This is a genomic window from Persicimonas caeni, assembly GCF_006517175.1.
GTDB lineage: Bacteria > Myxococcota_A > Bradymonadia > Bradymonadales > Bradymonadaceae > Persicimonas > Persicimonas caeni.
In genome coordinates, this window is the sequence record NZ_CP041186.1 from 1,205,001 (window position 1) to 1,262,671 (window position 57,671).

Below are 57,671 nucleotides of genomic sequence, written 5' to 3' on the forward strand. Positions count from 1 at the left end.
TCCCGTCGTACTCGGGAACTCGCTTCGCAAGACAAGTCGATGTCGCCGACGGGGCTATTACCCTCTCTGGCCGGCCTTTCCAGAACCGTTTGGCTATCGTCTTGTTTTTAACTTGCGCCTGAAGCCACAGCTTCAGGAAAGCGAGCCCCACAACCCTGCTCGAGCAACGCCTGTGGGCTTGGCACTCGAGCAGTTTAGGCTCTTCCCCGTTCGCTCGCCGCTACTGAGGGAATCTCAATTGATGTCTTTTCCTTCGGGTACTGAGATGTTTCAGTTCTCCGAGTTCGCTTCCAACACCTATGTATTCAGTGTTGGATGACCTGGTATTACCCAGGCCGGGTTTCCCCATTCGGAAATCCATGGATCGAGGCCTGTTTGGCGGCTCCCCATGGCTTATCGCAGCCTTCCACGTCCTTCATCGCCAGCAAACGCCAAGGCATCCACCGTACGCCCTTAGTAGCTTGACCTAAGAATGATGTGTATCTCTCAAAGAGAGACCACAACAAAGTGCGCTTGATGTTTCTAAATGATGTCTCGATGGACAACCTTTGGAATCATCAAGAGCAAGACTTACTTGCTCGATTCCAGGGTCCATCGGATCAGTGTATATCGTTTCATCCACAGCTCCTCTTAAAGAGAGGCTGTCGATGGAAGATGCCTGACTGAGAGAGTTTGTTCCCATCCTAGAGAACGCACTCTCATCAAAAGACACTGTCCTATGCAATTTTCAAAGACCTGCAATGGCTTTGACTACAGAAAGGAGTTCAGACAAGACGGCACGTAGATTTCTTTGGGTGGTGCGCTTTGGAGGGCAAAGTGTGCGAGACACTTATAGATGCGAGTCGTAGTAGAGCTAGATGCTCCGTAAAGGAGGTGATCCAGCCGCAGGTTCCCCTACGGCTACCTTGTTACGACTTCACCCCAGTCACCGTTCACTCCTTCGGCGGCTCCCTCTAAAAGTTGGGTCACCGACTTCTGGAGCAAACGACTTCCATGGTGTGACGGGCGGTGTGTACAAGGCCCGGGAACGTATTCACCGTGGTATGCTGACCCACGATTACTAGCGATTCCAGCTTCATGCAGTCGAGTTGCAGACTGCAATCCGAACTGAGGCCGGCTTTTTGGGATTGGCATACTCTCGCGAGTTAGCTGACCCTTTGTACCGACCATTGTAGCACGTGTGTAGCCCTGGACATAAGGGCCATGAGGACTTGACGTCATCCCCACCTTCCTCCGAATTCACTCCGGCAGTCTCCTTAGAGTGCCCAGCATGACCTGGTAGCAACTAAGAATAGGGGTTGCGCTCGTTGCCGGACTTAACCGAACATCTCACGACACGAGCTGACGACAGCCATGCAGCACCTGTCACCGTGCTCCCCGAAGGGCACCCTCTCGGTTAGGAGAGATTCACGGGATGTCAAATCCAGGTAAGGTTCTTCGCGTTGCTTCGAATTAAACCACATGCTCCACCGCTTGTGCGGGCCCCCGTCAATTCCTTTGAGTTTTAACCTTGCGGCCGTACTCCCCAGGCGGTTCACTTAATGCGTTAGCTTCGTCACGGACTCTCAATTGAGCCAGCAACTAGTGAACATCGTTTACGGCGTGGACTACCAGGGTATCTAATCCTGTTTGCTACCCACGCTTTCGCGCCTCAGCGTCAGTTCCGATCTAGTCAGTCGCCTTCGCCACTGGTGTTCCTCGTGATCTCTACGGATTTCACCCCTACACCACGAATTCCACTGACCCCTCTCGGACTCAAGCCTACCAGTTTCCAATGCACCTCCGGGGTTGAGCCCCGGGCTTTCACATCAGACTTAATAGGCCGCCTGCGCGCGCTTTACGCCCAATGATTCCGAACAACGCTTGCACCCTCCGTATTACCGCGGCTGCTGGCACGGAGTTAGCCGGTGCTTCCTTCGGAGGTACCGTCATGCCCGACAATGCGGGTTTTCTTCCCTCCTGACAGAGCTTTACGACCCGAAGGCCTTCTTCACTCACGCGGCGTTGCTGCGTCAGGCTTTCGCCCATTGCGCAAGATTCCCCACTGCTGCCTCCCGTAGGAGTCTGGGCCGTGTCTCAGTCCCAGTGTGGCTGATCGTCCTCTCAGACCAGCTATCTATCATGGCCTTGGTGAGCTTTTACCTCACCAACTAGCTAATAGACCGCGAGCTGATCTCCGAGCGCCCGAAGGCTTTGACCGCTCCGGCCGCAGCCGGTGTGGTCTCATGCGGTATTAGCTACCCTTTCGGATAGTTATCCCCCGCTCGGAGGCACATTACTCACGTGTTACTCACCCATTCGCCACTTTACTCGGGACCCGAAGGTCCTTTTCTCGTGCGACTTGCATGTGTTAAGCACGCCGCCAGCGTTCGTTCTGAGCCAGGATCAAACTCTCCAGTTTGAAATAGAGCTCCTCTATAATGAACAACCAATCTCTCAAAGGTATAAGAGCTGGTTGCCAAGCGTTCGCTGCGACACACGTCCTTCTCGTCTAGCGGGCGAACCCACTAAAGAAGGTGTGATGGCTGCTATGCTTGGAGAGCTGCGTACAGGTTTTGGTCGATTTTGATGACCGAGCACTTGCGCCTCTATAGTAGAGGTGGCGACTTAAGAAAGAAGAACCTGTCAGGAAACCACTTTCGAAAAGCCTTGCGCTCGGGCCGTGCGCGCTTCGGGCATCTATCTCCGAGCCCCTCCTTTGGAGGGACGCGCGTCACACGACGAGGTCGACTCGTCTGCACACTAGCTTCGCCAAACAAAGAGCACTACCTTTTCTGAGTTAGACTCAGTAAGAAAGACGTGCCGTCTTGTCTGAACTCCTATTCTGTTTTCAAAGAGCCGCTCGATGTTAAGCCGTGTCGGCTTTTTCATCAGCGGGCGGCGGAGCATATGTTCGTTGCTGCCGCCTGTCAAGAGCCTTTTCAAAACTTTCGAAGCATGTTCGAAATTCCGAGAAGCCTCTCGCCGCCGACTCGAGCCGTTGGGCTTTTCGTCAGCGGGCGGCGGAGCATATGTTCGCTGCTCCAGCCTGTCAAGAGCCTTTTTCGTTTCTTTCGAACATTTTCGAAAGCGACAATCGAGCTCTTGGACGCTGACCCGAAGCCGTGAGGCTTTTCGTCAGCGGGCGGCGGAAGGTAAGTGCTTACCGGCGCCGCGTCAAGAGCCTTTTTCGTTTCTTTCGAGCTTTCTCGAAATCAACGTTTCGGCTCTCGCCGCCGACTCGAAGCCACGTGGGCTTTTTCGTCAGCGGGCGGCGGAAGGTAAGTGCTTACCGGCGCCGCGTCAAGAGCTTTTTTCGTTTCTTTCGAGCTTTCTCGAAATCAGCGTTTCGGCTCTCGCCGCCGACTCGAAGCCACGTGGGCTTTTTCGTCAGCGGGCGGCGGAAGGTAAGTGCTTACCGGCGCCGCGTCAAGTAGTTTCTGTGTCTTTTTCGACGACATCATATCGATGCCAATCGCTCACCCGAAGCTCGCACATGACTGGCGACCTGAAATGGGTATTCCGACCACCTTATAAGTAGAGGGTCGTAGCTTCGAGCGCGAAGCTCTCGGTACACCACGAGCACCACGGTCGACGCACGAGCCTAGAGGCTGGACATCTTCCCGTGGACGAAGAGCGATCTTAAGCAACCTCGAGGCCGGGTCAACTCCGAGCCAACGGGTTCGGTAAGGTGAACAGTCGAACTTTGCGTTGGCCGAGCCGGTGGTTTAAGCTCAGCGACAGGCCTAGAACGGTTGGCACGAAACTCGCTTGTCTTGTGAGGATGAAAGCGCAACCCCTGCGGTCAGTGAGTACGAGCGGGCAATCGAGGCGTGAGCACCGGCATTTCGATCAGACAGTGTCTAGCATATTTGAAACATGGCTTTGAAATCTGACACACAGCTAGGCCAACTAGCTATCGCGAGGGGTTTGGTCGATCTTGCCACCCTTCTGAGGTGCGTGTCCCAATCAGCCACGGCGGGCACGACTTTGTCGGAACTATTGGTCATCGACGGCCACCTTAGTCGTGAGCAGCTCGACGATCTCGAAAGCTACCTCGAGTCAGCCGATCGACGCCTTCTTCAAGACGAGTTTGAACTAGGCGATACGCTGGTGCTCGACGAGATCTTTACTCCGACGGAATCTACCGAGCCGCTGTTGGAGGTGCCGCAGACTGTTGCGCAGACTTTCCGGCAGACCCCGCCGGTCAAGCTCGCCCGCAACACCTTACCTTTTGGCGAGTCGTCGAGTGCAGCGGCCGAATCGCCGTCGGAGCTCGAGCTCGAGCGCGAGCAGCGCTACGAGTTTCTCGATGAACTCGGCCGCGGCGGCATGGGCCAGGTGGTGCTGGCACATGACCGTATCCTCAAGCGCGATATCGCGCTGAAGACACTCCTTCCGGATACTGCCGAACAAGGAAACCCGCGCGATCGGCTCCTGCAGGAAGCGCAGGTCACCGGGATTCTCGAACACCCGAGCATCATTCCGATTTATGACCTGGGCGCGCTGTCCAACGAGGAGCCGTATTATACGATGCGCGTCGTACGCGAGCGCAGCTTGGAGCAGATCATCCAGGAGATGGCGGTAGGCCAGGAGCATGCGTACTCGTTGACCCAGCTGGTCTCCATTCTCAGGCAGGTTTGCTTAGCGGTTCACTACGCGCACGACCGCGGGGTGATCCACCGGGATCTCAAACCGGAGAATATCCTCATTGGTGCCTACGGCGAGGTGTTCGTCATTGACTGGGGCGTGGCCAAGGTCGTCAACCCGGACCTCGGGGCGGTCTCACAGCTAGGTGGCGACGAGTTGGGCGCGCTGGTGGGCACGCCGCAGTATATGGCGCCGGAGCAAGCACAAGGCGAGAACGACGCCATCGATCAACGCACGGATGTGTATGCCCTTGGGGCTATCCTCTATGAGGTGCTCACCCTCCAGCCGGTCTTCACTGCCGAGCACGTGCTCTCCTTATTGTTCAAAGCCGTGCAAGAGGAACCAGCCCCACCCTCGGCGCGTGCGCCTGAGCGCTCGATCCCGCGCGAACTCGAAGACATTTGCCTCAAAGCGCTCGACAAGGCCCCTTCGAACCGCTACGCGAGTGCCGAGGCCATGGCCGACGACCTCGAGTTGTTCCTCGAGGGCGTCAAGGAACGCGAGCGGCGCCGTCAAATGGCACGCGAGGCGATCGAGCGAGCCGATGAGGCACGCGCTGCCTACGGGCGCACCCATCAGAAACACGCCGAGCTCATGAACGAGCTCAGCCACGAGAAGCTCAACATGACCTCGTGGGCACCGCACCACGAGAAGGAACGCGTCTGGGCGCTCGAGCAACGCGTCGAAGACCTGCAGGTCGAAATCGAACGCCACTTCAGTGAGGCGACCCGGTTGTACGGACAGGCGCTCGGCCATCTGCCGGAGATGTCCGAAGCGCGCAAAGCGCTGGCCGATCTCTACTGGGAGCGCTTTCAAGAGGCGGAGGCCGCCGGCGAGCGCGCCCGCGCAACCTATTTCGAGGGGCTGGTACGCCAGTACAACGACGGCTGGTACGACCAGCTACTCGAGGGTACCGCGAGGTTGACGGTGCTCACGCACCCCGAACCTGCCCAAGCCGTCCTTTACGAATTCGTGGAGGTCAATCGACGCCTGGTCGAGCGCCGTATGGCCGAGTTGGGGGAGACGCCGGTGCGGAACCTCGAGCTGCAGCACGGCAGCTATGTGATCGAGTTGCAGCGGCCCGGCTACGTCGCGCTTCAAGTCCCGGTCAGACTCGACCGCATGGAGGAGCGTACGCTCGAAATCCAGCTGCAGCGTGTCGACCAGGTGCCCGACAACTTCGTGGTGATCGCAGGTGGGAAATTCCTCAGCGGCGAGTTGCAGGCGCAGAATCTCGAGGATCACGAACAGTACCTGCCGGATTTTGGCATCATGGAAGCGCCGGTGACGTGCGCCGAATACCTCGACTTCTTGAACGCCGTCGCCACCGACGACCTGGAGCGCGCAAAAAAGCATGCCCCCCGCCTGGAAGACGGCGAGTCCTACTTTCCGGTAAGCGAGGACGGTCAATTCTCGCTGCCCACCGAGGACGCCGAAGGTGATCGTTGGGACATGAACTGGCCGATCTGCATGATCTCGTACAACGACGCAGTGGCCTACGCCGCTTGGCGCAGCAAGCGCGACGGGTTCGCCTACCGATTGCCGTCGGCTGACGAGTGGGAGAAAGCCGCTCGCGGCGTCGACGGGCGGCTGTATCCGTGGGGGAACCACTTCGACCCATCGTTTTGCCGCATGCGCGACAGCGAGCGGGGCCGCCCAATGCCCGTGTCGGTTCACAAGTACAAAATGGATCGTTCACCGTATGGAGTGCGGGACATGGCTGGCAACGTCATCGAGTGGACCACCACCCGCGCCCCCAGCAGCGACGACCGCCGCATTGTCCAAGGCGCCTCGTTTGGCTCGATCGAATTGATGTGCCGACTCGACTGGCACATGGATGCCCAAGACGATTCACGGCACGCATACCTGGGCTTTCGACTGGCCATGTCGCTATAGGTTTTATGGACCACGACGCCCCCAGGCGACCGATTGCAGCGCGATGACGAACTGCCTACACTGGGGCTGTCCACCGAGTTGCACCGTTATTGATGAGAGGAGATGGAGTGATGATTCGACGCGACAATGTGACCTCCGTGCTGATCTGCGCGGCACTCTGCTCTGCTCTGCTGGCCAGCGGCGCGGGCTGCGGAGCCAGCGGCTCAGACGTGGACAGCGGTGCGACCGTACGCGACGACGCTTCAGACGACACGGCTGATAGCGGCGGAGCATGGGAGCCGGACAGCGACGTGGGACAAGACACCGCAGATCCCGCGCCAGAACCCAGCTACCACGCAATATGTCCCGACGGTGTTGTCGACGAAGTGTGTTCCACAACCGGTGGGAGCGGCCAACAACCGCCGACAGCAGACTTCTCAGCCGGCGAAACGCGCACAGTGGGCACATCCCAAGCGGGCGTGGCTGGTTGTCAAAAAGGCAGCTTTCTGTACATCCCCGATGAATCGAGCACCGCACGCAACCCCGACTTCAATGGCGAAGTGCGTTACGTGTCGCCCAACGGCGATGGTGATGGCAGCAAGTACGGCCACCCGACCAACCTCGAGGCTCTGGTCCAGTTGGCCGAAGACGGCTCCACCGAAGTGGTCGCCTCGTTGCTTCCGGGCACCTACGAAGTGGACGGGGAGTTGAGCCTGTCGAGCGGTGCACTCAGTTTATTGAGCCCGTGCGCCTCGAGCGTCACGCTCGACTTCGGAGCCACCGGCAGCTTGCGGGTGAACGGTGCGACAGCCTTTTCTCTGGTGGGCGCGACCATCACGGCCGATTCGGAGCGTCAAGACGCGCCCCTCATCGCACTCGAGGATGTCACCACTTCTGTCATCGCCAACAGCCACTTCACCGGTGGTACCAAGCCCGTGAGCGCCACGGCCATCTCCGTGCGAGCCAGCCAACCGGGAAGCACCGTCGCGCTGAGTGTGGTTGGCTCGGTGATCGAAAACTACGCCACCGGCGTCGACGCGCGTGGAGCCGCCGTGCGGCTCGACCGTTCGATCATTCGGGCTTTCCGCGACCGAGGTATCTGGGCTCGCGAGGTCGACGACGACGCGCCCCCTTCGTCTTACGAGACGGCTGTGGTCATCGTGGACAGTATCATCGACGGACTCAACTCTTCGCTCGAAGACGGCTCCGGCCAAATTGCCGGCGTACAGATTCAAGCAGGCGTCTTGGCCACGGCCAACGCCCGCATCCAGAACCTGCGCAAGGCGGCAGCAGGGGCCGGCGACGCCGAGGGCACGCCGCGTCGAGGAGCCGGTGTGTGGAGTGAAGAGAGCTATCTGCGCCTCTTCAAAGACACCATCATCGACCGCAACGGTGAGCCAGGGGTATTCGCGCTCGATTCGCGGTTGTGGATCGATCAAGCCCAGGTCAGCAAGAACCTGCGCGGGGTGTCCCTGGGCACGCTGCCCGAAAGTTCCCGACGGTTCGACGACGCCGTCTTCGATCCCGACTCCGGGCAGGGGTTGCCCGTGCCTAGCGCAGCCTTCCCGACCGAGACCTTTGCGGGAACTCCTGTGTTGAGCAACGATGAGCGCCTGCCCGGGGACAGCTTCTTTCCGGACGACTTCTTCTTCCCCGACGACTTCTTCTTTCCGGATGACTTCTTCTTCCCCGACGACTTCTTCTTTCCGGACGACTTCTTCTTCCCCGACGACTTTTTCGCTCCGGCGGAGCAGAGTGCAAGACGCGTGTGGGCGAGTGCGGCCGTCATGGACACCAAATTCGACACCAACAAGACTGTGGCGCTCGAATCACGCGGGCGCAATGTCTTGGCGGGCGGTTCGACCTTTACGAACACCCTGGGCTCCGACGAAGCCTTCAGCGGTCCTCGTCAGGTCAGCTTTGCCAATCACGGCCACGGCGTGTTGCTCGAGGACGTGCGCAGTGCCTACTTCGTAGACAACATGTTCAGCGACAATGCCGGACTCGGTTTGCTCGCGCGCGACATGGGGAGCAACCTCGAAGATCAGGAAATGTTGCTCATCGACCGTAGTATTGTCATCGACAACGACGCCGGTGGACTGTGGGCGCAAAACGACCTCGACACAGGCACTTGGACCGGGGGTATGCCGGGCGACTTCCACGTGCGCAACTCGACGATCGTACGCAACGGCGGCGCGGGCGTCTTCGGCTCGAACGTGGCCTTCGTGGCCGAACAATCGCAATTCCTGTACACGGACATGGCCGACATGGAGATGGCTGGACACACGCTCGGGGTGGGCGACGGGTTGCACTTCGTCAACACCAACGGCGTCTCGCTGACCAACTCGGTGGTCGCCGGCAACGGCCGCTACGGCTGCTTCTTAGGCACCGGTTCAGGCTCTCTGGTCACGGCTTCGTTCGACACGGTCACCTGGATCGACAATGCTTCGGGTGGCATCGGCACGAACACCGAGGAGACAGACTTCTTGGGCCACGAACCCGTGCCGGCCGAGCCCACCGCCGACGCGATCCCCGAGTCGACCAACTGGGGAGATCCGGGCAAGCTTTAATTGCGATAACGGCGCACCGATCACTGAGCACGGGGGAAAACCCCGGGAGTCAACATGCTGCAATCGATCAATCACGGCTGGCACGAACTCAGCCAAGGCAATGTCGACGCGGCCGAGCCGATCTTTCGGAGTCACCTCAACGACCACCCGGACTCGGTCGAAGCGCTGCGCGGGCTCGCCCGCGTGGCGCTGCATCGCGGCGACACCGCCCATGCCGAAACCCTGGCACAGCGTGCGCACTCGATTGATTCGACGGCCGACGTCAAGCTCTTGTTGGGCGAGATTCTGGGGGCGCAGGGCAAACGCCGGGAGGCCGAGCAGTTGTTGACCCAGGCCGTCGCCTTCCACACGTCCGACTCCTATGCGCTGGCGCTGCTCGGCGAGCAGAAGATCCGCCAGGGGCGCTGGGACGAGGGAACCCAAGACTTCATCGAAGCCCTCAGCAACGACGCCGACGGCGACGGCTTCCGCCACCTGCAGAAGGTCCTCGCCGATCTGGTCGACGCGTATGTCGCCGGGCGAATCCCCGAGCAGGATGCCATGAAGTTCGTCAACCGGCTCGACTACTCGGTGCCCAAAACGGGCCCGGAGATGCAGTCGTTTTTCGGCGAAGCGCGCCGTGCGATTAATTCGGGACGAAGCATCAACCGCCGACAGCATGCCCCGGAGCAGACCCTTCCGACCTCGGTGCGCCAGGCGGCACGCGGCGCTTCGACAGGGGCGCCCTCCCCTGCCGCGCCACAGTCACCGCCGCCTCAATCCCAGCGCCCTCCCGAGAAGCGCCAGACGCGTGCGCCGCAACAGCGCCGGCCATCGGCGCCTCGTCAACAGCGTCCACGCAGCTCGAACTCCTCGGGCACCAAGCAGCCGGGCGTCGACGCCAACCAGAAGGACCTGCAGGCGATCATCCAGCACGAACGGTCCCTGAACCAGGATCTCGTCGCCGGCCTGGCCGAGATGGGGCCGCCTGAGTGGCCCTCGAAGGCCGGCTACGACAGCATCGATACGGTCCCTCCCATCTCACTCGACCGAGGCTCGGTGCTCGGTGAGTCGGGGGGCATCGACATGCGCGACTTTCGCATCACCGATGGCGACCTCCTCTCCGAAATCTTCTTGGAGCGCTGCCTTCGCAACTTGCTGGTCGCCACACAAAAGAACAAGGCGACGACCATTGTGCTGCGCCCGGAGAGTATCTGGCAGATGGAGATCAACTGTCGGGATGGATTGCTCGATGATCTGCGCCCACTCAGCCCACTCTACAAAGATCGCGCCGGCTTCGAGAACTTTCGCCAGCTAGCCTTCGGCATGTTCATCGGAGAGTGCTTGGCGAAGACCTACGACGGCGCCTGGACCTACGAGACGCCAGCCTCGGAGAGCTACCTCGAGATCGGCAACATGATCCTCGAGCCGTTCGATCTCGTCGCCCGTTGGATGGCCGCCGCCGACAAAGACGACGTCGACCTCGACATGCTCGCCCGCCAGGGCCACCAGGCAAGCCAGCAGAGCACGTCGATGACGATCGCGTCCGATCATATCGATCCGACGCGCGAGTTGTCGCGCGATGCGTTGCCCGCCAAGCTCGCCGAGATGTGGGCGCTGTATCGGTTCAACCTGTCGGACACCGCCTTCTCCCACGTCGCCAGCACCATCGAGGTGGTCGAGTCCGAAGACCGCTTCATCCTCTTCAGGATCGGCGCAAAGTGGGTGCCCGAATTCGCCCGTGGCCCGCAAGGGGCGGGGATAGGTTACGACGACACGGTGGGGATGGCCTATCTGCGCCAGTCCGGCCAGTTCTTGCCGCTGGCGAGCCGCAAGGGATTGGCGCGCCTACTCGAAATTTGCTTCGACAAACTCGACAAGCACTCCGCGCGGCGAGCCATCGAACTGCTCACCGACTTTCACTGCCCGAGCTGGTGGGTGGCTGCCAATGACCCTGAAGCGGCCAAGCTGAGCCAGAAGGTCGGCACACAGGTCAACTCGCCGCGCTTCGAGCGCCAGCATTCGGCCAAAACGCTCGTCATCAGCGGGGTCTCCTCGCAGGGGCCGGTGCAGTGGCGACTCACCCACGACCCCCATCAAGTGGTGCCCTGGCAGCTGGACCTGCAGCGCTGAGACGCTACAGCGGCGCCTCTTCCTCGAGCCACATCTGCACGGTCTCTTCGAGCTCTTCGGCCAATTCGGCGGGGGCGTGCACTTTGACGTTGGGCAGCATTCCGAGCACGAACGACTTGAACTCGGGGCACAACCCCATGTGGAACGAGACGCGCAGGCTCTTGTAGCCCTCTTCGGTTTGCTGAGAGGGATGGACGCGATAGCGACGCAAGTAGTTGGCCCAGGCCCCTGAGACCTCGAGCTCGATTTCAGCGACCGGATAATTCTGGGCGTAGATCCCAAAGGCGTTTTCGAAATACTTGGCCAACTCTTCGTCGCTGGCCGGCATCTCCTCGGCCGTGATCGGCTCCCCGCCATCATTTTTGGGAGCCGGCACTTCTTCGAGGTTGTCGATGCCGGCGACGTCGAAGAGCTTCATCTGCTCCTCATGGCGCGCCAAGAGCCACAACCGACCGGCATACCAGACCATCTTTCGGGGCGTGACCACATAGTGGCGAACCTCCCCATCGGCGCGTGCATACACCATCGCCAAGCGCCGTCCCTTGAAAACCGCATCGAGGATCGACTCGACATGGTCGACCATCGCCTCTTCGTCGGCCGGAAGCCACGTGCGACGCAGGTGCAGCGCCTGCGAGACGCGATCGAGGCGCTGGCGCTGCTTGTCACCGACGCGATTGCGGCAGTGCTCGGCCAGCCGCTCGATTTCACTTCGGTAGGGCGTCTCGCGGAACAGATCGAGCGCGATCGAGCCCAGCTCGAGGGCCGCGGCGGTGGCCACCGACACGTAGTCGGGATCAAACCCGGCCCACGTCCACACTTTGACGCGACCGTCTCGATGCGTCGACAGTCCGTACAGCTCCTCGAGCAGCTTCAGGTCCTCGCGAGCCTGCGGATATTTGATATCGAAGTTGTCAATGACACGCTGGATGGTGACTTCCTCGCCATTCTGCAACCACTGCAAGATGGCGTGGGATCGTCGAGTTGCCGCGAATGTGTTTCGAGCGGACATGAAGGTGAAGCTCCAATTGGAAAGTTGTGAACGCAGTGAAGAAGTGGGCGCAGTGTTTCGAGTCAACCCTGGCCAGAAGTTGGCGGCTCAAAAAACGGGCCATTTGCACCTTTGATTCCAGAAAGCAGCCGGTGTCATATCGGATGTGGCGCGCACTATAGTTCAGCCAACGGAGACCCACAAGACTGAGCGCCGCCGCATACGAAGCGATGAAGCCCCAGAAACATAAAGGGTTTTGCGACAACTCACATGTCGTGATACCAGTTGAAGGGCGCGACCCGGCAGACCCCGATCTGCTGGAGGTTCGCTTACGGGATCGGTGCACGGAGACTGGGATAGCCGGCTCCAAGATTGACAGCAAAGGCACCTTGCTGTAATCAAATCGACTTCATCGTGCGGCACCGATTCAGATCGGAGCAGGTTTTACGGAGGTTTCATGATTCTCGTCGGGATTACTCTCTTTCTGATTCTCATCGGACTCGGGTTCTTCGCCTATGGGGCGATTGCCCTGTCGAAGTACGCTTTCCGAATGGGAACCGGCCCGGGGTTGATGACCCTGCTCTTCCCGCCGTACACGATTTATTTTGCGCTGTTCAAACTCGAGGAAGAGGGCAAGTCGTGGCCGACGGCCAGCTGGCTGTTCGGCATCGTCGTCAGCATCTTGCTGACGGTGGCCTTCTGGCCCGACCTCAGCGCGCTGATGAGCGGTGACATGGAGCGCTTCGAGGGCCCGATCGGCGCTGGCGCTGCCGCCGTCGAGAAGTACGGCTCGCAGGAAGAGATGCTCGAAGAAGAGTCGTCGAGCGACTCGGCCGACAAGAAGGAAGAAAAGGCCGACGAGGGCGAAGCCGCCGCTGAAGAGAAAGCCGACGGCGAGAAGGCCGAAGGTGCCGACAGCGCTGAAGGCGAGAGCGCCGAAGGTGCCGAGAAAGCCGAAGGCGAGGCTGCTGAAGGCGAAGCTGCTGGCGAAAAGGCCGGCGCCGAAGCCGGCAAATAAGCAGCCATCCCCGCCTCACGATCCGCCGAGTAGATCAATCATTCTGCTCGGCGATTTGCTTTTCTTGTTCCTCGGAAATCAGGCGCAGCCCTTCGAGCGTCAAGAAGTCGTCGACCTCGTCGATGATATCGGTCTCTCCGGCAATAAACCGCGCCAGCCCACCGGTGGCCACCACCCGCGTCTCGCCATCCAACTCGGACTTCATGCGCGTGACGATTTCACGCACAAGGCCCGTGTAGCCATAGAGCAGCCCGGACTGGATTGAATGCACCGTCGTCTGGCCGATGACCGACGGCGGTTTGGCGATCTCGACGCGCGGCAGCTTGCTGGCGTGGTGGAAGAGCGCTTCGCTCGAGATGGTCACACCGGGAGCGATCGCCCCGCCCTTGTAGGCGCCGTCGGCCGTAATCGCGTCGAAGGTCGTCGCGGTGCCGAAGTCGACGACGACCAGGCTCGTTTGATAGCGCTGCCAAGCCGCCACGGCGTTGACCAGCCGGTCGGCGCCCACTTCGCGCGGGTTATCATAGAGCACCGCCATCGACGGATGGACCGTCTGGCCGACCACCATCGGGGCGAGCTCGAAGTAGTCTTCGACCATGCCGATGAGCGCACGCTCCATTGGCGGCACCACACAACTGATGATCGCCGCGTCGATGGCGTCCGGGTCGAGCCCGGCAAAATGAAACAGCTCGCGCAACAAAATCCCGTGCTCGTCACTGGTGCGCCCATGATGGGTTTGAATACGCCAGTGCTTGAGCAGTGTTGTGCCCTTGTAGACACCGAGGACGGTGTTTGTATTGCCGACATCAATGACGAACAGCATATAGTCGTACCTGAGTAGGAATTACTAGACATGAGCCAACGCTGAACACTATGTTCATGACGCCGCCGGTGCAACACCCGCCGGCGCATCTCGTCGTACCGAGTGGTTTTCTTTCGGTTCCACCATGACCACATTTCTCATCCGCCGCTTACTGGCCTCGGTGCTCGTCATCCTGGGCGTGGTCACGTTGGTCTTCTTCGTGCTTCGCTCCGTACCGGGCGATCCGGTCGAGTCGATCTTGGGCGAGCAGGCCCTGGCGGTCGACAAACAGGCGATGCGCGAGTGCCTCAACCTCGACAAGCCGCTGTGGGAGCAATACGTGCTCTTCTGGAAGGACGTCGGCAACGGCACCCTCGGTGAATTGTGCGACGAGCGCGGGGTCACCGTGGCCGACAAACTCGTGGCCAATATCCCGGCGACCTTCCAACTCGCCCTGGCGAGTCTGGCCATTGCGCTGCTCATCGCCCTGCCCCTCGGCATCGCCGCCTCTTTAAAACCCTATTCTTGGGTGGACAACGGCTCGGCGGTGCTCGCGCTCTTAGGCATATCGATTCCCAACTTCTGGTTGGGCCCGATGCTGCTCATCCTGTTCAGCCTCACGCTACAGGCGCTCCCCAACCCCGGCAGCGAGGTCACAGGCTTATCGACGCTGATCTTGCCGGCCATCACTCTGGGTACGGCGCTCGCCGCCAAGCTGACGCGTATGACGCGCTCGAGCATGCTCGAGGTGCTCAACCAGGATTATGTGCGCACGGCCAAATCGAAGGGCAACCCCGGCTGGAAGGTGACCACCAAACACGCGCTGCGCAACGCGCTCATCCCGGTGGTGACCATCCTCGGCCTGCAATTCGGCGCCCTTCTGGGCGGCGCAATCATCGTCGAGAAGGTCTTCGCCCGGCCCGGTCTGGGAACGCTCCTGCTCGACGGGATCAACACCCGCAATTATCTGATCGTGCAGGGTTGCGTCATCTTCATCGCGTTCTCCTACGTGGCGGTCAACCTGATCACCGACTTGGTGTACGGCTGGATCGACCCGCGCATTCGGTATGATTAAAGCGACACAGACAACGGTGCCCCCCATCGCCTTCACTTCGCTTCGGCACCTGCCCGAAGCGGGGAGGAGTCTGCCGTGAAGTGGCTTTTCGAACTCCTCAAAATGCACCGCGACAAGCTCAGCTGGCTGGCCTGGCTGGGCCTGGCGGTGCTCTGCTTTGTCTTCTTCGTCGCCCTCTTCGCCCCCTGGCTGGCGCCCTACGACCTCGACTATGTCGACGTGACCCGTCAACTCCAAGCCCCCAGCGCTCGCCATTGGCTGGGCACCGACGAAAACGGCGCGGACGTGCTCACCAAGGTCATCTACGGCACCCGCGTGGCCGTGATGGTGGGCCTGGCGACCGTCTCCATCTGCTCGACCGTCGGGATCTTCCTGGGCTCGATCAGCGGCTATTTCGGCGGCTGGATCGACGAAGTGATCATGCGCATCACCGAGATTTTGATGGCGTTTCCGGGCATCCTGCTGGCCATCTTGCTCATCTTCATCACCCAGAAGCCTAGCCTCTTGGCGGTGATCGGGGCGCTTTCGGTCTCTGGATGGGCGGGCTACGCTCGACTGGTGCGTGGCCAGGTGCTCTCCGAGCGCGAGCGCGCCTATGTCGAGGCGTCGCGCGCCCTCGGGTTTCCGACCCGGCGCACGCTGTTTCGTGAAATCGTGCCCAACATTTTGGCGCCGGTGATCGTGCAGGCGACCTTCGGGGTGGCCGGCGCGATCTTGGCCGAAGCGGCGCTCAGCTTTTTGGGCCTCGGCCCGCAGGACCTGCCCAGCTGGGGCGCCCTGCTCGACCAGGGTGCGACCTACTTTCTGTTGACCCCGCATCTGGCTATCTTCCCGGGCGTCGCCATCATGATCACCGTGTTGAGCATCAACTTTTTGGGCGACGGCCTGCGTGACATCTTGGACCCGCGTGCAGTGACGAGAGCGAAATGAATGTGAGCGACGACCAAATTCGTGAGGCGATCGGCCAGTTGTTGGTGGTGGGATTCCACGGCGCCGACGAGGAGCCGCCCGAGGCGATCGCCGAGGCGCTGTCCACCGGCAAGATCGGCGGGGTGATCCTGTTTCGGCGAAACGTCGACACCGTCGAGCAAGTCTGCGCGCTCAACACGCGCGTCCACGAGCTCGCCGCCGAGGCCCCCGAAGCTCCGTTTGTCGCCGTCGACCAGGAGGGCGGACGCGTCGTGCGCCTCAAAGAGCCGCTCACACCTATTCCGCCCATGCGCGCGGTGGGCGACACCAACGACGGCCGGCTCATCTCGGAGGTCTCCGAGGTGATCGCCACCGAGGTGGGCGCGCTGGGGTTCAACCTGAACTTCGCGCCGGTGCTCGACGTCGACACCAACCCGCTCAACCCGATCATCGGCGACCGCGCCTTCGGCCGTACACCCGAGCGCGTGATCCGGGCGGCCGGCGCCTTCTTGCTCGGCCACCACACCGCCGGGGTGATCCCGTGCGGCAAGCACTTCCCCGGCCATGGCGACACCCTGCTCGACAGCCACAAGGACCTGCCCACGCTCAAACACGACATGGAGCGGCTGCAGCGCGTCGAGCTCGAGCCGTTCCGGCGAGCGATCGGCGCCGACATCCCGATGCTCATGACCGCGCATATGCTGCTGCCGGCGCTCGACTCGGAGCATCCGGCCACGCTCAGCCAGGCGGTCATCGGCGAGTTGTTGCGCGAGGAGTTGGGCTACGACGGGGTGGTGATCACCGACGACCTGGAGATGAAGGCCGTCGCCGAGCGCTATGACATCGACGAGATGGTCACGTTGGGGCTTCGCGCGGGCATCGACATCTTCCTGATCTGCCACACCGAAGCGAAGTGGCAGCAGGCCTACGACACGCTCTACGAGCTGGCCACGTCGGGCGACGAAGACCTACAGCTCGTGCTGCGCGCCGCCGAGCGCGTACGTCGCCTCAAGCGCACCATGTTGGGCAACCAACGCCGCCCCTGGCAGCCGTACGATGGCTGGCGCGAGATGTTGGGCTGCGACGAACATCGCCAGACGATGGCGCGCGTGGAGTGGAACCCCGAAGAAAAGCTCGTCGATCCCACCGAGGCGGGTTGAGCGCTCAGCCTTCGGTTCACCACCCGGTGCGAACCATCAGCCGGGTGCCGAAGAGCGGCTTGTCGACCACGTCGACGATGCGCGCCAGATGGGCGGCGGGGTTGACGCCGCCGTAGACCTCGAAGTTGAAGCCGACCGGACGTGCGATCACGCCGAGCGACGCGCCGCCCAGCAAGCCTGTGACGTTCGACCTTCCTTCCTGCGCCTCCAAGTAGGCGCTGTTGAACAGGCTCGCCTCTACAAAGGCGCCGGCTTCGGCGCCGACCAACCATTTGCTCGGCTGGCCGGGCAACAGCTCCAATTCGGGATAGAACGGGTGGCTCCAGTCGACCTCGGCGCGCCCGCGGACGCTGCGCACGCGCACCGGCTCGACGGCCAGCTCGAGGGTCGTCTCCACGAACGAAACGGGACGGTACCGCGCGCCCAAGTAACCGACGGTGGTGTCTTCGTAGCCGAGATAGCCGCCCCCGGCGAGCGCCTCGAGGCCGTCGACGAAGGGCATCGGGATGGACGCGGCGCGCAGCATGCCGACGTCGACGGAGTCGGCGGCGCCAAAGATGAAGTCGGTCGACAGCTTCCACTTGGGGATGGAGGCGCTCAGATACCAGCCAGGCTCGCCGACGGTATTCGTCTGGATGCGGGTCGAGGTTTTGACGTCGCCTTCGTCGGTGGTCGTCGTGCCGATATGCTGCAAGCGTTGCGAGTCGGACACACCTCCCACGGTCACGCCGAACCATTCGGTGACCTGCAGGTAGACCCCGTAGAAGAGCTGGCCGTAGCCGACCGCGTCGTCGTCGAAGATGACGTCGCCGTTGTCGTCGCGCGGCAAGTCGTCGGGTGAGACGCCGTCGCCCGCGTCGAAGAGCATCAGGCGCAGGCGCACGTCCCACTTGCGGTTGCGCGTCTCGAGGGCAAAGCCGTTCCAGCCGCCGTTGAGTTGCGCGGCGCGTTCGCCCTGGGCGGTACACAACGCGTAATCGCTGAACTTGTAGTTGTCGCCAAGCCACGAGAACTGCGTGCTCCACTCGACGTCCTCGCCGCCGTCTTCGAGCCACCGGTACAGCCGGTCGAAGCGCGTGTCGAGATCGCGACGGTACCGGGAAAAATCGAGCTGGAAGCTTCGCACTCGCCGCGCGCGAGCCAAGGCGTCGAGCGCTTCGGACTCACACTCCTGCGCCTCGGCCCTCGTAGGGAGCAAGGTGGGGAGCAGAAAAGCGGCGACCGCCACCAAAACAATGGTCCGACACATCGGGGGAACAACACGCATAGCAACTCTGGGCAAGTGAGACGGTTCGCCACAAGTCTAGTGCACGAATCTGGAAATCCCTAGGCATCTCGGCGGCCAACGCAGCGCACAACCGCGGGCTCTCAGGTCGACAAGGGTAGGCCTGTAAGGTACAGATACTACGCGCAGAAACAATGCTTTAGCCCCCGTGGCCGCCCGACAGAATCATGAATAGGAAAGAAGAAGCAGTCGCCGATTTTTTCGAGCGGTTTACCCCGATCATCATGGCGGTCGCGGTCTTGTTGACCGGCTTGGGGGCCTATCTGGCCAGCGGGCTGAGCCTCGACAGCGAGCTCAAGCGCCTGCTGCCCCAGTCCGACCCGTCCGTCCAGGGACTCGAACGCCTCGAAGACGCCTACGGCCGCCAGATCGGCCGACTGGCCATCTTGCTCGAGGGCCCCGACCCGAAGGCCAATCAGGAATCGGTCGACGAGCTCGCCGCCATGATCGGCGACCACGAGCTGGTCGCCGGCGTCGAGTTCACCCGCCCGGTCGAGTATTTCGAGGACCGGCGCCTGATGTATCTGGGCCTCGACGACGCGCGCGAAGTGAGCAAGCGTGTCAACAAGCGCATCAAGTGGGAGAAGGCGCGCGCCAACCCGATGTTCGTCGGCCTGGGCTCGGACGAGCCGCCGGAGGTCGATCTTTCAGACATCGAAGAGAAGTATCGCTCGCGCTTCGACCAGCCGCGCTACCTGACCGACGACGAGCAGCGCCACTACGTCATCTACGTCGACCCGGTCTTCCCGAACACCGAGTTCCAGAAGACCGACCGACTCCTCGCCGACATCAAGGGGTTCTTCGCCGACAAGATCGAGCCGGACCACCCGAAGGTGTCGATCGCGTTCAGCGGGCGCTACACGAAGTTCTACGAGACCCAAAACGCCATTCGCAAAGACCTGACGTGGGGCACGAGCCTCGCGCTGTTGGGCATTCTGGTCTTTCTCATCGCCTACTTCCGAAGCTGGGTGTACCCGCTGGTCATTGCTGTGCCGCTGATCATGAGCACGGTGTGGACATTCGGTTGGGCGCAGCTCGTCTTCGGCAGCCTCAATATCTTGACCGGATTCCTAGGGGCCGTGCTCATGGGGCTGGGGATCGACTACGGCATTCATATCGTGTCGAGCTTCCAGGAAACCCGCGCCGGGCGCACACCCCGCGAGGCGCTAGTCACCGCGCTGGAGACCGCCGGCCGGCCCAGCCTCTACGCCGGTCTGACCACGCTGGTCGCGCTGGCGAGCCTGGCGTATTCGTCGTTCCAGGCGTTCTTCGAGTTCGGCATCCTGTCGCTCGGTGGACTGACGCTGGTGCTGCTGTCGTACGCGCTGGTGCTGCCGTGTCTGCTTTTGCTGGTGGCCGGCACGCGCTTCGAGCCCAACCCGCGCATGCCCAGCGAAGAGCGACACTTGCGGGTCACCGCCAAGCAAAAGACGCGTTGGACACGCCTCTCGGCGGTCTTCTTGGCCGTTGCGGTCGTGCTCGCCGCCGTCGGCATGCCGGGCGTGAGCTTCGAGTTCGACTTCCGCAAGCTCATGCCCAAAGACCTGCCGGCCTTCAAGGTCGAAGACGAGGTCGACGACGTCGTCGACATGGCGCAGCCGCCGGCGGTCGTGCTCGTCGACGACAAGGCCCACGCGCTCGCCGTCAAAGACGAGCTGCAAAAGCGCATGGCCGACGACCCGCGCGCCGAGATCGTCGAGGCGGTGTTCACCATCTACGACCTCGTCCCCGAGGACCAACCCGACAAGCTGACCGTCTGGCGAGGGCTGCTCGAAGATCTCGAGGATATCCCCAAGAGCCGACGCAAAAAGAACGAGCGACTCCAAGAGCTGTACGACGAGCTCCAACTGGTCGACAAGACCGGCACCATCGCCGTCGACGACCTCCCCGAGTTGGTGCGCCAGCGCTTTGCGCGCACCGACGACCCCAGCAAGACCGTCGTGCTGATCTTGCCGTCGCACTATATCCACAACGCCCAAGACGCGATGGAGTACGTCGCGGTCACCAACGCCCTGCCCGGCCCCAACGGCCAAGGCACCGTCGACCCCATCAGCCAAGAGGCGCTCCTGGCCGACATCCTCGGCCACATCAAGTCGGACACCTTCTGGCTGGTGCTCATCGCCGTGCTCGGGCTCTTGTCGGTCGCCTGGATCGCCTTCCGCAACCTCAAGCGTCTCGCCCTGGCGGTCGCCACAGTCGCCGCCGGCGTCTTTGTAGGCACCGGCCTGATCGGGCTGCTCGATATCTCGTTCAACTTCATGAACATGATCATCTGGCCCATCTGGCTGGGGCTGGGCGTCGACGCGGTCTTTCACCTGTCATCGTGCATCGCGCGCTCCCCGTCGGACTGGAGTAGCTTCCGGCACACCGCCGGCGCGGTCTTTGCCGCCTTCGCCACCACGATGATCGGCTTCGGCGCCCTCATGATCTCGGGACACCGCGGCCTGGCCTCACTGGGCCAGGTGGCCGTCGTGGGCCTGAGCAGCATCCTGATCGTGTCTCTCGCGGTCCACGTCTTCTTCCTCAAAACGGAAGACGAGGCGGACGACGAACAGCGAGAAGGTTCCGTCAATGGAGCCCCCTAATTCACTCGCCCAAAGGCATCGCATGACAGCTCTCGACGACCTCAATATCGTCCGCTACGGAAGCGGCCCCACCAAAGTGATCAGCTACCACGGCTGGGGCGCCGACCACCGCAAGAGTTTCAAGTACGTCATCGAGAAGTTGCCCGAGCACGTCTCCTTTTGGGGCGTCGACCTGCCCGGCTGCGGCCGCAGCCCGCGCCCCTCGGTGTTCAACTACCCCGAAGTAGCGAGCATCCTGACGCAGTCCTTCGACGATATCGTGGGCGACGGCGAGACGGCCACCCTCTTGGGCGCGTGCAGCGGGGCCTATCACGGCCTGGAAATCGCTCGTCAGCGCCCCGACAAGGTCGACAAGCTCGTCATGGTCGACTCGATGGCCTACTTCCCCTGGTTTCTCGGTGTGCTGCTCGCCCCCGGCGTGGGGACGCTCCTGTTCGAAGGAGTCTTCTCGAGCCAACGCGGCCGCAAGGCGATTCAAAAGGTGCTCGAGGCGACCGGCGTGGCCAACGCGTTCGACGTCATGGAATCATTCGGGCGCATCGATCTGGGCGCCGCCTACCGGTATTTGGAGTTCTACGACGAAATGGGCACCGTCGACCAATACATGACCGTCAACACGCCCACCACGTTGTTGTGGGGCACTCACACCTGGAAGGTGGTGCTCGAGTCGGTGAAGATGTGGCGCGCCACCCTGCCCAACTTCACCGAGGTCCAGGTCGAGGGCGTCGGCCACCTGATCAACCAGGAAGCCCCGGAAGTCGTCGTCGAGGCCCTGCTCGACGCTACGGGCGAATCGGCCCGCGATGCGGCTCGCCAAGTTGCTGCAGCTCTTCATCGCTGAACACACGCGAGCGAATCAGGAAGCGCTTGCCCTCGGGGGCCTCGAGCGAGAAGCCTGCCCCCCGCCCTGGCACCACGTCGAGTGTCAGGTGCGTGTGCTTCCACTTCTCAAATTGCTGCCCGCCAATATAAAACGGACACCCCTCCACCTCGCCCAAGTAGACATCACGCTGGCCGATCTTGAAGTCGTCGTGCGGATAGCACATTGGCGCGCTGCCGTCGCAGCAGCCGCCGGACTGGTGGAAGAGTAGCTCACCGTGTTGCTCCTTGAGTTGGCGGATCAACTGGCGTGCTTCGTCGGTTACGTCGACACGTGACAAGTCGTCACTCATACGATTTCTCCAGCGATGGCGTGGGGCCTGGTCTTCAAGTCTTGAAGTCTTGGGGGCTTGGTTGGGTGTCCGGGCGTGGCGGACCGTGCGAGTTGTTCGCGGCGGGAGCCACGCCCGGACATCAACCTTTAAAAGAAGCCCATGGGGTTCTCGTCATAGCTGACCAAGAGGTTTTTGGTCTGCTGGTAGTGATCGAGCATCATCTTGTGGTTCTCACGTCCGATGCCCGACTGCTTGTAGCCGCCGAAGGCTGCGTGGGCGGGGTACAGGTGGTAGCAGTTCGTCCACACGCGGCCGGCTTGGATGGCGCGGCCGGCGCGGTAGGCGACGTTCTGGTTGCGCGTCCACACGCCGGCGCCCAGCCCGTAGAGGGTGTCGTTGGCGATGCGGATGGCGTCGTCGTAGTCGTCGAACGAGGCGACCGACAGCGCCGGGCCGAAGATCTCCTCCTGGAAGACGCGCATCTCGTTGGAGCCCTCGAAGACCGTCGGGCGCACGTAGAAGCCGCCCTCGAGCTCGCCCGACATCTCGGCGCGGCCGCCGCCGGTGAGCACCTTGGCGCCCTCGTCGCGGCCGATCTCCATGTAGGACATGATCTTCTCGAACTGGTCGCGCGAGGCCTGGGCGCCCATCATCGTGTCGGTGTCGAGGGGGTTGCCCACCTTGACGCTGTCGACGCGGGCGACGGCGCGCTCCATGAACTCGCCGTAGATCGACTTTTGCACCAGCGCGCGCGACGGGCAGGTGCACACCTCGCCCTGGTTGAGCGCGAACATGGCGAAGCCTTCGAGACACTTCTCGAAGAAGGAGTCCTTCTGGTCCATGACGTCGGCGAAGAAGACGTTGGGCGACTTGCCGCCGAGTTCGAGGGTCACCGGCACGATATTCTCGGAGGCGTACTGCATGATGAGCCGGCCGGTGGTCGTCTCGCCGGTGAAGGCGACCTTGGCGACGCGGTCGCTCGAGGCGAGCGGCTTGCCGGCCTCGGCGCCGAAGCCGTTGACCACGTTGACCACGCCCGGGGGGAGCAGGTCGGCGACGAGCTCCATCATCATCAAGATCGTCGACGGGGTCTGCTCGGCGGGCTTGAGCACCACGCAGTTACCGGCGGCCAGGGCCGGGGCGAGCTTCCAGGTGGCCATCAGCAGCGGGAAGTTCCACGGGATGATCTGGCCGACGACGCCCAGCGGCTCTTTGACGTGGTAGGCGACCGTGTGCTCGTCGAGCTCGGCCATCGAGCCCTCTTGGGCGCGGATCACCCCGGCGAAGTAGCGGAAGTGGTCGACGGCCAGGGGCAGGTCGGCGTTGAGCGTCTCGCGCACCGCCTTGCCGTTCTCCCAGGTCTCGGCGACGGCGAGCATCTCGAGGTTGTCCTCGAGGCGGTCGGCGATCTTGTTCAGGATCTGGGCGCGCTCGGTCGGGCTCTTCTTGCCCCAGGCGTCTTTGGCGCTGTGGGCGGCGTCGAGGGCCATCTCGATGTCCTTGGCCGTCGAGCGCGGCACCTCGCAGAAGGTCTTGCCGGTCACCGGCGTGACGTTCTCAAAGTAGTTGCCCTCGCGCGGCGGGACCCACTCGCCGCCGATGAAGTTCTCGTAGCGGGACTTGAAGTTGACGATGGAGCCGTCGGTGTTCGGAAAGGCGTACTTGGTCATGGTGATTCCTCCAGCAAGATAGAGTTGATCGGACGAACGGTCGCCTTGAAGCGAGCGTCTCGTACACGCATGCATGGAGGAGAAAACGCCACTACTTGCACAAACAGCCGGCGAAGGGGATTGCCGGCCCATCAAACTACGGCCACCTCGTCGCAGCGTGAACAAACGCTACACGGGCGCGCAAACAGCAAATTGCGGCAACACGATAAATCAGCACATCAAGGTGCGACGAGCAGACGTTAAACACGTCTCAAAATCCGACAAGCACAAACCATCGACGATCGCGGCTCGCGCGGCTGCTCGCCCCGATTTGACCTATTCACAGTACACAGCTACAGCACCGGGGTCAGATTCAGAGAAGAACGAGGCGGCCGGGAACTCGGCCGACGATGCAGTCCTCCGAACGTAGCAACGACGATGAAACGCAACCTCAAGAAGTATTCGAAATTCCTGTCCTATATCCTGCGCCACCGCCCCGACGAGCTCGGCCTCGAGATGTCGCGCAGCGGCTGGGTGAGCGTGCCCGCGCTGCTCGAAGGACTCGCCGAGCGCGACGGGTCGTGGAGCCGCGAGGTGCTCGAGCAGGTGGTGCGCGAGAACGACAAGCAGCGCTTCGAGTTCGACGACACCGGCCACCTCATCCGCGCGCGCCAGGGCCACACCGTCGACGTAGATCTGGGCTACGATCCGACCGAGCCGCCCGAGCTGTTGTACCACGGCACCGTCCCCAAATTTCTCGACGCCATCGTCGCAGAGGGGCTCGAGCCCAAGGAGCGCCACCACGTGCACCTGTCCCACGACATAAAGACGGCCATGCAGGTCGGCAACCGGCGCGGCAAGCCGGTCATCTTGGTCATCGAGGCCAGAGAGATGTGGGACGACGGCCACGAGTTCTTCTGCACGCCCAACGACGTGTGGCTGGTCGAGTCGGTCCCCCCGGAGTACCTGCGCGTCGACTCGTCCATTTGAGCGCGATCGCCGCCTGCCCTTATCCGCCCGTCCTTCTCCGCCTGTCCTTTTCCACCTGCCTTCTGCCTTTGCCATCAACCGATCGGCCCCGAGATTCGACACGTTAGCGTGAACGTGCCCGGTGGCGGCGCGATCTGACGCGACGATGTGACCCCCGACAACCCGACAGAACTGGCGCCGGGCACGTCCTACCGAACACGACCCCGAACCGGGAGGACGAAATGCAGCCCCATACCCTGCCCTTGGCCGCCGTCGGCATTATCACAGCCATGCTGACCGGTCTGGTCGCCTGCACGAGCCCGCAGCCGACCGAACCCACCGAACAGACGACCGAACAACGCCAACAAGACCGCCCGCCGGCGAGCGTGGCGGCCGACCTGGGACGTGTCGAGATCGACGCCTCGTGCACCCTCAACGCCCGGTCGCGCATCGAGATCGGCACCGCCCAACTCCACCACATGTGGTACACGAAGGCGCGCGAGTCGTTTCAGAAAGCCGCCGCGGCCGACGAGGACTGCGCCATGGCCCAGTGGGGCCTGGCGATGACCTACTACACGCCGCTGTGGGCCAAGCCCTACCCCGAAGACCTCGAAGCCGGCGCGCGCGCCGCCCAAAAGGCCGCCGACCTCGGCGGTGAGACTCCACGCGAGAAGGCCTATATCGACGCGGTCGCCGCGTTCTACGACGACTACGAAAACCGCAGCCACGAAGAGCGCGCCAAGGCGTTCGAGGAGGCCTGGAAGCAGGCCTACGAGCAGGACCCGCAGGACGTCGAGGCGGCCTCGTTCTATGCCCTGGCGATGCTGTCGACGATCCCGCCCACCGCCGAGGACGTCGACACCCAGCGCCAGGCCGGCGCGATCCTCGAAGACGTGCTCGATCAGGAGCCCAACCACCCGGGCGGCCACCACTACCTGATCCACGCCTACGACAACCCACAGTTGGCGAGCGAGGCCGTGGAGGTGTCTCGCGACTACTCCGAACTCGCTCCCGCGGTGCCACACGCGCTGCATATGCCCAGTCACACCTTCACCCGTCTGGGCATGTGGGACGAGTCGATCGAGTGGAACCAACGATCCGAGGAGGCCGCGCGCCGCAATCCGGTCGCCGGCATGGACTATCTGGACCTGTATCACGCCCAAGACTACCTCACCTATGCGTACCTGCAGGAGGCGCGCGACACGGAAGCCGAGAAGGTCGCCCAACGGGCCAAGGAGGCGCAGAACCCCCAGCCACACACCGCCTCGGCCTACGCCAGCATCGCCATTCCAGCGCGTCTAGCGCTCGAGCGGCGCGACTGGCAGGCAGCGGCTAATCTCGAGCCACTGCACCCCGAGACGATCGAGTGGGAAAAGTGGCCCTATATCGAGGGGATCAAACACGCGGCGCGTGCGGTGGGCCTCATCGAGCTAGACGAACTAGACCAGGCGCGGGTCGAGCTCGACAAGATGGCCGAGCTCCAACAGGCCAGCGCCGAGATGAACGAGCCGTACTGGAACGGCCAGCTCCAGATCTACCAGAACGTGGTCCGCGCGCTGCTCGCCGACGCCGAGGGCAATACCGCCGAGGCGCTCGCGGGCCTGCGCGACGCCGCCACCTCGCAAGAGGCGCTCGGCAAGCACCCCGTCACGCCCGGGCGGGTGATCCAGGCGAGCGAGGTGTTGGGAGAGACCCTGCGCGAGAACGGCCAGGCCGAGGAGGCCCTGGAGGTCTACGTGGAGGCGCTCGACAAGCGGCCCAACCGGTTCCGCGCGGTCTACGGAGCGGCCGTATCGGCGCGCGCGGCGGGCCAAGGGGACGTGGCGCGCGACTACTACAACCAACTGCTCGACCTGACGGCCAAGTCAGACGGCGATCGGCCCGAGTTGAAAGAGGCGCGCGAGTTCACCGCCGTGGGCGGCGGCGCGTCGTCGAGCGCCGACTAACCGGCCAACAAGTTGATCCCGCGAAAGGCGGCGTTACTAATTCGAGAGATACTGCATCAAAGAGTTGACTGTATCCGTCAATCCGACTGTTTCCCATTGGATGCCAAATGATGACGTCTCTGTTCGCTCGCGTTGCTAACGCCGCCCTTCTCGTCTGTCTCATGGTCACGCTGCTCGCCCCGGCCTCGGCCTTCGCCCAGACGGCCGAGGGCCCATCTGATGCCAGCAAGCCCGAGGCCGACGAGCCGCCCGCCTCGCGCATCGAGATCTCCGGGGAGCTCGGCTTTCTCGACCCGCTGTCGCACACCGTGCAGTTCAGCCGCGACGGCACCGAGTTCGACTACGTCGACGAGGGCGGCCAGGACAACCTGTTCCAGTTCGTGCGGCTGTCGGCGGAGTTCGATTTTCGCGACACCCACAAATTCATCTTCCTGTATCAGCCGCTGAACCTCGAGACCGACGTGATCTTGCGGCGCGACGTCAGCGTCGACAAGCTCACCTTCCCCGAGGGCACGCCCATGGAGCTGCGCTACGGGTTCCCGTTCTTTCGGCTCGGCTACGTCTACGACTTTCTGGACGGCGCCGACCGCGAGTTCGCCATCGGCGCGGCCCTGCAGCTTCGAAACGCCACTATCGACTTCAAGTCCGCCGACGGCGAGCTCTTCCGCAGCAACCGCGACGTCGGCCCGGTCCCCCTGCTCAAGCTTCGCGCGCAACTGCCGCTGGCGGGCAAATTCTGGTGGGGCGCCGACGTGACCGGCTTCTACGCGCCGGTCAAGTACCTCAACGGCGGCGACTCTGACGTCGAGGGCGCCATCCTCGACGCCAGCCTGCGCGTGGGCCGCCCGGTCACCGAGCACATCGACGCCTTCTTCAACCTGCGCTACTTGGCCGGCGGCGGCGAGGGGACGAGCAAGGACGACGACGATTTGGGCGACGGGTACAACTCGAATTGGCTGCATTTCGCGACGGTGTCGCTGGGCTTTACGTTTGGGGCGGGGATGCCTTGAAGGGAGTTTGGGGGTTTAGGGGCCTGCGGCCGGGTCTTGGGGTGATCCACGTGAAACTTGGGGGTTGGGTCGTTTCACGTGGATCATGTGTCGGGTGGGGAGTCTTGTGATGAAGAACTCCGGGTCGACACGTCATGTTGGCCTACTGAGCTTGCAGAACCCCGGCGAGGCACATCGAGTTAGCGTTCTGGAGACATAAAAGCCCGACTCGACACGGCTAGATGACGTTCTGGCTTTGAAGAACCTCGGGCCAACGCCGCTAGTTGGCGTACTCGCGTTGAAGAACCCCGGGCCGACACGCCCAGTCGGTGTTCTAACGGAGCAGAAACACCATTTTGGCGTGTCGAGTCGGTGTTCTAACGGAGTAGAAACACCATTTTGACGTGTCGAGACGCGCTTCTGGAGACAAAAAACCCCGACTCGACGCGGCGAGTCGGGGTTTTGCATGCCCAGTGCGAGCAAACGCCTCGGAGTTAGGCCTCGACGGGCTCAGGATCGGTGCCTGGCTCTGGATCGGCGTCCGCCTCGGGGTCGCGCGACGGCTGGTAGATGGCGCTGAGCGGCGGCATCATCTGGGTAAGATCGTCGGAGTCCTCCAGACGCAGGGCCCCGGCCAGGATGTCGCGTGCGGCCAGATAATCACGGCGCGCCCGGTCGCGCGCGGCGATCAGGCGAGTCATCGCCTCGGCGTACTCGCCCGACTCTTTGTCCGTAACCGTAGCCGTAGCCGTCACCGTAGCCGTCTCACCATCCGACACAGAAGGCGAAAGCGCACAATCGGGTCGGGGCGCGCGGCGTCCTCGCCCGCCCTGGGGCGTCTCCGCCCCAGCTTGCGTGTCTTCGGCAGGGCGCACGCCCTGCTCGGACACGTGCGGGGCCGGTCACGTTCACGTTCACGGTCACGGGTGCCGGTCGCCGGTCGCCGGTCGCCGGTCGCCGGTCGCCGGTCGCCGGTCGCCGGTCGCCGGTCGCCGTAGCCGGACACCGTGACCGTAATAGTGCCCAACAGAGCGATCCCGCCCCCAGCACCCACCAAAGCCCGATCTACAAAATAGTCCGCAACAAATTCGCAAATCCCGCGATAACCGTATTGAGGGCCCCAAACGCGTCGTCTCACCCAGCGCCGCCTTCGAGATCGGCCCTCACGGATGCGCACCCGTTGACGAGATGAAACTTCGGCCTGGCCCATACCTCCTGCCGAGCCGCCCCACGCGGGCGTCGGAGCGAGGCGGGCGGAGGCAGCGCCGGGGTACGTCTTGGTTGGTCAATGGGGGTGGGTCCGTGGGACCCAGGGGGAGGGATCATATTTGCAACTCTGTTCATACTCGCAAGTCGCGCGCGCGAGGCGGGCGGGGTCACGGCCACGGCCACGGAGCCGGTCACGGTCTCCGGCCGCCGGGTGCCGGTCGCCGGTCGCCGGGTGCCGGTCGCCGGTCGCCGGTCGCTGGTCGCTGGTCGCCGGGTGCCGGTCGCCGTGGCCGGTGCCGGACACCGTGACCGGCTCACCATCCAACAGAAGTGGCGGAGGCGCACTACCGGGTCGGGGCGCGCGGCGTCCTCGGCCGCCCTGGGGCGTCCCCGCCCCAGCTTGCGTGTCTTCGGCAAGGCGCAGGCCTTGCTCGAACACGTGCGGGGCCCGAGACGGACCCCGGCGGCCGGGGACGACCGCGCCCCAACCGTCAATGCGGCGCATCAACGAAGTAGCTGCACGGAGATTGGGCGGGCTGGTGAGCCGTGACCGGTCACCGCGACCGTTCCCGCCGCAGCGATCGCACGCCCACGAGCACGACGAGGAGCACGGCTCCGCTGCCGGGGACCGCGGGCGCGGTCGATTGGCAGCCGCAGCCGGCGGGTGAGGCTCGGTCGTGGGCGCCCCAGTCTACGCGGTCGGGTGTGGGGCAGCCGTCGACGCCGGCGCCCGATTGCAGGCGGCACGCGTCTTGGCCGTCGGCGACGCCGTCGTTGTCCGAGTCGGGGTCGATCGCGTCGGCGAGGCCGTCTCCGTCGGTGTCGACGGGGGTGTCGTCGTTGGGGCCCCACTCGGCGGCGTCGTCGAGGCCGTCGCCGTCGCTGTCTTCGGTGGTGGGGTCGAGGCCGTGCTCGGTCTCGCGCGAGTCGGAGATGCCGTCGTCGTCGGAGTGCGCGCCCAGGACTTGTACGGACACCTCGCGGGCGTCGTAGTCGCCGTCGGCGCTCGTCGCGCGGATCTCGAGGGTGTGTCGGCCGAGGTCGCGCCAGGTGGGCGTCCAGGTGAACGTGGCCGTCTGCGGGTCGACGTGGGCGGCGGGGAGCGGGCGGACCTCGTAGGTCAGCTCGTGGCCGTCGGGGTCGACCGCCTCGATGTCGAAGCTCAGCTCGTCGCCCTCCCACAGGGTAAATTGCGTGCCCGGTTCGGGGGTCGGCGGGACCAGGCGCGGGTCGGCGTCTTCTGGGGGCGGGGGCGGCTCGGGACGCTCGCGCACGGTGATCCAGACGTGGGCCGTGTCGGCCTCGCCGGCGGGGTTGGTCACGCGGAACTCGAGGCTGTCGGGGCCGACGTAGTCGGGGGCCGGGGTGTAGGTGAGGTTGGGCGGCGTGCCCGCGAGTGTGCCGTGCTCCGGCGGCGAGTCGATCGAGAAGGTGAGCGCGGCTCCGGTGGAATCGTAGCCGCCGAGGAAGATGTCGAGGGGCGTGTCTTCGGGGGTGGTGACCGACTGGTGCAGCGCGGTCAGCGGCGCGGGCGCGTCGACGTAGCGGCCCACGATCCTCAACCTGCCGTCGATGCTCGGAAGCTCGTCGTCGACCAGCAGAAATCGGGCCGGCCCGGCGGCGGCCACGGCGGGGGAGTCGGTCGGACCGGTGCGCTCGCGCACGGTGAGCACGTCCAGGGCGCTCGTCGACAGGTCCAGGGCGATGAGGCGGGCGCGCATGCGCTCCTCGTCTCGGTGCTCGTGGGAGATCCAAGTCGCCAGATGACTCGCGCCGTTGAAGGCGAGGTGCGGCTCACTTGCCGGCTGCTCGCTCGCGTCGAATAACGGGACGCCGGCAGGGTCGACGAGGGAGGCGTCGCGTGCAATGCGCGCCCCGAAGGCGGTGTCGTCCGAGTACGGCGTCCAGACGACCAAAAAGTGCTCGCCATCGAAGGTGGCGCTCAGTTGGGACAAAAAGATGTCCTCTCCGCTGACGTCGAAGCCCGACGGGTCGAGCAAGGCGCCCGCCGGGGAGATGCGCGCTGCGCGCACCTCGTAGTCGGGCCCCGGAGCCGGCGCCGCAGCGCTCCAGGCGAGCAGGAAATGGTGTGCGCCGAAGGTCGCGGCGACTCGCCTCGGGCAGGCGTAGAGGTTGGTGAACTCCAACTCGCCCACCGCACGGGCCTGGCCATCGGAAGAGACGCGCGTGGCGAAGACGCCGCAGCCGTCCTCGTCGTCTCGGCCGTCGCTCCACGCGATCAGGAATTCGCCGCCGCCATAGGCCAGCGCAGGCTCGGACTTCGACGGGCCTGAGCTGGCGACGGCGAGCGGGCCGCTATCCAAGAGGTCGCCCGTGTCGGCGTCGACGCGGCGCGAATAGACGGTGTTGCTGTCGGCGTCTTCCCAGACAACCAGGTACGTTCCACCGCCGTAGGCGACGTGCGGATTGATCTGGCGACTGACGCCCGTGGCGATGGGGATCGGGTCGGTGTCGAGGAGAGTGCCGTCTCCAAAGACCCGCGTGCCGTAGACGTCGAAGGTCTCCGGGTAGTCTCCGGCGAGTTGAGTCCACACCAGCATATGCTGCCCTCGGCCGGCGGCTGCGCGCGGCCGTATACGATCGGCCTCGTTCACAAAGACGGGGAAGCCGCCTGCATCGGGAGTCGCCCCCGTCTGGGGCAGGCGTGCGGCCAAGATGTCGTCGTCGTTTCGCCACGTGAGCAGGGACTGCCCCTGCGAAGACACGAGCTCGACCTTCGCCCCGATCGAGCGATAGCCGCCCGGGCCGGTCGGCACGTTCAGACGTCGGTACTCCCCGTTGCCGATCTCGACCTCGCCCGTCACCGAGCCGTCGGGGGCAAGACGTGTAACCACGGTCCGCGTGCGCGACCGAGTGAGCTCGAGCATGGCGACGACGAAGTGCGACCCATCGTGCGAGATCGCAGCGTCCAGCGCATTGGCGTCGATCGAGCTCGTCTCGAACACACAGGTCGTCGGCACCTGGGTCGAGCTCGCGCCGCCCGAGGTCTCGTCGATCATGCTGACGCCCACGCAGTCCGTCTCGAAGCTTCGATACTGCGCGGTCGCGACGGCAAAGCGCGAGTCGCCATAGGCCAGGCCGACAAACGCCCCGTCGGTGACGATGCTAAGGGGAACGTCGTCGAGCACCACGCCTTGGTGAGACAAACGGGCGGCCGAGATCTCCCCCAATTGGTCGCCACTCCAGGCCACCAACGAGTTTGTCGTCCCCGCGATCACCTCCGGGCGCCCGCTCTCCTGCGCGTCCGGCCCCACGGCAATGGCGGCGGCATCGACGACCGCACCGGTCTCCGACACACGCAGCGCGTGGATTCCCTGGACGGGCGGATTGGGGATATTCTGGATGGCGGAGTCGAGCTCCTGGTCCCAGACGACCAGATAACGGGACCCGTCGAAGGCAAGATCGATCGGGCGGCGCCACTTGCCGACGATGGCATGGGTGGGCAGCTCGTGCTCGCTTGTGCCCAGGAGGCTCCCGTCGAAGGCGAATCGCGTGAAGACGAGCGCCGTCGGATTCCCGTAGCGAACCGAGACGACCATGCATGTGCTCGTGCCGCAGGCGATCTCGCGATGGAACATCCCGTCTGCGAGGGTCAGCGGCTCGGTCTCGAGCAGGTTGCCCTGAGGGTCGACGCGGGTGATCACGCCCCGAGGGTCGTAGGTATGGCGCTCGGCGAGCACCCAGTAGTTCGTGCCGTCGAAGGCGAGGTCGGGGGCGAACTCGGTGTCGGGCGACGAGACGAATGTGGGGTTGCCGACTTCGAATTGCGGCGTCAGGGCTACGGAGCGCGAGGCGCTCGCAGGCGATAGGTCGCCCGAGGCTGGCTCGGGGGCTTCGTGACAGCCGCTCGAAAAGACGCTCGCGCAGACAACTGCGCACCAAAGGATGAGAAAGGATCGTCTGGAGAAGCGCATTTCGCCCCCAATTCGCCAATGAGCTGCGGAGATGAATCGACGTCGGGCAGAGTAGCAGCGGGCGGGCGGAGAAGAAAGCAATCGAGGCTGCCAATCGACGGCCTTGCAGGACTGAGACGCCCGCCATTGACGTGGAACTACTATGGAAGGGCGAACGATTCGCAGCGTCTTCGCGAGGCGCTCGCCCTGCTGGTAATTCACGTGGCTATTCTCTGCGCAGCTCGGGCACGCCGTCGACCATTTCGAAGACGAGGCGTTGGCCTTTGAGGTTGCCGGCGCTCGACAGGTAGTCGGCGAGCTTGGCAGTGATGTGATTTTCGACGGCTTGGCGCAGGGGGCGGGCGCCGTAGCGTTCGTCGAAGCCGGTGCGGATGAGGTAGTCGATGACCGCTTCGGTGGCGTTGACCTGGATGTTGCGCCGGGCGAGGCCTTCGCGGGAGAAGGCTTCTTCGAGGGCGCGCTCGACGAGCTTGCGGGCGGTGGGGTGGCCCAGCGAGCGGAACGGGATGATGCGGTCGACGCGGCCGACGAATTCGGGGCGGAAGAAGGCCTCGACGGCGCTCATGAAGTGTTGGCGCTCGGCCTCGGCGCGCGACATGGCGGCGTCGAAGCCCAGGGATTCGGGGCCGTCGCTGCCCAGGTTGGAGGTCATGATGATGACCGAGCCGGTCATCGGGACCGTCTGGCCCAGGGCGTCGGTCAAGCGGCCCTCGCCCATGACCTGCAACAAGAGGTCGAAGACGCTGGCGTGGGCCTTTTCGAGTTCGTCGAGCAGGATGACCTGGAAGGGTTGCTCGCGCACGCGGCGCACCAATTCGCCCTGCTCGCCTTTGTAGCGGCCGACGAGGCGCGCGGCGGAGTACGGGTCCTGGTACTCGCTCATGTCGAAGCGCAGCAGCCGGTCTTCGCTGCCGAAGAGGTAGCGCGCGAGTGTGAGCGCGGTCTGGGTCTTGCCGACGCCGGTGGGCCCCAAGAACAGGTAGCTGCCGAAGGGGCGGTCGGGCGGGTTCAAGCCCGCGCGGATGACCGAGACGAGGTCGACCATGGCGCTCGTCGCCTCGGGTTGGTCGAAGACCGCGTTTCGGAAGAAGGCCTCGATCTTGTCGAGGTCGAAGTCGGCGTTCGAGTCGAGGAGCTCGCGCGGCAGGCCTGTCTGCGAGGCGAAGGCCTCGATGGCGTGGTCGGCGGCGAGCGAGGGGCGGTCTTCGCCCTCCTTCTGGACGCCCTTGCTGCGGTGGGTGCGGGCCATGCGCTCGGCCAGGTCGACCGCGGGGCCCGGGTAGGCGCCGGCGTTGGGGAAGCGGCCGGTCAGCTCGATGATGCGCTGGCGGGTCTCTTCGCCCAGGCGCACGCCGTGCTGGCGGCCGAGGCGAAAGCTCACGCGCTCCAAGACCGCGTCGGTCTCGGCGGTCGACATCGGCTCGACCGGCAGGCGGCGAAGCGCGCGCAAGAAACTCGGCTGGCGCTGCTCGACGTAGGCCAGCTGCTCGGGGCGCGCCTCGGTGATCAAGACCAGCTCGCCGGAGACGATATGCGGGAGAAGGAGGCCGGGGCTCCCCTCGGCGTATTTCTCGTTGCCGGAGGCCTCCAAGAGCTCGACCAGATTGTCGGCGAAGAGGATGCCGCCCGAGCGCTGGACCTCGCGGATGACCTCGATGACCCGCTCTTGCCATTGGCCCAAAAAGCGCATGCCCGCCATGAGGCGGCCGCCGCTGATCTGCCAGACGTTCGACTCCTTGAGGGCGTCGGGGCATTTGCCGGCGAGCATGCGGCCGACCGCATCGTAGACAATGGCGGTCTTGCCGACGCCCGACGGGCCGACCAGGAGCACGCTTCGCTCCCATTCGTCGGCCAGGTAGTTGAGCAGGGTCTGGACCTCGGCGCCGCGCTCGAAGGCGCGCGGGGCGTCCTTTTTGTCGAGGCGGCGGTGCAGGGGCTCGCCGACGGCTTCGAGGGTCGGCGAGTCGGGCTCCTGGGCGTCGGCCGTGCCCATTTTGGGCGCGTCGACCTGCACCTCGATGCGGTGCACGTCGATCTTACGGGTCTCGACGCCGCTCTTATCGCCCAGATCGCTATCGCCCAGGTCGATAAAGGCGTGCAGCGCGTCGAGGCGCTGGGCAATGGTGAACTGGTCGCACAGGTGCTCGCGGGCGGCGAATTCGAGCTGAGCGGCGTCGCCCACCTCGAACTCGAGGGGGATCTCGGGCAAGAAGACCTGGGTGCGCTGGCCGCGCTTGCGCGTGGCGGCGATCAGGCAGACGTCGACCGAGAAGATGCGCAGCTCGTCGACGACCGGGATCTCGAGGCGCAGGGTGCGCACCGTGGGCGCGGCGCCCTCGGCCGAACCCTTGCTGCCTGCCATACCCGAGTCGTCGAATTTCCACGGCTGCACCGGGGCGATCTTCTTGGCGAGCAGCTCCATGCGGGCGAGGACCTCCTCGACCGTGTCGCCGGCGGCGGCGACCGACTCCTCACCAAAGAGATAGGCGAGCACACCCTGGGGGCGCTCGTCGACGAGCACGTCGAGCTTGAGGGATTTTGCGCTCATGGGACCTCCGTGGTCGTCGCGCCTTTGTTAGGCGCAGGCTCTCGGGCCGGGCCGATGTCGAGTTTGTCGGGCTCGAGGGCGAGCCTGCCGAAGATGAGCTTGGCGGCGAATGGGGCGGCGTTGCCGCGGGTGTCGGGCACCGTGAGCGGCTGACCCAGCCGGGGTTGAGTGAGCTTGCCGTCGCGCAGGACGTATTCGATGCGAAGCTCGCCGGCTTGTTCGGTGCTGTCGGTACCGGTCTCATCGGAATTAGTCCCATCGGAACCGGTGTCGGTCGCGCCGATGTCGCGAGCGTCGAGCTCGTCGATGAGCGCGCGGGCGTCGGAGCTTCCGTCGGCGCGGGCGGTGAGCAGGACCAACGCGTGATGGCCGTGCGACGGGGGTTGCGGGGCCCACAAATAGCCGGCCAGCGCCTCGAAGGCCGCCGAGATGCCGGGGTGCTCGGCGGAGACGGCCACCGAGGACATGCCCGTCAGGTCGTCGCCACGCTCCAGCTCGCGCCAGCCCTCGCTCGACCAGCCGGCCTGGGCGAGGTTGACGTCGAAGGCTTCGGCGAAGTCTTCGAGCCAGCGGCGCCAGTGGGCGAGCAGCTTGGGGTATTGGCCCGACAGCCCCTCGACGACGAGGGTGGCGGCGTCGGCGTCGCGCTCCGAGAGCGCGTGGATCTGGCATTTGACCCAGGTGAGCTGCCCGAAGATCTCGTCGGCCCTCTCGCTCCAGCGGTGCAGCTTCGATTTGTCAAAGTGCTCGATGTCGGGCAACTCGAATTCGCCGGTCTGCTCGGGGTCGAGCAGGGACTCGAGGCTCTTGCGAAGCTCGCGCAGTTGGCCGCGAAAGATCTCGCGTTGGCGCACGCGCTCGGCGAGCTCGTTCGAGATGGTCGAGCCGGACGACGCGCGGGTGTTGAGCTCTTCGAGGGAGGCTTCGTACGTCTCGTCGATGCGGTGTCTGGCCGCGCTCGCCTCGCAGCGCTCGAGCTCGTCGGCGAGGAACTCGAGGCGGGTGCGAAGCCTCTCGGCGCTCCCCTCGAGGGAGTCGCCGTCGACCCCGTCGACGAAGAGGCGAACGCCCGGGGGGCGTGTCTTGGCGCGGGTCGCCCGGACGAGAGTGCGCAGACGAAGCTCCATGCCCTCGTCCTCCGAGGGGGCGAGCACCGCGCGGGTCAGCCCGCGGTCGGGGTCGTGGTCGGCGAGCTTGCGGGCCAGCGGCGTAATGAGCTTCTGCTCGATGCGGTGCGCCAGGGTGCGCGCGCCGTAGCGCCGGTCGACCACGCCGCTGACGAGGTGCTCGACGAGGCGGCGGTCGACGTCGACCATGATCTGGCCCTGGCGAAGTCCGCGGCGCTCCAAGAGCTCGCGGAGCGTGCGCCGGGCGATGCGTCGCAGGGTCTCGCTCGACAGCGGGCGGTACGGGACCACGCGGTCGATGCGGTTGAAGAGCTCGGGGCGGAAGAACTCCTCGGCGGCGCGCCGGTAGTGCAGTTGGCGGTCGCGCTCGTTCTTCTCGGTAAAGCCCATCCAGCGCTCTTCGGAGCCGGCGCCCAGGTTCGAGGTCATCAAGACGACGGTGTTGCAGAAGTCGACGGTGCGCCCGGCGGCGTCGGTGAGCCGGCCGTCGCCCAGAAGCTGCAACAAGAGGTCGAGGACCATCGGGTGGGCCTTTTCGATCTCGTCGAAGAGGAGCACGCAAAACGGCTGGATGCGCACGCGTCCGGTGAGCTCGCCGTCGGGCTCGCGGGCGGTGCCAATCAAACGAGTAGCCGCGCCCGGCTCGCTAAACTCGCTCATGTCGAAGCGCACCAGGCGATCGCGGCCGCCGAACAGGTCGACGGCGAGCGCCTTGGCGGTCTCGGTCTTGCCGACGCCGCTGGGGCCGATGAGCAAGAAGCTTCCCAGCGGGCGCTGCGGGTCGGTCATGCCCTGCTCGGTCGCCACGATGAGCGAGGTGACGACGTCGGTCGCCTCGGGCTGGTCGAAGACGCGGCTCTCGAAGGTCGACTCGACGTCCTCGGGCGCCCTGCCCCGCCCCGGGACGAGCAGTCGCAGCGGGAGGCCGGTCTGGCGATGGACGACCTTGGCGACCAGGTCGGGATCGATGCGCGCCTCGACCTCCATCTCCTCGGTGAGCTGGCGCACCGCGGCGGTAAAGCATTGGCGCACTAGGCGCACGGCCTTGCCGGGGAAGGCCTCCTGGCGAAGGTAGCGGCCCGACAGGCGAAGCATCGCCTCGACCGCGTCGGGGGTGAAGCGCACGCGCTGCTGAGCCTCGAGGGCGCGCACCAGCTCGGTGACCACCGACAGGGTCTCTTCGTGGTCGAGTTCGGGGACCTGAATGCGCCGAAAGCGCTCGACGAAGCCGGGGGCTTCCATGCGCGCGACCTCGAAGGTCGCCTCGGTCGCCTCGGCGATGAGGCTAAAGCGCCCCCCGTCGAGGTACGGCTCGATGAAGCGAGCCACGTTGGAGTCGCCCTCGTAGGTCTTGCCCGCGCGCACTAGCCCCAGAAAGTCGTCGACCACGAGCACGTCGCCGCGATCGGCGAGCTCCTCGCAGATGGCCTCGGCGCGCTGCTCCCACTGACCGATGATGCTCATGCCGGCGATGATGCGGTCACCGCTGGTCTGCCACACGTCGCGGCGCTGCTGGTAGGTCTGCTGCAGCTCGAAGGTCTGCCGGGCGGCCTCCTCGATGATGGCGGTCTTGCCCGAGCCGGCCGGGCCGACCAGGCAGACGTGCGCCGGCGTGCTGGCCGTCATCATCTCGACGAGCTCGTCGACGAGCTTCTGCCGCCCGTAGGCGCGCCGAAGGTTTCCGTCCTCGGCGCGGTGGGTCAGGTTGGTGGCGACCTGCACCAGCGACTCGGGGCGGCGCAGACGGCCGCCGGGGATCTCGGCGTCGTCGTCGTGCGGGTCGGCCGCCGGAAAGCCCAGGTCGACCTCGAGCTTCTCGAGGCGCGCCGGGTAGTCGGAGGCGAGCACGTCGAGGTCGCTCAGGTTGTTGTCGTCGGCCCACTGCTCGGCCCAGGAGCGCGCCCCCTCGTAGACCTCCTCCATGCCGGCGATCACAAAGCACGCCCCGGGCACCGACGGCACCCAAACGTGCACGTTACCGCCCTCCTCGAAGCGCCCGGCGATCACGTGCGTCCACGCGTTCATGCTCACCGGCGGCTTGTTCGGGTCGACCTTGCGCTCGATCTCGAGCCACACGTTGACGAGCTGCGCGGTCTCCGGGGGCACCAGCGAGTCGAGCTGGGCGGGGTTCATCTGCCCGTGGACGAGCTCGAGCGCCCGAAACATCAGCTCCTCTTTGAGCTGGGCCGGGCTCGTCCCCTCGACCGGCTGGGCGAGCGGCTCGATGAAGGGGACCGAGGCGCGGAAGTGCCCTTTTTGGGGTTGGGCGACGTATATGTGGAGGTTTAGGTTCATGTAAATTTCTCAGCTATGTATCTCCCGGGCATTCGACGCCCCCCATCCGCCCTTCGCTTCGCTACGGGCACCTTCCCCCGGGGGAAGGGATGCCCCTGCGAAAATCTACGTGGTTCACAGGAGCTAAGGCAGCCCTTCCCCGGGGGGAAGGTGCCGAGCGCGCCGTTTAGCGCGAGGCGGATGGGGGGCGCCAGAAAGCAAAGCGCAGCAATTCGAAGCCCACCTACCACCAATCCGCCCCCGCCAACTCCCACGCCACGTCTTCCATCTTCGGCCACAAGACCTCCCAAGGGTTGTCCTCATCGATCTCGAGGCCGACGTAGCCGCGCATGCTGACTTCGCCGGTGCGGAAGTTCCAGGTGCGGGCGTCGGGGCGGGTGGGACGCTCGCCTTCGAGGTCGGAGGGTTTGGGCCAGTCGAGGATTTCGCCGAGGACGAAGACGTCGGTCTTGGCGTTGCCGTCCTCGGAGATCTTTCGGTGCAGGCCGTCTTCGCCCTGCAGGATCGGGCGGACCGCCGGGCCTTCGAATTCGAGGGCGAGGACGGTGCCGCTGGGTTTGCGGGCGTGTTCCCACAGGGCCTCGCGGCGCTCGTTGGGGTCGATGTCGTCCTCGCGGGGGCGCTCGCGGCGAGGGACGGCGCGGCGCATCGACAGGGTCCAGCCCTTTTGGTGGGCGAGTTGGCGGTACCAGCTCACCAGTTGCTTTCGCCAGGGGTCCTGGGGGTCGGTCGCGGGCATGAAGAGGATGACGTGGTCGGGGACGTCGTAGGCCGAGCGCAAGAGCTCGCGGAAGACCTCGCTCAGCCGCGGGCCGATTTCTTCGACGCGCTCGTCGATGTCGCCGGTCAGCTCGAAGGAGCGGGTGTGATAGGCCTCGCGGACGAGGTCTTCGATGGCTTCGAGCTCGCGGCTCAAGTCGCTCACCGAGGCGGTCAGCTCGCGGGCTTGCTCGGCCTCGCGGGCGGCTTCGGGGGCGTCGGAGAGTTCCCAGAAGCCCTGGGTTTGGCTCGACGTGTCGAAGTCGTGCACCCGCCACTCGAGTTCGGCGAAGATCTCGCCGTACATGCAGCGCTCGAGGCGGCGGCGGAGCCCGGCGATCTGCTCGACCTGGGCCAAGAGCGTGCGGCGGGTTTGGCGGGCGTCCTCGCCGCCGATGGCCGCGAGGTCGAAGCCGAGCGAGGCGGTGTCGTCGGGGGCGTCGGCGTCGATGGTGACCAGGTACGGGCAATCGGGGTCCATGTCGTCGGCGGACTCGGCGAGCCGGCGGGCCAGGGGCCAGGCGACGCGTTGCTCGACGACGCGCTTGATGGGGCGGGCGCCGTATTGCTCGTCCCAGCCGCGCGTGGCGACCCAGCCGACGACCGTGTCGCTGAACTCGACCTCGATGTCGCGCGCGGTCAGACCGTCGCGGCCGCACATCTTCTCGAGCTCGCGGCGCGCGATGGCCTCGATGACCTCGCGCGACAGCGAGCGGAAGGGGATGAACTGGTCGATGCGCGCCAGGAATTCGGGGCGGAAGTAGCGCTCGGCTTCCTTGCGGAAGTGGCGCTCCCAGGCCGCGTCGCCCTGCTCTCCGCCAAAACCGATGGCCGGGCGAAGCGTGTCGACGCCCAGGTTGCTCGTCATGATGACGATGGCGTTTTGGAAGCGGGTGGTCCGGCCGTCGGCGTCGGTCAGCCGCGCCTCGCCCAGGACTTGGAGGAGCAAGTCGTAGACGCTTCGGTGGGCCTTTTCGACCTCGTCGAGCAGGATCACCGAAAAGGGCTGGCGGCGCACCGGGCTGGTGAGATCGCCCTCTTCTTTCCCCTCGCCGATGAGGCGCGAGTAGGCGTCGGGGTGGCTGTACTCGCTCATGTCGAGGCGGATGAGGCGGTCCTCGTCGCCGAACAAAAACTCGGCCAGCGCGCGGGCGAGCTCGGTCTTGCCGACGCCGGTGGGCCCGACGAAGAAGAACGAGCCGAGCGGCTTGTCGGCGGGTGCGAGGCCCGCCTTGGTGATGCCGACGACGTGGGCGACGCGGTCGACGGCTTCGTCTTGGCCCATCACGCGCGAGGCGAGGCGCGATTTGACCGCCTCCAGGTCGAGGGTGCGGTCGTCGAGGAGCATCACCGGCGGCAGGCCGGTCTCGTCGCAGAAGCGCTCGACGAGGTCGAGTTCGGTGACCTCGGCGCGAAACGCCTGGGCGGCCCGGCGCAGGGTGCGCGCGATAAAGTCGATGGCGCGGCCCACCGGGCTTCCCTCGGTGGCGAAGCGCTTCTCGAGGCGCCAGGCGCGGTCGATGGCGTCGTCGCCCAGGGTGATATTGTCAGCCTCGCTCATGCGCTTGGCCGCCGAGGCGACGATCTGGCGCGCCTCGGGCTCGGGCGGGTCGGAGACGCGTACGACGTTGAACGCGCGGGCAAAGCCGATGTCGCGCTGCTCGATGCGGTTCCACTCCTCGACGGTCGCCTCGGCGATGATGCGCAGCCGTCGGTCCGACAGATGCGGCTTGAGGAATTGGGCGAGGTTGTAGTCGCTGCCGACGTATTTGCCGGCGTCGAGCGCCTGGACGAGCCGGCCCACATAGAGGGCGTCGCCCGACTGCTCGAGCTCGGCGACCAGGTCGGCGCACTGCTCTTGCCAGCCGCCCGACATCGGGTCGGTCGAGGTCAACCGAGGCGCGTCGGCGAACCAAAGGTGGCGCCCGTCGACCGCGTCGGGGTCTGTCGCGCTGGCGTAGGCGAGGTGCTTGACGATGCTCGTCTTGCCGACGCGCGAGGGGCCCACGAGGACGACGGCGGCCGGACGGCTCGAGAAGACGAGCTCCTCGAGTTGGTCGACGACGTCGTCGCGGGCAAACGCGGGCAAGATGCCGAGTTCGGCGCGCTCTTCGGCGTCGTCGACCGTCCAGTCGCGCGCGACGTCATAGAGCGTGGGCGTCTCGTCGTCCCCCTCGTCGTCGCCGCGCACCTCCGAGAAGGCGTCGAGCCACAGCGAGTCGGCGGGCATGCGGGTCAGGTCGAGCGGCTCGAAGTCGACCTCGAGGGTGTCGACGAAGAACTCGTCGGGCACCGCGCGGTGCAGTGAGAGGTGATTCTCGTGCAGGTGGAGCAAGTCGGCGAGGCGCTCGAGGCTCGCGTGGGCGTCCTGTTGGGCGTCTGGCTGGGCACCTTGCTTGACGCCTGGCTCGCTCGCTTGCTCGGCGCGCGTCCAAATCGAGCGCGACAGGACCGGCACGCTCGCCTGGAGCATTTTGCCGAAGCGGCGGGTGAGGACGTGGGTGGTGTACGCGAGGCGATCGCTGCTGTCGGCGTCCGATTGCCACTGTTTGGCCACGCGGCGGGTGAAGACGTCCAACTCGGCGCGCTCGACCGTCGGGTGCGGAAGCCTGCCCAAGCGGGCGATGGCGCGGGGGTGAGCCCGCTCGAGGGCGCGGCGCACGGCGGTGCGCAGCTTGTCGCGCGCCTCGTCGAGGCTCGGGGCGGCCGCGCTCAGGGGCAACTCGTCGAGCACCTGCGCGATGACCAAATCATCGCCGTAGCGGCGAACGCCGATGGGAAGATTGACTCTCATGTATCGTGGCTTTGGGTGACGCCTTTTGGCTTCTGTGACTAGACAGCGACGGCGATGCGATCACTTTTGGTTCAAGACAATCTCAACGACAAGATACCGGCCGGCAAGTCGGCTTCGTGCAAGAAGTTGGATGCAGTCCGTCGTCGTGCCGTCACCTGTATAGCACCGGTCGGGGCGAATTGCGCAAGCGCGGCAGCGATCTGAGCTGCTGTGCCCAATCTTCGTCTGCTCGGGGGAGTAGGCGAAGGGCCTTTGGGGGACACTTCTAAGAATGCAGGGGAGATACGATGAGACGCTGGGGGAGTTGTGTGGCGGTGTGTTTGATGCTGATGCTCTCGTTCTCGTGCGCCGAGACCGACGATCCGGTGCCGGGTCCGACGGATAACCTGGGCCAAGATGCCGGTGACGCCGACGAGCAGTTGGGCGACGGCCAAGACCTCGACCAAGATACGGGCAAAGACGCCGAAGGCCCGGTCGACGCCGGCGAGTGCGACCTGTCGCAGCTCGAGCCGTATGGCGACAGCGACGGCGACGGGGTCGAAAACCGGGTCGACTTGTGCGCCTGCACTCCCAACCCCGAGCAGTCCGACTGGGATAACGACGGGGTGGGCGACGCGTGCGACAACTGCCCGACGGTGGCCAATATCAACCAAAACGACAGCGACGGCGACGGGGTCGGCGACCGCTGTGAGGATTGGCAGGACGACGACGGCGACGGGGTGCGCAATCAGTACGACAACTGTCCCGAGACCGAGAACATCGACCAGACCGACACCGACGGGGACGCGGTGGGCGATGTGTGCGACAACTGCCCGAACGCAGCTAACGTCTACCAAGAAGACGACGACTCCAACGGGGTGGGCAACGCTTGCCAGGCGGTGATCTATCCGGAAGGGGATATCGACGGTGACGGGGTCATCAACAAGGAAGACAACTGCGTCTACGAGATCAACACCGACCAGGCCGACGCCGACGGCGACACGATTGGCGACGCGTGCGACAACTGCGCGGCGGTGGCCAACGCCAAGCAGCTCGACTCCGACGGCGACGGCGTGGGCGACGCGTGCCTGGGCGCCTTAGACACCGACTCGGACGGGGTCGTCGACATGATGGACAACTGCCCCGACGCGGCCAACTCCACCCAACAAGACAGCGACACCGACAGCGTGGGCGACGCGTGCGACAACTGCCCGAGCATCGCCAACGGCAGCCAGACCGACTCCGACGGCAATGGCACTGGTGATGCGTGCGAAGGGCTGAGCGATCCGGACGGCGACATCGACGCCGACGGGGTGACCAACGCCACGGACAACTGCCCGAGCAACGCCAACGCCGACCAAGCCGACGGCGACGGGGACAGCTTCGGCGACGTGTGCGACAACTGCCCGAGCATCGCCAACGCCACGCAGGCGGACGCGAACGCCGACGGGATCGGCGATGCGTGCCAGACGAGCGCGTTCCGCCTCGACGCCGACAGTGACGGGGTGGTCGACGCCTACGACAACTGCCCGGCCGACGCCAACTCGGCGCAGACCGACACCGACGGCGACGGGCTGGGCGACGCGTGCGACAACTGCGCCGGGGTGGCCAACGCCAACCAGGACGCCACGGCGTGTGCGAGCATCTACGACAGCTCGCGTGACACCGACGGCGACGGCGTGGTCGACATCGACGACAACTGCCAAGGCACGGCCAACGCCAACCAAGCCGACGCCGACGCCGATGGGGTGGGCGACGCGTGCGACAATTGTCAGAGCGTTGCCAACTACGACCAGACCGACTCCGACGGCGACGGCGTGGGGGACTCGTGTCAGACGACGCCCACCGGCACGATGTGCGGCAACACCCAGTCGAGCTTCGAGACCATCCAGCCCAATATCCACGTGATGCTCGACAAGTCCGGCTCGATGCAGACGAGCGGCAAGTGGAGCGCGGCCACCGGCGCGCTCGACACGATGGCTGACTCCTACGCGGCGACGGTGCGGTTTGGCGTGTCGGTCTTCGAGACGACTCTCTTCGGAGACAGCGGCGCCGAATTGCGCCTCGAGATCGGAAGCCACACCGCCCAGGCCATCAAGGATTCGTACAGCACGCTCAGCCCGGGCGGCGCGACGCCCACCGCCCAGGCGCTCAACGACGTGCGCGTCCAGCCCGCCCAGTCCAACGGGATGAGCAAGTGGATCAGCGACGCGAGTGACCCGGTGGACGGTCAACGCGAAAAGGCGATCGTGCTCATCACCGACGGCGAGCCGTGCTGTGACGATGCGAACACCAACCAGACCGCCCAACAGGCGGTGGTCGACGCGTGCAATGCCGGCCTGCGCGTCTTCCTGGTGGGCATGCCCGGCGCGAACACCTCGGCGCTGGCCAGTTGGGCGACCGCGGGGAACAACGCCAACCCGGATTGTCCGCGAAACTACTACATGACCTCGGACCAGCAGGACCTCAACGCAGCGATCGACAGCATCACCCGGCAACTCATCAGTTGCACGTACGGGCTCACCCAGACCCCGCCCGATTCCGACAAGATCTGGGTGCAGATCCGCGACACGTCGTCCTCGACGACCACCGACGTGCCCGAGGACGGGTCGAACGGCTGGGTCTACGATGCGACCAACGACACGGTCGAAATCGTGGGGACCTACTGCCAGAACTTGAAGAGTGCGGACCCCAACTCGACCGAGGTGGAGATCTCGTTGGGGTGCGAGACGGCGTGCCAGCCGAGCGTGGCCGAGGAGATCTCGATCTGCGACTACGCTGACAACGACTGTGACGCGCAGATCGACGAGGGCTGCGCCGGCTGTGTGCCGGAGATCTGCGACGGCGCCGACAACGACTGCGACGGTGACGTCGACGAGGGCTGCCCGGACGCTGGCTGTGTGGCCTCGCCGGAGGTGTGCGGCGACTCGTCAGACAACGACTGCGACGGCCAAATTGACGAGGGCTGCGACGCCAACGCCTGCACGCCCGAGCCCGAGATCTGCGGCGACCGCAGAGACAACGATTGCGACGGCGACATCGACGAGGGCTGCCCGGACGCCTCGTGTGAGCCCGAGCCGGAGGTGTGCGACGGGGTCGACAACGACTGCGACGCGCTGTCCGACGAGGGCTGTGAGCAGTGCGAGCCCGAGGGCGAGATCTGCGACGGCATCGACAACGACTGCGACGGCGTGGTCGACAACGCCTGCGTCGACTGCCCGAACGGTCGCAGCGAGGAGATCTGCGACGGCAGCGACAACAATTGTGACGGCGAGATCGACGAAGGATGCAGCGGATGCTCGCCGAGCGTCGAGATCTGCAACGGGAAGGACGACGACTGCGACGGCGTGACCGACAACGCCTGCATCGAGTGCTCGGACCCGCAACCGGAGATCTGCGACGGCGTCGACAACGATTGTGACGGCGACGTCGATGAAGGGTGTGCCGGAGGTTGATCGAACACGGAGCTTGTCCCGGGCCCGATGGAGGGCCCGGGACGCCCCTCTGCAATTGAATACACGAAACCACCCCATACCCACCTTAGACAGCCAATACGCTCCCACCGCCCCACCACCGAGTATACGCGGCGCCATTTTTATTGCGTTTCTGTTTGATATCAGAAACAGAAGCGATTAGCCTAAAAGGGAATTTTCTCCCAACAATTCACCGGCACCCCTTCGACCCATGTCTACTCAACGGTGGTATCGTTTCATACTCGTTTGTTTGCTGGCCCTCTCCGTCTCTTGTGGTGATGAGACCACGTCGGGCGGAGGCGGAGGGATCACCAACAATGATCCGGCCGACGCAGGTGACGTCGAACCGGGTGACGTCGACGTGCCCGAAGACGCCGATCCGTCCGACGGCGGCGACATCGACGAGGATGGCGGCGTCGAGCAGTGTGATCTGTCGAGCCTGTCGCCCGATGGCGACGAGGACGGCGACGGGGTAGTCAATCGGCGAGACAACTGCGCGTGCACCGCCAACCCGGACCAGCTCGACAGCGACCGCGACGGCATCGGCGACGGATGTGACAACTGCCCTGACATCGCCAACATCATGCAGAACGATGAGGATGGCGACGGCATCGGCGATCGCTGCGAGGACTGGCAGGACGACGACGGCGACGGGGTGCGCGACAACTACGACAACTGCCCCGAGACCGAGAACGCCGACCAGACCGACACCGAGGGCGACGGCGTGGGCGATGCCTGCGACAACTGCCCTGCCGTGTCGAACGCCGACCAGGAAGATGACGATGACGACGGCGTGGGCAACGCCTGCCAAGACTTTTTGCCCGAGGGAGAAGACGCCGACAACGACAGCGTGCTCAACGAAGAGGACAACTGTCCGTACACGCCCAACACCGACCAGCTCGACACCGACGGCGACTCGGTCGGCGACGAGTGCGACAACTGCCCGTTGGTGGCCAACTTCCAGCAGGCGGACAGCGACAACAACGGTGAAGGCGACGCGTGTGTGGGCGAGGCCGATGACGACGGCGACGGGATTCCGAATACCCCGGACAATTGCCCGGACGTGGCCAACCCCGACCAAGATGATACCGACGGCGACCGCATCGGCGACCTGTGCGACAACTGCCTGAACACGGCCAACAACGACCAGGCCGACGCCGACAACGACGGCGTGGGCGATGTCTGCCAGGGGCTGGCCAACCCGGCCGGTGACGTCGACGCCGACGGCATCGTCAACGGCGCGGACAACTGCCCGAACACCGCCAACCCGAACCAGGAGGACGCCGACGGCGACACGGTTGGTGACGCGTGTGACAACTGCGCGGGCGTGGCGAACGGCTCCCAGCTCGACAGTGACGGCGACGGCACCGGCGACGAGTGCGAGGGTCTGAGCGATCCGGGCGGCGACGCCGACGGCGACAGCATCCTCAACGGTGCAGACAACTGCCCCAACACCGCCAATAACACTCAGGACGACACCGACAGCGACGGCGTGGGCGATGCCTGCGACAACTGCGTACGCGTGGCCAACGCCGCGCAGACCGACGCGGACGGAAACGGCACCGGCGACGTGTGCGAGGGCTTGGACGACCCGGGCGGCGACGTCGACGGCGATGGCGAGCCCAACGGCTCGGATAATTGTCCCCAGACGGCGAACTCGAGCCAGACCGACACCGACGCCGACGGCGTGGGTGACGCCTGCGACAACTGCGTACGCGTGGCCAACACGAATCAGACCGATTCGAATGGCGACGGCACCGGCGATGTGTGCGAGGGCCTGGACGACCCGGGCGGCGACGTCGACAGTGACGGCGTAGTCAACGGCTCGGACAACTGCCCCAGCACCGCCAACTCGAACCAGACCGACACCGACGCCGACGGCGTGGGCGACGCCTGTGACAATTGCGTGCGCGTGGCCAACTCCGACCAGACCGACTCGAATAGCGACGGCACAGGCGACGTCTGTGAGGGCCTGAGCGATCCGGGCGGCGACGTCGACGGCGACGGCGAGCCCAACGGCTCGGACAACTGCCCCAGCACCGCCAACTCGAGCCAGACCGACAGCGACGCCGACGGCGTGGGTGACGCCTGTGACAACTGCGTGCGCGTGGCCAACTCCGACCAGACCGATTCGAATAGCGACGGCACCGGCGACGTGTGCGAAGGCCTGAACGACCCGGGCGGCGACGCTGACAGTGACGGCGTGGTCAACGGCTCGGACAACTGCCCCAGCACCGCCAACCCGAATCAGACCGACACCGACGGCGACGGCGTGGGCGACGCCTGCGACAACTGCGTGCGCGTGGCCAACTCCGACCAGACCGATTCGAATAGCGACGGCACCGGCGACGTGTGCGAAGGCTTGAGCGACCCGGGTGGCGACGTCGACAGTGACGGCGTGGTCAACGGCTCGGACAACTGCCCCAGCACCGCCAACGGCACGCAGACCGACACCGACGGCGACGGCGCCGGTGACGCCTGCGACAACTGCCCCACCATCGCCAACTCCGACCAGACCGACTCGGACAGCGATGGCACCGGCGACGCTTGCCAGAACAGCCCGTTTGTCATCGACACCGACAGTGACGGCGTGGTCGACGGGGAGGATAACTGCCCGAACGATGCCAACGCCGGCCAAGCCGACGGTGACGGCGACGAGGTGGGCGACGCGTGCGACAACTGCGTGACGGTGGCCAACTACGACCAGGCCGACGCGGACAGCAACGGCACCGGCGATGCCTGCGAGGGAGGCGGCGCCTACGACTCGAGCATCGACACCGACGGCGACAGCGTCGCCGACATCTACGACAACTGCCCCAACACTCCCAACAACACCCAGGACGACGCGGACGGCGACGCCCGCGGCGATGTGTGTGACAACTGCCCCACCACGGCCAACTACAACCAGGACGACACCGACGGCGACGACATCGGCGACGTGTGCGACTCGGATTACCAGGTGCCGACCAACGACATCTGCAACACGGTCACCTCGCAGGCCGACCGCATCGAGCCGAACCTGTACTTCGTCATCGACACCTCCGGGTCGATGGACTGGACGGTCGACCCCGACGACTCGAACACCCCGCACCGCTGGACGATGGCCGAAAACGCGCTCGACACGATCGCTCCGCTGGTGACCAACGGGTTCAACACCGGCCTGGCGACCTTCCCCAACTCGAGTGACAACCGCGGCAGCTGCGGCGGAGGCTATGTGCCCGACGAGCGGCTGGCTGTCGGCGCGAACACCGAAGCGACGTTCAACTGCGCGTACCGCCAGGACAACAACTGTCAGACGCTCACTCCCACCGGCGGCACGCCGGCCAACGAGGCGCTCGAGGATATCTACAGCCAAAAACTGTACGAGCTGCCCAACGACCCGGACAACGCGATTCGCTCCAAGGCGATCATCTTGCTCATCGACGGTGAGCCGACCACCTGCGGTAACCACTGCTCGAACGACACCGACTGCGTGAACAAGACCGCGGCAGCCGCGGCGCAATTCGCCGCCGACGACATCCCGGTCTACGTGCTCGGCTACGAGGGCGTGAGCGAGTCCAACATGGACCAGATCGCCACGTCGGGCATCGCTACCAACGTCAACCCCGACCCGAACCCCAATGATCCGAACCGCGACTGGTTCAAGGTGAGCAACTCGCAGGACATCGTCGACGCGGTCAACGCCATCGCCACGGCGACCGGAAGCTGCACGGTGCCCTATACTCCGGGCCCCGACGACGACATGGACCGCGCCTCGGTCGAGATCGTTAGCGGCAACAGCACCTACCCGGTCAACCGAGACGGCACCAACGGGTGGACCTACGACGAGGTCAACGACGAGTTCAACCTGCACGGCACCGCCTGCGACGACTTCAACAACTACGCGCTGCAAAACGGCGACGCCGACCTGCAGATCTCGATCGCCTGCAAGACCTGCTCGCCGACCACCGAAGTGTGCGACTACGTCGACAATGATTGCGACGGTGAGGTCGACGAGGTGGGCTGCGCGGGCTGCGTGCCCGAAATCTGCGGCGACGACGTCGACAACGATTGTGACAACGACATCGACGAGGGCTGCCCGAGCTGCGTGCCCGAGCCGGAAGTCTGCGGTGACAGCATCGACAACGACTGCGACGGCACCGTCGACAATGGATGCTCGACGAATACCTGCGACCCGCAGCCGGAGGTGTGCGGCGACGCGGCCGACAACGACTGCGACGGCCAGGCCGACGAGGGCTGCCCGACCAACTCGTGCACGCCCCAACCGGAGGTGTGCGGCGACGGCCAAGACAATGACTGCGACGGCCAAACCGACGAGGGTTGTTCGGGCTCGAGCTGCGTGCCCCAGCCGGAGGTGTGCGGAAACGGCGCCGACGACGACTGCGACGGACAGACCGACGAGGGCTGCCCGACGGGCAATACCTGCACGCCCGAGCCCGAGATCTGCGGCGACGGCCAAGACAACGACTGCGACGGCCAGACCGACGAGGGTTGCGACCAGCCTACCTGCACGCCCGAGCCCGAGATCTGCGGCGACGGCCAGGACAACGACTGCGACGGCCAGGACGACGAAGGCTGCCCGCCGCCGACGAGCTGCACGCCCGAATCCGAAATCTGCGGTGACGGCGTCGACAACGACTGCGACGGCACCGCCGATGAGAATTGCCCGCCGCCGACGAGCTGCACGCCCGAGTCCGAAATCTGCGGTGACGGCGTCGACAACGACTGTGACGGCGACATCGACGAGGGCTGCCCGGGCGACACCTGCGTCGCCTATCCGGAGGTCTGCGGCGACGGCGTCGACAACGACTGCGACACCGAGATCGACGAGGGCTGCTTCGTGTGCACGCCCACCAACGAGATCTGCGACGGTCAGGACAACGACTGCGACGGCACTGTCGACAACGACTGCGTCGATTGCCCCAACGGCCGAAGCGCCGAGGTGTGTGACGGCGTCGACAACGACTGTGACGGCGAGGTCGACGAAGGCTGCGGCCAGTGCCCCGACCGGTCGTTCGAGTTGTGCGACAACACCACCGACGACGACTGCGACGGCGAGATCGACGAGCCGGACTGCTCGACCTGCGAGGACCCGCAGCCGGAGTTCTGCGACGGGATCGACAACGACTGCGACGGCGACACCGACGAAGGCTGCCCGGGCGGCTGATACGCCACCAGGCGCGACACCCTCGCATATTCCAGCCCTGCAAGCCCCCACGACCGCGCCTCTTGGCGTCGCGGTCGTGGGGGCTTTTTTGCGATCACGTTTGCTTCAACCAACAAATTTCTCTTATCTTAGTGGTACGCAGCATTCCCGCGTCCAACTTTGAAGGCCAAGGTCCGAGCAATGAGCAAATGGTGTTTTCGCATACTCCTCGTCTTTTTGGTGTCGCTGGCGGTCGCCTGCGGCGCCGATGATCCCGGCACGGGCGGCAATAATCTGAACCCCGACGCCGGTGATGACGCAACAACCAGTGACACCGAGCAGCCCGATGACGGCGGCGGTGACGAAGACGGCGGCGGCGACGAAGACGGCGGCGGCGACGATACCGGCGGCGAGCAGTGTGATCCGGCCGATCTGAGCCCCGACGGTGACGAAGACGGCGACGGCGTGCCCAACCGGCGCGACATCTGCGCCTGCGACGCCGACCCGGACCAAGAGGAGAGCGACGGCGACACCATCGGTGACGCCTGCGACAACTGCCCGACGGTGGCCAACTACAACCAGGAAGACTCCGACGGCGACGGCATCGGCGACGCGTGCGAGGACTGGCAGGACGACGACGGCGACGGCCTTCGCAATCAGTTCGACAACTGCCCGCAGGTCGACAACCCGAACCAGGAAGACTCCGAGGGCGACGGCGTGGGTGATGCCTGCGACAACTGCCCGGACACCTCCAACACCGACCAAGAAGACTCGGACGGCAACGGCACCGGCGACGCGTGTGAGAACCCGCCGCTTCGCCCCGACGGTGACCGCGACAACGACAGCATCCTGAACGTCGACGACAACTGCCCGCAGACGCCCAACACCGATCAGGCCGACGCGGACGGCGACGGCATTGGCGACGAGTGCGACAACTGCGTGGACGTGGCCAACACCGACCAAGATCCGGCCGCGTGCGCCAGCGCCGGCGACACCGACGGCGACGGCATCAACGACCTGCAGGACAACTGCGACAACACGCCCAACTCCTCGCAGGACGACGGTGACGGCGATGGTGTGGGCGACGCGTGCGACAACTGCGCGGGCGTGGCCAACCTGAACCAGACCGACAGCGACGGCGACGGCGAAGGCGATGCCTGTGACGGCCTGGCCGACCCGAACGGCGACGTCGACGGCGACGGGCGCCGCAACGCCGAGGACAACTGCCCCGAGACGGCCAACGGCTCGCAGACCGACACCGACGGTGACGGCTGGGGCGACGCGTGCGACAACTGCGACACCATCGCCAACTCGAGCCAGCAAGACAGCGACCAGGACGGCACCGGCGACGCCTGCCAGGACAGCCCGTTCGTGCTCGACGACGACGGCGACGGCGTGGTCAACGCCTCGGACAACTGCCCGAGCACCCCGAACCCCGGCCAGGCCGACACCGATGGCGATCTCGTGGGTGATGCCTGCGACAACTGCCCGGCGGTGGCCAACGACAGCCAGGACCCCTCGGCGTGTCAGAACCCGTACAACAGCCAGCAGGACAGCGACGGTGACGGCGTGGCCGACATCGACGACAACTGCATCAACACCTCCAACGGCGGCCAGGCCGACGCCGACGGCGACGACGTGGGCGACGCCTGCGACAACTGCCCGAATACGGCCAACTACAACCAGGACGACATTGACAACAACAACGTGGGCGACGCCTGTGAGCCGCTTCCCAGCGGCACCCAGATATGCAACACCAGCGACGTCAGCTCGCAGCGGCTCAAGCCCAACGTCTACGTGCTCCTGGACCACTCCGCCTCGATGCAGAGCCCGGGGTATTGGGACGACGCAAAGAACGCGCTCAAGAACGTGTCGACCAACCTGACCAACAAGTTCAACGTGGGCTTCGGGCTGTTCCCTTATTCGAACGCGTCATGCCCCACGTCGGGTGTCTCCGCGCTGTGGGAGCAGGAGGACACCCAGCCGATGTCGGCTGCGTATTTCGATTCTGCGGTCAACAACACTCCGACCTACGCCACCGGAAATAACACCCCCACGGCCTATGCACTGCAACAAATCCGCGTGGCCCGCGAGTACGAGATGACCAACGACCCCGACAACGCCAATCGAAACAAAGCGGTCATCCTGATCACGGACGGCTCGCCGAACTGCTACGGCAACTCCGTGAGTGATACTGCCGCCGAGGCCCAAGCGCTATGCAACGCCGGCGTGCCGGTGTACGTGGTCGGCTTTTCGGGCGTGAGCACATCGAATATGCAGCAGATCGCTGCGGCCGGTTGCTCGCAGAACCCCAACGACCCGACCAAAGACTGGTACGTCGTGTCGAATACCAGCTCGCTGGTCAGCGCCCTCGATACCATCGCCACGCTGCAGGTCAGCTGCACGGTGGCGGTCAACCCGCAAAACGGCGACGACATGAGTCGCATCCGCGTCAACATCGTCCAGGACGGCACCACGCAGCAGACCGTCCAAGAAGACGCGACCAACGGCTACACCTACGACGCGAACAACCAGGTCGTCGAGCTGCACGGCACCGCCTGTAGCGACCTCGAGAACCTGGCCCAGAGCGCCCCGTCGGGCAGCGTGGTCGGCGTCGAGGTCGAGATCGCCTGTGATACCTGCCAGCCGTCGACGGAGGTGTGTGACTACACCGACAACGACTGCGACGGCGACGTCGACGAGGGCTGCAACGGCTGTGTGCCGGAGGTCTGCGACAACACCGACAACGACTGCGACGGCCAGGTCGACGAGGGTTGCGCTCCGCAGCAGGTCTGCGAGCCGGAGATCTGCAACGACAACATCGACAACGACTGCGACGGCCAGGTCGACGAGGAGTGCCCCGACCCGTCGTGCATCCCCGACCCGGAGATCTGCGACGGCCAGGACAACGACTGCGACGGCCAGGCCGACGAGGACTGCCCGGACAACACCTGCTCGCCGGCCCCCGAGGTCTGCGACGGTCAGGACAACAACTGCGACGGCACCGTCGACGAAGGTTGCCAGTGTCACCCGACCCAAGAGGTCTGCCACGACGGCATCGACAACAACTGTGACGGCCAGATCGACGAGAACTGCCCGACCTGCCCGGACAGCAGCGGCCCGAGCTCCGAGATCTGCGACGGCCTCGACAACGACTGCGACGGCCAGATCGACGAGGGCTGCCCCTCGTGCCCCGAGCCCTCCTTCGAAATCTGCGACAGCGGCGTCGATGAGGACTGCGACGGCACCATCGACGAGCCCCAGCCCGAGTGCGCCGACTGCCAGGATCCCGTCGAGGAGATCTGCAACGGCATCGACGACGACTGCGACGGCCAGCTCGACGAGGGCTGCGTGGGCGGCTGATGCTGCCTAGTGGTTAGTGGTGTGAACGTCAAAAACCCCGCCGCGGCCGAGAGGCCCGGCGGGGTTTTTGGTTGTGGGGGGCGCGGAGGTTTAGATGGCGCGGAGATGCTGAAGGTGAAGAGCGCTGAACGCGGAAGCGCTAAAGATTCATCTGAGGTTCGCTGGAGTCGCTGCAGAGGGCGTTCAGCCCGCTTGCACCCGATTCGCTTTGCCGGTGGGGATACGAATCTTTACGGGTATGTGTTGCAGGATCCGGTCAATTTTGTGGATCCGAGGATGCGAGAATGACGAACCAGACGCATGCTTGGCTCTCGGCCGCGCACAACGCGACGACTTGTTTGCCGCATCAACAGATGAAGGCGCCTTCGGGCACCTCTCGAAATCTTGCAGCTTGGGAAACGCGCGAGCCTGTGTGGAGCACACGCGTTTGGAGTTGGCACGGGAGCGTCGACCTGAAACGGGCCCAGCTTGGGTTCTTCGATATCAGCTTCCCTGGTGCGACCGAGGAGATTTCTCGACGTGCCACGAAGCGTACCTGTCGATGCCCCCGCGGAAACACGCAGCAGCTTATATCAACCCGACGCTCGCAAACCTGTCGAGGTCATGTCGAGACGCCGGCGAGGGCTGCCTCGATCTCGCCGCAAAGCCGAGCCTTCTCTGCCCCTCCCCCCTCTGCTATAGTCGGTGACGCACCACCCAACATTTGGCCCCTGAGGAGGGACCGGGTACTTGCGCCCCCCGGATATCGACGGCGCGAGTGAGGTACCGGCGACACTTCGGGGACTCGTTTGTGTTCAATGACCTATCTCTTGCACAGGAGTCACCCTATGTATGTTCGTCAATCCGATCGTGATTTCATCCACGCCGTCGAGGAGTATCTGCGCTCGATTGCGTCGTCGTCCGACCTGCAGTTCGACGCGCGCTCCCAGCGGCTGTTCGACGAGGGTAACGGCCTCATCGAGCAGTCGAAGACGCGCATGGCCGAGGCCGTCGTCCAGGTCGACAAGGAGGCCGTCGAGGCCTCCGAGGCGCGCGCGGCGATGGGCGAGGCCGACGCGCTGCTCGACGCCGGCTTCGGCGACTTGTTCGACGGCGCCGTCATGGCCCGCCGCTTCGAGCAGCTCGGCTCGGGCAACCGCGCCGCCACTCATATCCCCGACGTCCAGCGCTACCTGGAGGGACACAACCCCACCGAATTCTCCGACCGCGGCCGCGCCGACAAGAAGTCGATCATGGCCAAGGCGCTCGACTACGCCGACTCGTACCTGGCTGGCTCGCCGGTGCCCCAGGAGGTGATCACCCGCGCGGCCGACGCCCACCAGAAGTTTGTGGCCGCCCTCGAGAGCCTGCAGGCCGAGGAGGGCGACGTGCTCACCAAACGCAACGAGGCCGACCGGGCACGCGCGCAGGCGCACCGCGAGTTTCGCGCCGGTCGTCAACTCGTCGAGGCGGCTCTGGTCTTGTCCGACAGCCCGCAGCCGCTCAGCGAGTTGTTGCCGTCGCTGAGCGATATCTTGCGCGGCGACACGCTCGCCCCGGCCGCTGACGACGATCGGGCCGACGAAGACCAACCCGTCGAGCCGGTCGATGCTTGAGCCTCTCGCAGGGGGGCCGCCCGTGGCGGCCGCCCTGCTCTCTCGATCCCCAGCAACGCCTTCCGAGTCCTCGGAAAGGCTCTCCAGCTCCCCCGCAACGCCTTCCGAGTCCTCGGATCCCATCGCTACTCTCTGCAACCCCCTCGCCCGTCCCGACGGGTCGGGCCGTGCGCTCTCGACGAGGCTCGACCGTCCGACGGGTAGAGGGTCTGAGATAGTGTAAAGGGGCTACCCGTCGAGTCGGAGGTGATGGGTGCATATTGTGATGAGCATTTCCGACATGTCGGAGGTCATCAGTGCAGTATGTGGTGGGGCTACCCGACGTTTTCGGGGGGTAGACTTCGGGCCCACAGGTGTTTCATGGCCAAGATGCCCACGCACCGATTGACGAGGGCAAGATGCCCACGCACCGATTGACGAGGGCAAGATGCCCGCGCACCGATTGACGAGGGCAAGATGCCCACGCACCGATTGACGAGGGCAAGATGCCCACGCACCGATTGACGAGGGCAAGATGCCCGCGCATCGATTGACGAGGGCAAGATGCCCACGCACCGATTGACGAGGGCAAGATGCCCGCGCACCGGTTGCCGAGGGCAAGATGCCCGCGCTCCGATTGACGAGGGCAAGATGCCCGCGCTCCAAAACGGGTTTGCGCCAAGTTACTCGGCCGCGGTGAGGTCCATGTGCTCCCACAAAAATGCCTCGCTGAGTTCGCGCAGGTTCTGGCCGTCGACCTGGCGGTCCCAGGCGGCGTGGCCGGCGCCGTCGAGTTCGACGTAGCGGTACGGGGCGCCGCTCGCCTCGTATTGATCGCGCAGGGTCTGGCCGGCTTCGACCGAGACGATCTGGTCGCTGTTGCCGTGGACGATGAGCGCGGGGGCGTCGTCGGCGTCCCAGCGGGAGTCGCCGCCGAAGGCTTCGGCGACGCCGTCGATGGCGTCGGCGCTGCCCCAGAAGTCGAGGACCGCGGCGACCTGGCCGGTCTGGTCGAGGTGGGTCGAGGTGAGTGTGGGGTCTTCGTCGGCGGTGAGCTCGTCGCGGAAGTCGGCCGGGTTGCTCACGCCCATGGCGACGCCGATGAAGGCGCCCGCCGAGCCGCCCATCACGGCGATGTGGTCGGGGGAGATGTCGTAGGTGTCCGCGTTGGCCTGCAGCCAGCGTGCGGCGGCCTTGGCGTCGCGCACGGCCGGGTACATCGCCTTGCCCAGGTGGACGCGGATGCCGGTTTCGCGCTCTTCGACCATGTCGTACCAGACCTGCGGGACCGTGCCGAAGTCGCCGGCGAGTCGGTAGTCGACCGACAGGGCGACCCAGCCGCGCGAGGCGAAGTATTCGGCGAACTCGATCAGGTCGGGCTGGGTGCGCGTGCCGCCGGTGAAGCCGCCGCCGTGCACGATGAGGAGCACGGGGCGGGTGCCGTCGGTGCCCTGGGGCAGGTAGAGATCGCCCACGAGGTCGACCGGCTCGCCGTCGCCGTTGCTGAAGTCGCCCGAGTGGGACAGGCCCTGGGCGTAGGTGATCGTCTCGACGGTGAAGTCGTAGTCGGCGCTCGTCGAGGCCCGGACCGTCCGGTCGGCGGCGGCGTTGTTCGACGGGTTGGCGGTGTCGTCGCCGCAGGCGCCGAGCCACAAAAGACAAACAGCCAGAATGGCGGTGAAACGATAACGCATTGTGGTCACTCCCATTTGATTCATTTCTCGGCCTGCATGGCCTTCAGGGCCGCCTTGGCC

General features: G+C 65.0%; 28 protein-coding genes and 2 rRNA genes (2 of these 30 cut by a window edge). 16 read left to right on the forward strand and 14 right to left on the reverse strand.

Annotation, left to right across the window (positions count from 1 at the left end):
- Together FIV42_RS04525 and FIV42_RS04530 are read right to left on the reverse strand one after the other, a co-directional pair.
- Positions 1 to 467, reverse strand: a 23S ribosomal RNA gene (locus FIV42_RS04525) (it extends 2,574 nt beyond the left edge of the window).
- Between the two features lie 399 nt (positions 468 to 866).
- A 16S ribosomal RNA gene (locus FIV42_RS04530) occupies positions 867 to 2,401 on the reverse strand.
- The 16S and 23S rRNA genes sit together here, the layout of an rRNA operon.
- 1,568 nt (positions 2,402 to 3,969) lie before the next feature.
- Here FIV42_RS04530 and FIV42_RS04535 point away from each other — a divergent pair.
- The 3 genes from FIV42_RS04535 to FIV42_RS04545 all read left to right on the forward strand — a co-directional run bounded on the left by FIV42_RS04535 (position 3,970) and on the right by FIV42_RS04545 (position 11,186).
- The gene (locus tag FIV42_RS04535) at positions 3,970 to 6,525 is read left to right on the forward strand and encodes a bifunctional serine/threonine-protein kinase/formylglycine-generating enzyme family protein (protein ID WP_168210407.1); all 2,556 of its coding nucleotides are present in this window, start codon (positions 3,970 to 3,972) and stop codon (positions 6,523 to 6,525) included.
- A 458-nt stretch (positions 6,526 to 6,983) separates the two neighbouring features.
- Positions 6,984 to 9,074, forward strand: coding sequence for a right-handed parallel beta-helix repeat-containing protein (locus FIV42_RS04540; RefSeq protein ID WP_141196527.1), 2,091 nt, complete (start codon positions 6,984 to 6,986; stop codon positions 9,072 to 9,074).
- 54 nt (positions 9,075 to 9,128) lie between these two features.
- Positions 9,129 to 11,186: a tetratricopeptide repeat protein gene (locus tag FIV42_RS04545; protein ID WP_141196528.1), complete on the forward strand. Its 2,058-nt coding sequence runs from the start codon at positions 9,129 to 9,131 to the stop codon at positions 11,184 to 11,186.
- Between the two features lie 4 nt (positions 11,187 to 11,190).
- Here FIV42_RS04545 and FIV42_RS04550 read toward each other — a convergent pair whose 3' ends face one another.
- Positions 11,191 to 12,195, reverse strand: coding sequence for a helix-turn-helix transcriptional regulator (locus FIV42_RS04550; RefSeq protein WP_141196529.1), 1,005 nt, complete (start codon positions 12,193 to 12,195; stop codon positions 11,191 to 11,193).
- A 436-nt stretch (positions 12,196 to 12,631) separates the two neighbouring features.
- Between FIV42_RS04550 and FIV42_RS04555 the strand changes: the two genes are divergently transcribed.
- Positions 12,632 to 13,192 carry a hypothetical protein gene (locus tag FIV42_RS04555; RefSeq protein ID WP_141196530.1) on the forward strand — a complete coding sequence of 187 codons (561 nt, stop codon included), beginning with the start codon at positions 12,632 to 12,634 and terminating at the stop codon, positions 13,190 to 13,192.
- 34 nt (positions 13,193 to 13,226) lie between these two features.
- On the opposite strand, the gene FIV42_RS04560 is transcribed toward FIV42_RS04555, so the two are convergent.
- Positions 13,227 to 14,015 (reverse strand): type III pantothenate kinase, encoded by a 789-nt coding sequence (locus tag FIV42_RS04560; RefSeq protein ID WP_141196531.1) that lies wholly within the window; start codon positions 14,013 to 14,015, stop codon positions 13,227 to 13,229.
- Positions 14,016 to 14,139: 124 nt separating this feature from the next.
- Here FIV42_RS04560 and FIV42_RS04565 point away from each other — a divergent pair, with 124 nt between their 5' ends.
- From FIV42_RS04565 to nagZ, 3 genes are all read left to right on the forward strand, one after another.
- Positions 14,140 to 15,069: an ABC transporter permease gene (locus tag FIV42_RS04565; RefSeq protein WP_141196532.1), complete on the forward strand. Its 930-nt coding sequence runs from the start codon at positions 14,140 to 14,142 to the stop codon at positions 15,067 to 15,069.
- 75 nt (positions 15,070 to 15,144) lie between these two features.
- Positions 15,145 to 15,999, forward strand: coding sequence for an ABC transporter permease (locus tag FIV42_RS04570; RefSeq protein ID WP_222615374.1), 855 nt, complete (start codon positions 15,145 to 15,147; stop codon positions 15,997 to 15,999).
- Positions 15,996 to 17,138 carry a beta-N-acetylhexosaminidase gene (nagZ, locus tag FIV42_RS04575; protein ID WP_141196533.1) on the forward strand — a complete coding sequence of 381 codons (1,143 nt, stop codon included), beginning with the start codon at positions 15,996 to 15,998 and terminating at the stop codon, positions 17,136 to 17,138. Before FIV42_RS04570 ends, nagZ begins: the two co-directional genes overlap by 4 nt.
- A 16-nt stretch (positions 17,139 to 17,154) precedes the next feature.
- Here nagZ and FIV42_RS04580 read toward each other — a convergent pair whose 3' ends face one another.
- Positions 17,155 to 18,405, reverse strand: coding sequence for a hypothetical protein (locus FIV42_RS04580; RefSeq protein WP_141196534.1), 1,251 nt, complete (start codon positions 18,403 to 18,405; stop codon positions 17,155 to 17,157).
- Positions 18,406 to 18,590: 185 nt separating this feature from the next.
- On the opposite strand from FIV42_RS04580, the gene FIV42_RS04585 reads away from it, so the two are divergent.
- The gene (locus FIV42_RS04585) at positions 18,591 to 21,008 is read left to right on the forward strand and encodes an efflux RND transporter permease subunit (RefSeq protein ID WP_141196535.1); all 2,418 of its coding nucleotides are present in this window, start codon (positions 18,591 to 18,593) and stop codon (positions 21,006 to 21,008) included.
- A 22-nt stretch (positions 21,009 to 21,030) separates the two neighbouring features.
- Positions 21,031 to 21,849, forward strand: a complete 819-nt coding sequence (locus FIV42_RS04590) for an alpha/beta fold hydrolase (RefSeq protein WP_168210408.1) — start codon at positions 21,031 to 21,033, stop codon at positions 21,847 to 21,849.
- On the opposite strand, the gene FIV42_RS04595 is transcribed toward FIV42_RS04590, so the two are convergent.
- A complete protein-coding gene (locus FIV42_RS04595) occupies positions 21,791 to 22,180 on the reverse strand; it encodes a DUF779 domain-containing protein (RefSeq protein WP_141196537.1) in 390 nt (129 codons plus the stop codon). The genes FIV42_RS04590 and FIV42_RS04595 overlap by 59 nt on opposite strands.
- A gap of 128 nt (positions 22,181 to 22,308) precedes the next feature.
- Positions 22,309 to 23,832, reverse strand: coding sequence for an acetaldehyde dehydrogenase ExaC (gene exaC, locus FIV42_RS04600; RefSeq protein ID WP_141196538.1), 1,524 nt, complete (start codon positions 23,830 to 23,832; stop codon positions 22,309 to 22,311).
- 417 nt (positions 23,833 to 24,249) lie between these two features.
- Between exaC and FIV42_RS04605 the strand changes: the two genes are divergently transcribed.
- The 3 genes from FIV42_RS04605 (at position 24,250) to FIV42_RS04615 (ending at position 27,736) form a co-directional block, all read left to right on the forward strand.
- Entirely contained in the window at positions 24,250 to 24,801 is a 552-nt protein-coding gene (locus FIV42_RS04605) for an RNA 2'-phosphotransferase (RefSeq protein ID WP_141196539.1), read from the forward strand.
- A 221-nt stretch (positions 24,802 to 25,022) separates the two neighbouring features.
- A complete protein-coding gene (locus FIV42_RS04610; protein WP_141196540.1) occupies positions 25,023 to 26,726 on the forward strand; it encodes a tetratricopeptide repeat protein in 1,704 nt (567 codons plus the stop codon).
- 107 nt (positions 26,727 to 26,833) lie between these two features.
- On the forward strand, positions 26,834 to 27,736 hold the full coding sequence (locus tag FIV42_RS04615; RefSeq protein WP_141196541.1) for a hypothetical protein: 903 nt from the start codon (positions 26,834 to 26,836) through the stop codon (positions 27,734 to 27,736).
- A gap of 473 nt (positions 27,737 to 28,209) precedes the next feature.
- Here the strand turns inward: FIV42_RS04615 and FIV42_RS04620 are convergent, their stop codons facing one another.
- The 5 genes from FIV42_RS04620 to FIV42_RS04650 all read right to left on the reverse strand — a co-directional run bounded on the left by FIV42_RS04620 (position 28,210) and on the right by FIV42_RS04650 (position 42,382).
- Positions 28,210 to 28,470: a hypothetical protein gene (locus FIV42_RS04620; RefSeq protein WP_141196542.1), complete on the reverse strand. Its 261-nt coding sequence runs from the start codon at positions 28,468 to 28,470 to the stop codon at positions 28,210 to 28,212.
- Between the two features lie 1,008 nt (positions 28,471 to 29,478).
- Positions 29,479 to 32,859: an Ig-like domain-containing protein gene (locus FIV42_RS04635; RefSeq protein WP_141196543.1), complete on the reverse strand. Its 3,381-nt coding sequence runs from the start codon at positions 32,857 to 32,859 to the stop codon at positions 29,479 to 29,481.
- 205 nt (positions 32,860 to 33,064) lie between these two features.
- On the reverse strand, positions 33,065 to 35,407 hold the full coding sequence (locus tag FIV42_RS04640; protein WP_141196544.1) for an AAA family ATPase: 2,343 nt from the start codon (positions 35,405 to 35,407) through the stop codon (positions 33,065 to 33,067).
- Positions 35,404 to 38,829 (reverse strand): AAA family ATPase, encoded by a 3,426-nt coding sequence (locus FIV42_RS04645; RefSeq protein WP_141196545.1) that lies wholly within the window; start codon positions 38,827 to 38,829, stop codon positions 35,404 to 35,406. The genes FIV42_RS04640 and FIV42_RS04645 overlap by 4 nt, the downstream gene beginning before the upstream one ends.
- A gap of 223 nt (positions 38,830 to 39,052) precedes the next feature.
- On the reverse strand, positions 39,053 to 42,382 hold the full coding sequence (locus FIV42_RS04650; protein WP_141196546.1) for an AAA family ATPase: 3,330 nt from the start codon (positions 42,380 to 42,382) through the stop codon (positions 39,053 to 39,055).
- Positions 42,383 to 42,669: 287 nt separating this feature from the next.
- On the opposite strand from FIV42_RS04650, the gene FIV42_RS04655 reads away from it, so the two are divergent.
- The 4 genes from FIV42_RS04655 (at position 42,670) to FIV42_RS30005 (ending at position 55,938) form a co-directional block, all read left to right on the forward strand.
- Positions 42,670 to 45,816, forward strand: a complete 3,147-nt coding sequence (locus tag FIV42_RS04655; protein ID WP_141196547.1) for a thrombospondin type 3 repeat-containing protein — start codon at positions 42,670 to 42,672, stop codon at positions 45,814 to 45,816.
- A 268-nt stretch (positions 45,817 to 46,084) separates the two neighbouring features.
- Positions 46,085 to 51,001 carry a thrombospondin type 3 repeat-containing protein gene (locus tag FIV42_RS04660; protein WP_168210409.1) on the forward strand — a complete coding sequence of 1,639 codons (4,917 nt, stop codon included), beginning with the start codon at positions 46,085 to 46,087 and terminating at the stop codon, positions 50,999 to 51,001.
- Between the two features lie 180 nt (positions 51,002 to 51,181).
- Positions 51,182 to 54,343 (forward strand): thrombospondin type 3 repeat-containing protein, encoded by a 3,162-nt coding sequence (locus FIV42_RS04665; protein WP_141196549.1) that lies wholly within the window; start codon positions 51,182 to 51,184, stop codon positions 54,341 to 54,343.
- Positions 54,344 to 55,170: 827 nt separating this feature from the next.
- Entirely contained in the window at positions 55,171 to 55,938 is a 768-nt protein-coding gene (locus FIV42_RS30005; RefSeq protein ID WP_168210410.1) for a hypothetical protein, read from the forward strand.
- 662 nt (positions 55,939 to 56,600) lie between these two features.
- On the opposite strand, the gene FIV42_RS04670 is transcribed toward FIV42_RS30005, so the two are convergent.
- On the reverse strand, positions 56,601 to 57,611 hold the full coding sequence (locus FIV42_RS04670) for an alpha/beta hydrolase (RefSeq protein WP_168210411.1): 1,011 nt from the start codon (positions 57,609 to 57,611) through the stop codon (positions 56,601 to 56,603).
- A gap of 20 nt (positions 57,612 to 57,631) precedes the next feature.
- On the reverse strand, positions 57,632 to 57,671 hold the 3' portion of the coding sequence (locus FIV42_RS04675; RefSeq protein WP_141196551.1) for a hypothetical protein. The gene runs 737 nt beyond the window's last position; only the last 40 of its 777 coding nucleotides appear in the window; the start codon falls outside the window, past its right edge; its stop codon occupies positions 57,632 to 57,634.

Coding starts and splice junctions, on each gene's coding strand:
- nagZ (WP_141196533.1), top strand. CDS start 15,996: ATGAATGTGAGCGACGACCAAATTCGTGAGGCGATCGGCCAGTTGTTG.
- FIV42_RS04670 (WP_168210411.1), bottom strand. CDS start 57,611: ATGCGTTATCGTTTCACCGCCATTCTGGCTGTTTGTCTTTTGTGGCTC.
- FIV42_RS04645 (WP_141196545.1), bottom strand. CDS start 38,829: ATGAACCTAAACCTCCACATATACGTCGCCCAACCCCAAAAAGGGCAC.
- FIV42_RS30005 (WP_168210410.1), top strand. CDS start 55,171: ATGTATGTTCGTCAATCCGATCGTGATTTCATCCACGCCGTCGAGGAG.
- FIV42_RS04565 (WP_141196532.1), top strand. CDS start 14,140: ATGACCACATTTCTCATCCGCCGCTTACTGGCCTCGGTGCTCGTCATC.
- FIV42_RS04560 (WP_141196531.1), bottom strand. CDS start 14,015: ATGCTGTTCGTCATTGATGTCGGCAATACAAACACCGTCCTCGGTGTC.
- FIV42_RS04610 (WP_141196540.1), top strand. CDS start 25,023: ATGCAGCCCCATACCCTGCCCTTGGCCGCCGTCGGCATTATCACAGCC.
- FIV42_RS04555 (WP_141196530.1), top strand. CDS start 12,632: ATGATTCTCGTCGGGATTACTCTCTTTCTGATTCTCATCGGACTCGGG.
- FIV42_RS04650 (WP_141196546.1), bottom strand. CDS start 42,382: ATGAGAGTCAATCTTCCCATCGGCGTTCGCCGCTACGGCGATGATTTG.
- FIV42_RS04580 (WP_141196534.1), bottom strand. CDS start 18,405: ATGCGTGTTGTTCCCCCGATGTGTCGGACCATTGTTTTGGTGGCGGTC.
- FIV42_RS04615 (WP_141196541.1), top strand. CDS start 26,834: ATGATGACGTCTCTGTTCGCTCGCGTTGCTAACGCCGCCCTTCTCGTC.
- FIV42_RS04635 (WP_141196543.1), bottom strand. CDS start 32,859: ATGCGCTTCTCCAGACGATCCTTTCTCATCCTTTGGTGCGCAGTTGTC.
- FIV42_RS04590 (WP_168210408.1), top strand. CDS start 21,031: ATGACAGCTCTCGACGACCTCAATATCGTCCGCTACGGAAGCGGCCCC.
- FIV42_RS04640 (WP_141196544.1), bottom strand. CDS start 35,407: ATGAGCGCAAAATCCCTCAAGCTCGACGTGCTCGTCGACGAGCGCCCC.
- exaC (WP_141196538.1), bottom strand. CDS start 23,832: ATGACCAAGTACGCCTTTCCGAACACCGACGGCTCCATCGTCAACTTC.
- FIV42_RS04665 (WP_141196549.1), top strand. CDS start 51,182: ATGAGCAAATGGTGTTTTCGCATACTCCTCGTCTTTTTGGTGTCGCTG.
- FIV42_RS04595 (WP_141196537.1), bottom strand. CDS start 22,180: ATGAGTGACGACTTGTCACGTGTCGACGTAACCGACGAAGCACGCCAG.
- FIV42_RS04545 (WP_141196528.1), top strand. CDS start 9,129: ATGCTGCAATCGATCAATCACGGCTGGCACGAACTCAGCCAAGGCAAT.
- FIV42_RS04585 (WP_141196535.1), top strand. CDS start 18,591: ATGAATAGGAAAGAAGAAGCAGTCGCCGATTTTTTCGAGCGGTTTACC.
- FIV42_RS04655 (WP_141196547.1), top strand. CDS start 42,670: ATGAGACGCTGGGGGAGTTGTGTGGCGGTGTGTTTGATGCTGATGCTC.
- FIV42_RS04550 (WP_141196529.1), bottom strand. CDS start 12,195: ATGTCCGCTCGAAACACATTCGCGGCAACTCGACGATCCCACGCCATC.
- FIV42_RS04605 (WP_141196539.1), top strand. CDS start 24,250: ATGAAACGCAACCTCAAGAAGTATTCGAAATTCCTGTCCTATATCCTG.